The 54039-nt window shown below is 70.0% G+C and carries 66 protein-coding genes (2 of these 66 only partly in view); 11 read left to right on the top strand and 55 right to left on the bottom strand.

Annotation, left to right across the window (positions count from 1 at the left end):
• Both ACIBNA_RS00620 and ACIBNA_RS00615 read right to left on the bottom strand, forming a co-directional pair.
• Window positions 1–1047: the 5' portion of an endo-1,4-beta-xylanase gene (locus tag ACIBNA_RS00620; protein WP_399163101.1), read on the bottom strand. 306 nt of this gene lie to the left of the window's left edge; the window shows 1047 of its 1353 coding nt (coding positions 1–1047); the start codon lies at window positions 1045–1047; its stop codon lies beyond the left edge, outside the window.
• A gap of 91 nt (window positions 1048–1138) precedes the next feature.
• Entirely contained in the window at window positions 1139–2203 is a 1065-nt protein-coding gene (locus ACIBNA_RS00615) for a LacI family DNA-binding transcriptional regulator (RefSeq protein WP_399163100.1), read from the bottom strand.
• A 163-nt stretch (window positions 2204–2366) separates the two neighbouring features.
• On the opposite strand from ACIBNA_RS00615, the gene ACIBNA_RS00610 reads away from it, so the two are divergent.
• On the top strand, window positions 2367–4679 hold the full coding sequence (locus ACIBNA_RS00610) for a glycoside hydrolase family 3 N-terminal domain-containing protein (protein WP_399163099.1): 2313 nt from the start codon (window positions 2367–2369) through the stop codon (window positions 4677–4679).
• Between the two features lie 31 nt (window positions 4680–4710).
• Window positions 4711–5241, top strand: a complete 531-nt coding sequence (locus ACIBNA_RS00605) for a hypothetical protein (protein ID WP_399163098.1) — start codon at window positions 4711–4713, stop codon at window positions 5239–5241.
• Here ACIBNA_RS00605 and ACIBNA_RS00600 read toward each other — a convergent pair.
• From ACIBNA_RS00600 to tsaB, 4 genes are read right to left on the bottom strand one after another with little or no spacing between them, the layout of a single operon-like run.
• Window positions 5192–5449, bottom strand: a complete 258-nt coding sequence (locus ACIBNA_RS00600) for a hypothetical protein (protein WP_399163097.1) — start codon at window positions 5447–5449, stop codon at window positions 5192–5194. The two genes, ACIBNA_RS00605 and ACIBNA_RS00600, sit on opposite strands and share 50 nt — an antisense overlap.
• Window positions 5446–6552, bottom strand: coding sequence for a tRNA (adenosine(37)-N6)-threonylcarbamoyltransferase complex transferase subunit TsaD (gene tsaD, locus ACIBNA_RS00595; RefSeq protein WP_399163096.1), 1107 nt, complete (start codon window positions 6550–6552; stop codon window positions 5446–5448). Before tsaD ends, ACIBNA_RS00600 begins: the two co-directional genes overlap by 4 nt.
• Window positions 6545–7042 (bottom strand): ribosomal protein S18-alanine N-acetyltransferase, encoded by a 498-nt coding sequence (gene rimI / locus ACIBNA_RS00590; protein ID WP_399163477.1) that lies wholly within the window; start codon window positions 7040–7042, stop codon window positions 6545–6547. Before rimI ends, tsaD begins: the two co-directional genes overlap by 8 nt.
• 29 nt (window positions 7043–7071) lie before the next feature.
• Window positions 7072–7725 (bottom strand): tRNA (adenosine(37)-N6)-threonylcarbamoyltransferase complex dimerization subunit type 1 TsaB, encoded by a 654-nt coding sequence (tsaB, locus tag ACIBNA_RS00585; RefSeq protein ID WP_399163095.1) that lies wholly within the window; start codon window positions 7723–7725, stop codon window positions 7072–7074.
• A gap of 303 nt (window positions 7726–8028) precedes the next feature.
• On the opposite strand from tsaB, the gene ACIBNA_RS00580 reads away from it, so the two are divergent.
• The gene (locus ACIBNA_RS00580) at window positions 8029–8586 is read left to right on the top strand and encodes a hypothetical protein (protein WP_399163094.1); all 558 of its coding nucleotides are present in this window, start codon (window positions 8029–8031) and stop codon (window positions 8584–8586) included.
• Between the two features lie 245 nt (window positions 8587–8831).
• Here the strand turns inward: ACIBNA_RS00580 and ACIBNA_RS00575 are convergent, their stop codons facing one another.
• The 6 genes from ACIBNA_RS00575 to ACIBNA_RS00550 all read right to left on the bottom strand — a co-directional run bounded on the left by ACIBNA_RS00575 (window position 8832) and on the right by ACIBNA_RS00550 (window position 14876).
• On the bottom strand, window positions 8832–9002 hold the full coding sequence (locus tag ACIBNA_RS00575; RefSeq protein WP_399163093.1) for a hypothetical protein: 171 nt from the start codon (window positions 9000–9002) through the stop codon (window positions 8832–8834).
• Between the two features lie 142 nt (window positions 9003–9144).
• A complete protein-coding gene (gene tsaE, locus ACIBNA_RS00570) occupies window positions 9145–9666 on the bottom strand; it encodes a tRNA (adenosine(37)-N6)-threonylcarbamoyltransferase complex ATPase subunit type 1 TsaE (protein WP_274818536.1) in 522 nt (173 codons plus the stop codon).
• On the bottom strand, window positions 9632–10891 hold the full coding sequence (locus ACIBNA_RS00565; protein WP_399163092.1) for an alpha/beta fold hydrolase: 1260 nt from the start codon (window positions 10889–10891) through the stop codon (window positions 9632–9634). The genes tsaE and ACIBNA_RS00565 overlap by 35 nt, the downstream gene beginning before the upstream one ends.
• Window positions 10892–11009: 118 nt before the next feature.
• The gene (gene alr / locus ACIBNA_RS00560) at window positions 11010–12182 is read right to left on the bottom strand and encodes an alanine racemase (RefSeq protein ID WP_399163091.1); all 1173 of its coding nucleotides are present in this window, start codon (window positions 12180–12182) and stop codon (window positions 11010–11012) included.
• An 86-nt stretch (window positions 12183–12268) separates the two neighbouring features.
• Window positions 12269–13156 (bottom strand): L,D-transpeptidase family protein, encoded by an 888-nt coding sequence (locus ACIBNA_RS00555; RefSeq protein ID WP_399163090.1) that lies wholly within the window; start codon window positions 13154–13156, stop codon window positions 12269–12271.
• A gap of 250 nt (window positions 13157–13406) precedes the next feature.
• Window positions 13407–14876 carry an NAD(P)H-hydrate dehydratase gene (locus ACIBNA_RS00550; protein ID WP_399163089.1) on the bottom strand — a complete coding sequence of 490 codons (1470 nt, stop codon included), beginning with the start codon at window positions 14874–14876 and terminating at the stop codon, window positions 13407–13409.
• A gap of 160 nt (window positions 14877–15036) precedes the next feature.
• Here ACIBNA_RS00550 and ACIBNA_RS00545 point away from each other — a divergent pair, with 160 nt between their 5' ends.
• A complete protein-coding gene (locus ACIBNA_RS00545; protein ID WP_399163088.1) occupies window positions 15037–16191 on the top strand; it encodes a hypothetical protein in 1155 nt (384 codons plus the stop codon).
• Window positions 16192–16215: 24 nt separating this feature from the next.
• Here ACIBNA_RS00545 and ACIBNA_RS00540 read toward each other — a convergent pair whose 3' ends face one another.
• Window positions 16216–17220 carry a BtrH N-terminal domain-containing protein gene (locus ACIBNA_RS00540; RefSeq protein WP_399163087.1) on the bottom strand — a complete coding sequence of 335 codons (1005 nt, stop codon included), beginning with the start codon at window positions 17218–17220 and terminating at the stop codon, window positions 16216–16218.
• 68 nt (window positions 17221–17288) lie between these two features.
• Here ACIBNA_RS00540 and ACIBNA_RS00535 point away from each other — a divergent pair, with 68 nt between their 5' ends.
• Window positions 17289–17561, top strand: coding sequence for a hypothetical protein (locus ACIBNA_RS00535; protein WP_399163086.1), 273 nt, complete (start codon window positions 17289–17291; stop codon window positions 17559–17561).
• 588 nt (window positions 17562–18149) lie between these two features.
• Here the strand turns inward: ACIBNA_RS00535 and ACIBNA_RS00530 are convergent.
• Window positions 18150–18521, bottom strand: coding sequence for a holo-ACP synthase (locus ACIBNA_RS00530; protein ID WP_086601633.1), 372 nt, complete (start codon window positions 18519–18521; stop codon window positions 18150–18152).
• Window positions 18522–18609: 88 nt separating this feature from the next.
• Between ACIBNA_RS00530 and ACIBNA_RS00525 the strand changes: the two genes are divergently transcribed.
• A complete protein-coding gene (locus ACIBNA_RS00525; RefSeq protein ID WP_399163085.1) occupies window positions 18610–19284 on the top strand; it encodes an ankyrin repeat domain-containing protein in 675 nt (224 codons plus the stop codon).
• A 144-nt stretch (window positions 19285–19428) separates the two neighbouring features.
• Entirely contained in the window at window positions 19429–19776 is a 348-nt protein-coding gene (locus ACIBNA_RS00520; protein WP_399163084.1) for a hypothetical protein, read from the top strand.
• Between the two features lie 83 nt (window positions 19777–19859).
• Here the strand turns inward: ACIBNA_RS00520 and glmS are convergent, their stop codons facing one another.
• From glmS to ACIBNA_RS00505, 3 genes are all read right to left on the bottom strand, one after another.
• Window positions 19860–21707: a glutamine--fructose-6-phosphate transaminase (isomerizing) gene (glmS, locus tag ACIBNA_RS00515; RefSeq protein ID WP_399163083.1), complete on the bottom strand. Its 1848-nt coding sequence runs from the start codon at window positions 21705–21707 to the stop codon at window positions 19860–19862.
• A gap of 120 nt (window positions 21708–21827) precedes the next feature.
• Window positions 21828–22637 carry an ABC transporter permease gene (locus tag ACIBNA_RS00510; RefSeq protein WP_399163082.1) on the bottom strand — a complete coding sequence of 270 codons (810 nt, stop codon included), beginning with the start codon at window positions 22635–22637 and terminating at the stop codon, window positions 21828–21830.
• Window positions 22634–23653 (bottom strand): ATP-binding cassette domain-containing protein, encoded by a 1020-nt coding sequence (locus ACIBNA_RS00505; protein ID WP_399163081.1) that lies wholly within the window; start codon window positions 23651–23653, stop codon window positions 22634–22636. The genes ACIBNA_RS00510 and ACIBNA_RS00505 overlap by 4 nt, the downstream gene beginning before the upstream one ends.
• A gap of 194 nt (window positions 23654–23847) precedes the next feature.
• Here ACIBNA_RS00505 and coaA point away from each other — a divergent pair, with 194 nt between their 5' ends.
• Both coaA and ACIBNA_RS00495 read left to right on the top strand, forming a co-directional pair.
• On the top strand, window positions 23848–24816 hold the full coding sequence (gene coaA, locus ACIBNA_RS00500; RefSeq protein WP_399163080.1) for a type I pantothenate kinase: 969 nt from the start codon (window positions 23848–23850) through the stop codon (window positions 24814–24816).
• A gap of 31 nt (window positions 24817–24847) precedes the next feature.
• Window positions 24848–25777, top strand: a complete 930-nt coding sequence (locus tag ACIBNA_RS00495) for a DUF389 domain-containing protein (RefSeq protein WP_399163079.1) — start codon at window positions 24848–24850, stop codon at window positions 25775–25777.
• A gap of 86 nt (window positions 25778–25863) precedes the next feature.
• On the opposite strand, the gene glmM is transcribed toward ACIBNA_RS00495, so the two are convergent.
• The 4 genes from glmM to ACIBNA_RS00475 form a co-directional block, all read right to left on the bottom strand.
• The gene (glmM, locus tag ACIBNA_RS00490) at window positions 25864–27222 is read right to left on the bottom strand and encodes a phosphoglucosamine mutase (RefSeq protein WP_399163078.1); all 1359 of its coding nucleotides are present in this window, start codon (window positions 27220–27222) and stop codon (window positions 25864–25866) included.
• A gap of 154 nt (window positions 27223–27376) precedes the next feature.
• The gene (gene rpsI, locus ACIBNA_RS00485) at window positions 27377–27889 is read right to left on the bottom strand and encodes a 30S ribosomal protein S9 (RefSeq protein WP_399163077.1); all 513 of its coding nucleotides are present in this window, start codon (window positions 27887–27889) and stop codon (window positions 27377–27379) included.
• Window positions 27890–27931: 42 nt separating this feature from the next.
• Window positions 27932–28375, bottom strand: coding sequence for a 50S ribosomal protein L13 (gene rplM, locus ACIBNA_RS00480; protein WP_010036634.1), 444 nt, complete (start codon window positions 28373–28375; stop codon window positions 27932–27934).
• Window positions 28376–28589: 214 nt separating this feature from the next.
• Complete coding sequence (locus ACIBNA_RS00475; RefSeq protein WP_399163076.1) at window positions 28590–28901, bottom strand: hypothetical protein; 312 nt, start codon at window positions 28899–28901, stop codon at window positions 28590–28592.
• A 74-nt stretch (window positions 28902–28975) separates the two neighbouring features.
• Between ACIBNA_RS00475 and ACIBNA_RS00470 the strand changes: the two genes are divergently transcribed.
• Window positions 28976–29848, top strand: coding sequence for a hypothetical protein (locus ACIBNA_RS00470; protein WP_399163075.1), 873 nt, complete (start codon window positions 28976–28978; stop codon window positions 29846–29848).
• 19 nt (window positions 29849–29867) lie between these two features.
• Here ACIBNA_RS00470 and ACIBNA_RS00465 read toward each other — a convergent pair whose 3' ends face one another.
• The 5 genes from ACIBNA_RS00465 to ACIBNA_RS00445 all read right to left on the bottom strand — a co-directional run bounded on the left by ACIBNA_RS00465 (window position 29868) and on the right by ACIBNA_RS00445 (window position 36645).
• On the bottom strand, window positions 29868–30953 hold the full coding sequence (locus ACIBNA_RS00465) for an NlpC/P60 family protein (RefSeq protein ID WP_399163074.1): 1086 nt from the start codon (window positions 30951–30953) through the stop codon (window positions 29868–29870).
• A gap of 40 nt (window positions 30954–30993) precedes the next feature.
• Entirely contained in the window at window positions 30994–31476 is a 483-nt protein-coding gene (locus ACIBNA_RS00460) for a poly-gamma-glutamate biosynthesis protein PgsC/CapC (RefSeq protein ID WP_150482528.1), read from the bottom strand.
• Window positions 31477–31547: 71 nt separating this feature from the next.
• Window positions 31548–33044 carry a poly-gamma-glutamate synthase PgsB gene (pgsB, locus tag ACIBNA_RS00455; RefSeq protein WP_399163073.1) on the bottom strand — a complete coding sequence of 499 codons (1497 nt, stop codon included), beginning with the start codon at window positions 33042–33044 and terminating at the stop codon, window positions 31548–31550.
• A gap of 7 nt (window positions 33045–33051) precedes the next feature.
• Window positions 33052–35292, bottom strand: a complete 2241-nt coding sequence (locus tag ACIBNA_RS00450; RefSeq protein WP_399163476.1) for a HAMP domain-containing protein — start codon at window positions 35290–35292, stop codon at window positions 33052–33054.
• A 204-nt stretch (window positions 35293–35496) separates the two neighbouring features.
• Window positions 35497–36645, bottom strand: coding sequence for a CapA family protein (locus tag ACIBNA_RS00445; protein WP_399163475.1), 1149 nt, complete (start codon window positions 36643–36645; stop codon window positions 35497–35499).
• Window positions 36646–36869: 224 nt separating this feature from the next.
• On the opposite strand from ACIBNA_RS00445, the gene ACIBNA_RS00440 reads away from it, so the two are divergent.
• Entirely contained in the window at window positions 36870–37685 is an 816-nt protein-coding gene (locus ACIBNA_RS00440) for a hypothetical protein (protein WP_399163072.1), read from the top strand.
• 18 nt (window positions 37686–37703) lie between these two features.
• Here the strand turns inward: ACIBNA_RS00440 and truA are convergent, their stop codons facing one another.
• The 29 genes from truA to rplD all read right to left on the bottom strand — a co-directional run.
• Window positions 37704–38558, bottom strand: a complete 855-nt coding sequence (truA, locus tag ACIBNA_RS00435) for a tRNA pseudouridine(38-40) synthase TruA (protein WP_399163071.1) — start codon at window positions 38556–38558, stop codon at window positions 37704–37706.
• A gap of 141 nt (window positions 38559–38699) precedes the next feature.
• On the bottom strand, window positions 38700–39185 hold the full coding sequence (gene rplQ, locus ACIBNA_RS00430) for a 50S ribosomal protein L17 (RefSeq protein WP_274818495.1): 486 nt from the start codon (window positions 39183–39185) through the stop codon (window positions 38700–38702).
• 115 nt (window positions 39186–39300) lie between these two features.
• On the bottom strand, window positions 39301–40323 hold the full coding sequence (locus ACIBNA_RS00425; protein WP_003966937.1) for a DNA-directed RNA polymerase subunit alpha: 1023 nt from the start codon (window positions 40321–40323) through the stop codon (window positions 39301–39303).
• Between the two features lie 152 nt (window positions 40324–40475).
• A complete protein-coding gene (gene rpsK / locus ACIBNA_RS00420) occupies window positions 40476–40880 on the bottom strand; it encodes a 30S ribosomal protein S11 (RefSeq protein WP_003956432.1) in 405 nt (134 codons plus the stop codon).
• A gap of 66 nt (window positions 40881–40946) precedes the next feature.
• Window positions 40947–41327, bottom strand: a complete 381-nt coding sequence (gene rpsM / locus ACIBNA_RS00415; protein WP_004984507.1) for a 30S ribosomal protein S13 — start codon at window positions 41325–41327, stop codon at window positions 40947–40949.
• Window positions 41328–41510: 183 nt separating this feature from the next.
• On the bottom strand, window positions 41511–41624 hold the full coding sequence (gene rpmJ / locus ACIBNA_RS00410) for a 50S ribosomal protein L36 (protein WP_003974245.1): 114 nt from the start codon (window positions 41622–41624) through the stop codon (window positions 41511–41513).
• 56 nt (window positions 41625–41680) lie between these two features.
• On the bottom strand, window positions 41681–41902 hold the full coding sequence (infA, locus tag ACIBNA_RS00405) for a translation initiation factor IF-1 (RefSeq protein ID WP_003948620.1): 222 nt from the start codon (window positions 41900–41902) through the stop codon (window positions 41681–41683).
• A gap of 234 nt (window positions 41903–42136) precedes the next feature.
• A complete protein-coding gene (gene map / locus ACIBNA_RS00400; RefSeq protein WP_399163070.1) occupies window positions 42137–42973 on the bottom strand; it encodes a type I methionyl aminopeptidase in 837 nt (278 codons plus the stop codon).
• 132 nt (window positions 42974–43105) lie between these two features.
• Window positions 43106–43768, bottom strand: coding sequence for an adenylate kinase (locus ACIBNA_RS00395; RefSeq protein ID WP_399163069.1), 663 nt, complete (start codon window positions 43766–43768; stop codon window positions 43106–43108).
• The gene (gene secY / locus ACIBNA_RS00390; RefSeq protein ID WP_399163068.1) at window positions 43768–45081 is read right to left on the bottom strand and encodes a preprotein translocase subunit SecY; all 1314 of its coding nucleotides are present in this window, start codon (window positions 45079–45081) and stop codon (window positions 43768–43770) included. The genes ACIBNA_RS00395 and secY overlap by 1 nt, the downstream gene beginning before the upstream one ends.
• Window positions 45082–45316: 235 nt before the next feature.
• Window positions 45317–45772, bottom strand: coding sequence for a 50S ribosomal protein L15 (gene rplO / locus ACIBNA_RS00385; RefSeq protein WP_399163067.1), 456 nt, complete (start codon window positions 45770–45772; stop codon window positions 45317–45319).
• 2 nt (window positions 45773–45774) lie between these two features.
• The gene (gene rpmD, locus ACIBNA_RS00380; protein WP_003974250.1) at window positions 45775–45957 is read right to left on the bottom strand and encodes a 50S ribosomal protein L30; all 183 of its coding nucleotides are present in this window, start codon (window positions 45955–45957) and stop codon (window positions 45775–45777) included.
• 2 nt (window positions 45958–45959) lie between these two features.
• On the bottom strand, window positions 45960–46565 hold the full coding sequence (gene rpsE, locus ACIBNA_RS00375; RefSeq protein ID WP_009190144.1) for a 30S ribosomal protein S5: 606 nt from the start codon (window positions 46563–46565) through the stop codon (window positions 45960–45962).
• Window positions 46566–46608: 43 nt separating this feature from the next.
• Window positions 46609–46992 (bottom strand): 50S ribosomal protein L18, encoded by a 384-nt coding sequence (rplR, locus tag ACIBNA_RS00370; protein WP_399163066.1) that lies wholly within the window; start codon window positions 46990–46992, stop codon window positions 46609–46611.
• Window positions 46993–46995: 3 nt separating this feature from the next.
• Entirely contained in the window at window positions 46996–47535 is a 540-nt protein-coding gene (gene rplF, locus ACIBNA_RS00365; protein ID WP_059424839.1) for a 50S ribosomal protein L6, read from the bottom strand.
• 23 nt (window positions 47536–47558) lie between these two features.
• Window positions 47559–47957, bottom strand: coding sequence for a 30S ribosomal protein S8 (gene rpsH / locus ACIBNA_RS00360; protein ID WP_030839654.1), 399 nt, complete (start codon window positions 47955–47957; stop codon window positions 47559–47561).
• 213 nt (window positions 47958–48170) lie between these two features.
• Window positions 48171–48356: a type Z 30S ribosomal protein S14 gene (locus ACIBNA_RS00355; RefSeq protein WP_003948630.1), complete on the bottom strand. Its 186-nt coding sequence runs from the start codon at window positions 48354–48356 to the stop codon at window positions 48171–48173.
• A 5-nt stretch (window positions 48357–48361) separates the two neighbouring features.
• The gene (gene rplE, locus ACIBNA_RS00350) at window positions 48362–48919 is read right to left on the bottom strand and encodes a 50S ribosomal protein L5 (protein ID WP_399163065.1); all 558 of its coding nucleotides are present in this window, start codon (window positions 48917–48919) and stop codon (window positions 48362–48364) included.
• A complete protein-coding gene (rplX, locus tag ACIBNA_RS00345; protein ID WP_003992365.1) occupies window positions 48919–49242 on the bottom strand; it encodes a 50S ribosomal protein L24 in 324 nt (107 codons plus the stop codon). The genes rplE and rplX overlap by 1 nt, the downstream gene beginning before the upstream one ends.
• 2 nt (window positions 49243–49244) lie before the next feature.
• The gene (rplN, locus tag ACIBNA_RS00340) at window positions 49245–49613 is read right to left on the bottom strand and encodes a 50S ribosomal protein L14 (protein ID WP_003998823.1); all 369 of its coding nucleotides are present in this window, start codon (window positions 49611–49613) and stop codon (window positions 49245–49247) included.
• Window positions 49614–49839: 226 nt separating this feature from the next.
• On the bottom strand, window positions 49840–50127 hold the full coding sequence (gene rpsQ / locus ACIBNA_RS00335; protein WP_010036717.1) for a 30S ribosomal protein S17: 288 nt from the start codon (window positions 50125–50127) through the stop codon (window positions 49840–49842).
• Complete coding sequence (gene rpmC, locus ACIBNA_RS00330) at window positions 50127–50351, bottom strand: 50S ribosomal protein L29 (protein WP_010036720.1); 225 nt, start codon at window positions 50349–50351, stop codon at window positions 50127–50129. The genes rpsQ and rpmC overlap by 1 nt, the downstream gene beginning before the upstream one ends.
• Entirely contained in the window at window positions 50351–50770 is a 420-nt protein-coding gene (gene rplP / locus ACIBNA_RS00325) for a 50S ribosomal protein L16 (protein WP_086601013.1), read from the bottom strand. Before rplP ends, rpmC begins: the two co-directional genes overlap by 1 nt.
• Window positions 50771–50775: 5 nt before the next feature.
• On the bottom strand, window positions 50776–51600 hold the full coding sequence (gene rpsC, locus ACIBNA_RS00320) for a 30S ribosomal protein S3 (protein ID WP_086560684.1): 825 nt from the start codon (window positions 51598–51600) through the stop codon (window positions 50776–50778).
• Window positions 51600–51947 carry a 50S ribosomal protein L22 gene (rplV, locus tag ACIBNA_RS00315; RefSeq protein WP_010036727.1) on the bottom strand — a complete coding sequence of 116 codons (348 nt, stop codon included), beginning with the start codon at window positions 51945–51947 and terminating at the stop codon, window positions 51600–51602. The genes rpsC and rplV overlap by 1 nt, the downstream gene beginning before the upstream one ends.
• A 42-nt stretch (window positions 51948–51989) precedes the next feature.
• Window positions 51990–52271, bottom strand: coding sequence for a 30S ribosomal protein S19 (rpsS, locus tag ACIBNA_RS00310; protein WP_003992359.1), 282 nt, complete (start codon window positions 52269–52271; stop codon window positions 51990–51992).
• 12 nt (window positions 52272–52283) lie between these two features.
• A complete protein-coding gene (gene rplB, locus ACIBNA_RS00305; protein WP_399163064.1) occupies window positions 52284–53120 on the bottom strand; it encodes a 50S ribosomal protein L2 in 837 nt (278 codons plus the stop codon).
• Between the two features lie 38 nt (window positions 53121–53158).
• Window positions 53159–53578, bottom strand: coding sequence for a 50S ribosomal protein L23 (gene rplW / locus ACIBNA_RS00300; protein ID WP_020272643.1), 420 nt, complete (start codon window positions 53576–53578; stop codon window positions 53159–53161).
• Window positions 53578–54039: the 3' portion of a 50S ribosomal protein L4 gene (rplD, locus tag ACIBNA_RS00295; RefSeq protein WP_059424831.1), read on the bottom strand. It continues 195 nt past the right edge of the window; only the last 462 of its 657 coding nucleotides appear in the window; its start codon lies off the right edge, out of view; the stop codon is at window positions 53578–53580. The genes rplW and rplD overlap by 1 nt, the downstream gene beginning before the upstream one ends.

Below are 54039 nucleotides of genomic sequence, written 5' to 3'. Positions count from 1 at the left end.
GGTCGTCGTCCCGCCGAGGGCCTCCGCGATGGCGCGGTACGCCGGTTTCGGCTGGTAGTTCTCGTCGTACGGCGTCGCCGCGCCCTGGCCGGGGAAGGTGTCCGGGATCCAGGAGTCGGAGTCGGTGAAACCCCAGACGGTGACGCCGGTACAGCGCGCGACCGCCACGCAGGCGTTCATGACCGCCTTGTAGTCGGCGGCCTGCTGGGTCAGTTTCGCCTGCGTCGTCGGCAGCTCCATCCGGATGTCCAGCTCGGTGATCGCCACGTCGACGCCCAGGTCGGCGAAGCGCTGGATGTTCTGCCGCATCGTCGAGGGCACCTGGCCGACGATGAGATGGGCCTGGAGCCCGACCCCGTCGATCGGGACTCCGCGCTCCTTCAGCGACTTGACCAGGTTGTAGAGAGCCGTGCTCTTGGCGTTGACGCCCTCGACGTTGTAGTCGTTGATGTACAGCTTGGCGCTCGGGTCGGCGGCCCGGGCCCAGGTGAGGGCCTGTGCGATGTAGTCCTGGCCGAGGGTGTCGTGGAAGAGGGTCCGGCGGTAGGTGCCGTCCTCGTTGAAGGGTTCGTTCACCACGTCCCAGGCGGCCAGCCGGCCCTTGTAGCGGCCGACCTCGGTGGCGATGTGGTCCTGGACGACGGCGCTGAGCTGGGCCCGGGTCCAGCTGCCGTTCGTCAGCCAGCCCGGGTTCTGCTGGTGCCAGAGCAGGGTGTGGCCGCGCACCTGCTGGTCGTGGGCCTCGGCGAAGTTCACGATCCGGTCGGCCTCGGCCCAGTCGTAGCTGCCCCGGCTCGGCTCGACGGAGCCCCACTTCATGGCGTTGCCGGGGGTGAGCCAGTTGAACTCGCGCCCGGCGATCTCGCCGTAGGTGCCGGTGAGTTTCGAGCCGGTGACCGCCGTGCCCATGACCTTGCCCTTGGCCTCGGCCAGGTCGCGCAGGGGGGCGTCGGCGGCGTGTGACGCGGGGGCCGCGAGCAGCAGCGAGCCGGCCGTGACGACGCCGGCCAGCAGGGATGCGAGTAAGCCCGATCTCAGCGATCTCATTGCGGGTGCCTCCGAAAGTTTCGGTGGTGCAACCGATTGGCTTCGGTGAGTGTGGAGGCGTCCGGAACACCCGTCAATACAGCAACAGCGGTCAGCCGTCCGCAGGCGCCGCCGTACTGCTGCGCACCACAAGGCTCGTCGCCAGTTCCACTCGCGTTGCCGCCGGGGTGCCCGCCTCGCGGCCGAGGTCGAGGACCAGCTTGGCCGCCGCCTCGGCCATCTCCGTCAGCGGCTGCCGTACGGTCGTCAGCGGCGGCCCGACCAGGGGCGCCACCGGCAGATCGTCGAACCCGACCACGCTCAGGTCCTCGGGGATGCGCAGCCCCAGCTCGCGCGCGGCCTCGTACAGCCCGAGCGCCTGGAGGTCGTTCCCCGCGAAGACGGCGGTCGGCCGGTCCGGGCGGCGCAGCAGTTCCAGGCCCAGCCGGTAGCCGGCCTCGTGGTGGAAGTCGCCGCCTGCGATCAGCCCGGGGTCGACCGGCAGTCCGGCCGTCTCCAGCGCGGCCCGGTAACCGTCGACCCGGGCGCGGCTGCACATCATCTGCGTCGGCCCGCTGATCGCGCCGATCCTGCGGTGCCCCAGCTCGACCAGGTGCCGGGTGGCCGCGAGACCGCCCTGCCAGTTGGTCGCGCCGATCGACGGCACGTCGGCCCCCGGGTCGCCGGCCGGGTCTATCACCACGAACGGGATGGCACGGCTGGTCAGCAGCGCCCGCTGCGACTCGTCGAGCCCGGACAGGACCAGGATCACGCCGTGCGGGCGGCGCGCGGCGACCTGGTCGGCCCAGGTCCGCCCGGGGGTGAGCCGCCCCGCGCTCTCGGACAGCACCACGCTGAGCCCCGCGTCCCGGGCCACGTTCTCCACGCCCCGGATGACCTCCAGCGCCCAGGCGCTCTCCAGCTCGTGGAAGACCAGGTCGATCAGGGGTGAGCGGGTCGCCTCCGCGCGGCGGCGCCGGTAGCCGTGGGCCCGCAGCAGGTCCTCGACGCGGGCCCGGGTGCCGGGGGCGACGTCGGCCCGGCCGTTGAGGACCTTCGAAACAGTCGGCGCCGACACACCGGCCTCACGGGCGATCTCGGCGAGCGTCGCGGTCTGCGCGCTGCGCCCCTGCGTCCGGGTTTGCGTCCGGCTTTCAACCGGCTCCGGGGATGTCATGGCGGCGATCGTATCCCTGCGGGCCCCCTTGACGAAGCCCCCGTCGCGCCATAGGTTCCCGGAACATTCGACATACTTATCGAAACATTCGTTGAAGCGGGCGTGAAAGACGCTCGTGAGCACCGTTCGTGAGAGGGCCGTCCGTCCACCCGACAGGAGCTTCATGACCACCGCGCCCTGGCGTGACCCCGCCCTGCCCGCCACCGCCCGCGTCGACGACCTGCTCTCCCGGATGACCCTGGAGGAGAAGACCGCCCAGCTGTACGGCGTGTGGGTGGGCGCCGCGACGGACGGCGACGGAGTCGCTCCGCACCAGCACGACATGACCGTGGACTACGAGTGGGACGAGCTGATCACCCGCGGCCTGGGCCAGCTCACGCGCTCCTTCGGCACCGCCCCCGTGGACCCGGCGCTCGGCGCGCAGGCACTGGCCCGCGCCCAGCGCCGTATCACCGAGGCCGGCCGCTTCGGCATCCCGGCGATCGCGCACGAGGAGTGCCTGGCCGGCTTCACCGCCTGGCAGGCCACGGCCTACCCGGTCCCGCTGGCCTGGGGAGCGACCTGGGACCCCCCGCTGGTCGAGGAGATGGCCCGCCGCATCGGCGACGACCTGCGCTCGGCCGGCGTCCACCAGGGCCTCGCGCCCGTCCTGGACGTCGTACGCGATCCGCGCTGGGGCCGCGTGGAGGAGACGATCGGCGAGGACCCGTACCTGGTCGGCACCCTCGGCACGGCCTATGTGCGGGGCCTGGAGTCGGCCGGGGTCGTCGCCACGCTGAAGCACTTCGCCGGGTACGCCTCCTCGGCCGGCGCCCGCAACCTGGCCCCCGTACGGGCCGGCGTCCGCGAGTTCGCGGACGTCACGCTCCCGCCCTTCGAGATGGCGCTGCGCGAGGGCGGGGCCCGTTCGGTGATGGCCGCGTACACGGAGCGGGACGGCGTCCCGGCCTCGGCGGACCCCGAGCTGCTGACCGGACTCCTGCGCGAGGAGTGGGGCTTCACCGGCACGGTCGTCGCGGACTACTTCGGCATCGGCTTCCTCCAGACCCTCCACCGGATCGCCGGCACCCCGGCCGAGGCGGCCCACGCGGCCCTGGTGGCCGGCATCGACGTCGAACTGCCGAGCCTGAAGTGCTACGGCGATCCGCTGGTGGACGCGGTCCGCTCGGGCGAGATCCCCGAGGAGCTCGTGGACCGCGCGGCCCGCCGCGTCCTGCTCCAGAAGTGCGAACTGGGCCTGCTGGACGAGGACTGGACCCCCGAGCCGACCGCCCCGGTCGACCTCGACTCGACGAGCAACCGGATCCTGGCCCGCCGCCTGGCCGAGGAGTCCGTCGTCCTGCTCGACAACCCCGACGGCCTGCTCCCGCTGGCCCCCGACACCCGGATCGCGGTGATCGGCCCCCGGGCGGCCGACGCCCTGGCCATGCTGGGCTGCTACTCCTTCCCCTCCCACGTCCTCACCCACCACCCCGGTGTCCCGACCGGCATCGACATCCCGACGGTCCTCGACGCCCTGCGCACCGAACTCCCCGACGCCAAGGTGACGTTCGCGCAGGGCTGCGACGTGACGGACCCGGACACCTCCGGCTTCGAGGAGGCCGTCGCCCGCGCCGCCGAGGCGGACGTCTGCGTGGCCGTCCTCGGCGACCGGGCCGGCCTGTTCGGCCGCGGCACCTCGGGCGAGGGCTGCGACGCGAGCGACCTCGCCCTGCCGGGCGCCCAGGGCGAGCTGCTGGACGCGCTGGTCGCCACGGGCGTCCCCGTGGTGCTGGTGCTGCTGACCGGCCGTCCCTACGCTCTCGGCCGCTGGCACGGCCGCCTGGGCGCGGTCGTCCAGGCGTTCTTCCCGGGGGAGGAGGGCGGCCCGGCGGTGGCGGGAGTGCTGTCGGGCCGCGTGAACCCCTCGGGCCGCCTGCCCGTGAGCGTCCCGCAGGCCCCCGGCGGCCAGCCCTGGACGTACCTCCAGCCGCCCCTCGGCCTCGCGGGCGAGGTCAGCAACCTCGACCCGACCCCGCTGTACGCCTTCGGGCACGGCCGCTCGTACACGACGTTCGCGTGGGAGGACGGCACGGGCGGCGAGGAGCCGGCGCAGATCGGCACGGACGGGACGTACGACGTCTCGGTGACCGTCCGCAACACGGGCGACCGCGAGGGCGCGGAGGTCGTGCAGCTGTATCTGCACGACCCGGTGGCGTCGGTGACCCGGCCCGACGTGCGGCTGATCGGCTACCAGCGCGTGGAACTGGCGCCGGGCGAGGCGAGCCGGGTGACGTTCCGGTTCCACACGGACCTCTCGGCGTTCACCGACCGTTCAGGACGCAGGGTGGTCGAACCGGGCGTCCTGGAACTACGTTTGGCGGCGTCCAGCGCAGACGTACGCCACACGACACACCTCACCCTCACGGGCCCGGTACGGGTCCCCGACGCCGATCGGATGCTGCGGTGTGGGACGGAGGTGTCGGAGGTGGGGTGACCTCCGCGCGGGGAGTGATCGGGGGAACGCGTTGGACAGGTTGCTTCACCACGAGTTGCGGGCCGTCTTCTCGGTGCTCGCCGTCGTCGCCGTGTCCGTGACGGGGGCGGGCCTCGCCCACGGTTTCGCCCCGCAGGAGCCCGGCAAAGTGGCCCTGTACCTCGCCGGTTTGCTGGCCTTCGCCGCGGTGTGGACCTTCCTGAAGGGGACCAGGCTCAGAGGGTTCAGCTGGGTACGGGACTACGACAGGGCCGTCCCCGTCGAGGACACCGGCACGGTCGTGCCCGCCGACTCCTCCCTGCGCGACGGCTGGTTCAACTGGCCCGTCCTCGTCCTGTTTCTCCTGTTCGTCCTGCCCATCTCCGTGTTCTGGGAGCCATGGGTGATCGGGATCGCCCTGTGGTCGGCCCTGGACTGGCTGGGCCAGGCCGCGCTGGTCGCCCACTGGGAGCGCCGCAACGGCCTGCTGCTGTGGCGGGGTCACGTCGGCAGCAGGCCCTGGGAGCTCTCGGTCAGCCGGCGCCCACCGACTCGAACCGCCACCGGTGAACGGCCCGCGTGACCAACTCCCCGTCCGGCTCGGGAAGTTCCGGCAGCTCGGCGTCGTACGGGGCGTCCCACCAGGTGATGACCAGGACCCGGTCCTGGGGAGCGCGCAGAGTCTCCCGGCGCAGGGGTGCACGGGGCAGCTCCTGCGCCCGGGCCCAGGCCAGCAGGTCCTCGCCCCGGCCGGGCACCGCCCGCGCCTCCCACATCAGGGCGACCGTCACGAGTAGAGGTTCTCCTTGCTGATCTCGTGCACATGGTCGTGGCCGTGCCGGTGACCCGGCACGTGCGGCTCCGTCACCGGCAGCGAGGAGTCCGCCGGCAGGTCCCAGCTCGACGCGGACCGGTTCCGGGCCACCATCTCGGCGCCGAGCGCGGCGACCATCGCCCCGTTGTCCGTGCACAGCTTGGGCCGCGGCACCCGCAGCCGGATCCCGGCCGCCTCGCAGCGCTCCTGGGCCAGGGCGCGCAGCCGGGAGTTGGCGGCCACACCGCCGCCGATCATCAGGTGGTCGACGCCCTCGTCCTTGCAGGCCCGGACGGCCTTGCGGGTCAGCACGTCCACGACCGCCTCCTGGAAGGAGGCCGCCACGTCCCGCACCGGGACCTCCTCCCCCGCCGCCCGCTTGGCCTCGATCCAGCGCGCCACGGCCGTCTTCAGCCCGGAGAAGGAGAAGTCGTAGGCCGGATCGCGCGGACCGGTCAGGCCGCGCGGGAAGGCGATCGCGTCCGGGTCGCCCTCGCGTGCGTAGCGGTCGATGACCGGGCCGCCCGGGAAACCCAGGTTCAGCACGCGGGCGATCTTGTCGAAGGCCTCGCCGGCCGCGTCGTCGATGGTCGCGCCCATCGGGCGGACGTCGGAGGTGATGTCCGAGGACAGCAGCAGCGAGGAGTGGCCGCCGGACACCAGCAGCGCCATGGTCGGCTCGGGCAGCGCGCCGTGCTCCAGCTGGTCGACGCAGATGTGCGAGGCGAGGTGGTTGACGCCGTACAGGGGCTTGCCGAGCGCGTACGCGTACGCCTTCGCCGCCGAGACGCCGACCAGCAGGGCACCGGCGAGGCCGGGACCGGCGGTGACGGCGATGCCGTCGAGGTCGCGGGCACTGACTCCCGCCTCCTTCAGCGCGCGGTCGATGGTGGGGACCATCGCCTCCAGATGCGCCCGGGAGGCGACCTCGGGCACGACACCGCCGAACCGGGCGTGCTCGTCGACGCTGGAGGCGATGGCGTCGGCGAGCAGGGTCGTGCCGCGGACGATGCCGACGCCGGTCTCGTCACAGGAGGTCTCGATGCCGAGAACGAGAGGCTCGTCGCGTGAGTCAGTCATTGATCTGGGTTCCTTGTACGGAAGTCGAACCCGCGGCGGAGCCGCTGTCGGGTTTCGTGGTCAGTCGCATCACCAGGGCGTCGACGTTCCCCGGCTGGTAGTAGCCGCGCCTGAAGCCGATGGCCTCGAAGCCGAAGCGCTCGTACAGCTTCTGCGCGCGGACGTTGTCCACCCGGCACTCCAGCATCACCTCGGCGCACTCGAAGGCGGTCGCGGCCCGCAGCAGTTCGGTGAGGAGACGGCCGCCCAGCCCCGTGCCCCAGTACTCGCGGGTGACGGCGATGGTCTGGATGTCGGCCTGCTCGCCGGAGGAGGCGACACCGGCGTACCCGACGATCCGCTCCCCCGCCTCGGCCACGAGGTACTTCCGGCTCGCCTCCGGACCGCGCGCATGGGCCAGCTCGGACCAGAACATGCCCCGCGACCAGGCGTCGTCGGGGAACAGGTCCCGCTCAAGCTCCAGCACGCGGTCGATGTCCCACCAGCGCATCTCGCGCAGCACACACGTCTCGGCCTTGGTCACTTGGGGGTGACCACCTTGTAGTTCTTGGGGACCTGGGCGTCGGGGCGACGCAGATACAGGGGCCGGGGCGCGGGGAGTTCCTCGCCCGCCGCCAGCTTCTCAGCGGCCAGCCGGGCGATCGCCGCGGCCGACACGTGCTCGGGCTCGTGCGCCCGGGGGAAGGTGTCCGGGTACAGCAGCGCGCCCGCGCCGACCGCGGGCAGCCCCTCGACCCGCTCGGCGATGTCGGCGGGCCGGTCGACGGCCGGGTCCGTGACGCGGGTGCGGGAGTCGGCGTAGCGCGCCCAGTACACCTCCTTGCGGCGGGCGTCGGTCGCCACGACGAACGGGCCCTGAAGGTCGGCGGCGTAGGCGAGGCCGTCCAGCGTGCACACGCCGTGCACGGGGACGCCGAGCACGAGCCCGAAGGTCTCGGCGGTCATCAGACCGACGCGCAGCCCGGTGTACGGGCCCGGCCCGATGCCGGCGACGACCTCGGTGACGGCGTCGAGCTTCAGACCGGCCTCGGCGAGCACCCGGTCGATCGCGGGCAGCAACAGTTCCCCGTGCCGGCGCGCGTCCACCTGACTCGACGAGGCGATGACGTCCCGGCCGTCGTGCAGCGCGACGGTGACGGCGGGTGTGGCGGTATCCAGAGCGAGCAAGAGCACGCAAACAGCCTACGGCTCCCCGGGGCCCGGCACGGCCGCGCCGTCGTCCGCAGGACGGGCCCCGCGGCGTCATGGGGTGCCCCGGCTCGGGCGAAGCCGAGAGCTTGGGGGCGTGCGATCGCAGCCGGGAACCCGGGGGACGCGTGCCGGGCGTCGCGGGGCGGGCGGGAGGTCCGACACGGGACCCGGGGCCCGGCACGGCCGCACCTGTCGGGCCGTCACCTGCTGCTACCGTCACCTACCGTCACGGCGCGGTATGCGCACCGTGCACGACAGGGACGTACGACGCGGAGGTGGGCGCCGGTGGCAGTCAGCAGCTCGGGGATCGTGGCCGGGCTCACCGCCGCGGCCCTCGCGACGGTCGGCTACCTCGCCCACCAGGCGTCACAGGCCCTTCCGCCCGGCCTCGGCCGGACGCAGACGGGCGTCGCGCCGGTGGTCGGCGTCTCCAAGGCGCCGCCCCGGGCCAGGAAGGAGCCCGCCGCGCTGCCCGGCGGGTCCGGCAAGGGCGCGCGGGTCGTGTACTCCCTGCGCGGCGACCGGGTGTGGCTGGTCGGCGAGGACGAGACGGTCACCCGCACATTCGAGGTTCACCCGAGCACGGTGGACCCCGCCCCGGGCAGCTACTCGGTCACGTCCCGCTCGAACGCCGTCACCGGCTCCGACGGCGTCCCCGTCGAGCACGTCGTGCGCTTCACCAGCGTGGACGACGTGGTGATCGGCTTCAGCGCGGCCGTGGACGACTCGACCGCCGCACCGGCCCCGAAGGTACGCACGGGCGGCATCCGCGAGTCACGCGAGGACGGCGAGGCGATGTGGACGTTCGCGACGATCGGCCGCAAGGTCGTGGTCGTCCGCTAGCGGGTGCCGTCCGGTTCAGGCCTAGGGTCTGTCGTTTGGATCAGGTCGCAGGGAATCGACGGCATCTCTTCAGCGCCGGTGAGCGGGGTCTGGTGCGTGCAGCTGCAAGGCGGAGGAGGGCGGCGATGCGATGGGGGCACCGCCCGCGCGAGCGAAGCCGAGCGTGGGGGAATCGGCAACCGACGACAACGCCGCAGATGCGCGTGCCAGACCCCGCGTCTGCGACCTGATCCAAACGACAGACCCTAGGCCGCTTCGCGGTGGTCCGCTGCCCGCTCGGTCGGCTCGGCGAGCTCCGGAGGGCGCGGTGGCGTGGAGATCAGCGCCGCCGCCTCGCCCGCCGCCAGCAGGTCACGCATGGACACCCCGGCGACCGCGAACGGCAGCGGCTGCCCCTTGCTCTCTGTAGCCGACATGGACGCCTCCCGAAGGCGGGGCGGACGTAGTTAGGCACACCTAACTACGGACTGGATACCATGTGACCACGCACAAGACACCGAACGCAACATCTTGCCGACGCCTTGTCGGAACGTTCATCAAAACACCACGCTGCGGGAGCTACGCCGCGAGCACGCTCAGGTCCGCCGACGCCCAGCGTTCCCCCAGACCGGTGATCGTCATCCGCCGGACCTCGTCGCTCGTGTCGCCCACCGCCCGGTGGATGACCACCTGGAGCCGCTCCTCGGTCAGCTCCTCGACCTTGCCCTCGCCCCACTCCACGACCACCACGGACTCGGGCAGCGAGACGTCGAGATCCAGGTCCTCCATCTCGTCCAGCCCGCCGGACAGCCGGTAGGCGTCGACATGGACCAGCGGCGGCCCGTCACCCAGCGACGGATGCACGCGGGCGATCACAAACGTCGGCGAGGTGACGGCCCCGCGTACGCCGAGCCCCTCGCCCAGCCCACGCGTCAGTGTCGTCTTGCCCGCCCCGAGCTCTCCGCTGAGCATCACCAGATCACCCGCGCGCAGCAGTTTCGCGAGCCGGCGGCCCAACTCCCGCATCTGCTCGGGGGACGTGACGACGATCTGGACCGATCCCGACTCAGCCGGGTTGTGCGGTGCTGCTGGTGCTTCCATAACCCTTCACGGTAGCTCCTGCGGGCACGGCACCCGTGCGGGTGAGCAGGTCGGCGAGGCGGTCGGTGACCACTTCCGGGTGTTCCAGCATCACCAGGTGCCCCGCGTCCGGCACCAGCACCAGCTCGGCGTCCGGCAGCAGATCGGCGATGGCCTCGCTGTGCTCACTGGGCGTGACCAGATCCTGCACCCCGGCCAGGACGAGCACCGGCACGTCCGCGAAGTGCACCAGCGCCTCTGTCTTGTCGTGGTCGTTGAACGCCGGGTAGTACTCGGCGACCACGTCGATGGGCGTGCCCTCGATCATCCGCTCGGCGAACCGGGCGACGGCCGGGTCGACGTCCCGGGACGCGAACGAGTACCGCTTGATGATCCCGGCGAACAGGTCCGCGGTGGCCCGGCGCCCCTTCTCCACCAGGTCGGCCCGCTGCCCCATCGCCTTCAGCACGCCGGGCAGCACCCGCCGCACCGCGTTGACGCCGGCCACCGGAAGCCCGTAGTTGACCTCGCCGAGCCGCCCCGACGACGTCCCCACGAAGGCCACCCCGACGACCCGCTCCCGGACCAGCTCGGGGTACTGGTCGGCCAGCGCCATCACCGTCATGCCGCCCATCGAGTGCCCGACCAGCACGATCGGCCCCTCGGGCGCGGCCGCGTCGATGACGGCCTTCAGGTCGCGGCCCAGCTGCTCGATGGTGACCGGCTCGTCCCGCCCCTGGGCCACGCCCCGCCCGGACCGGCCGTGGCTGCGCTGGTCCCAGTGGACGGTCCGTACGACGCCTCTGAGCGCCGCCCGCTGGAAGTGCCAGGAGTCCTGGTTGAGGCAGTAGCCGTGGCTGAAGACGACGGTGACGGGGGCGGGGGCCTTGCGGCCGAAGAGCCGCCGGCGGCGCGGGCCGAGGGCGGCCGGGGCGGCCTCCGGGTCGAGCTCGTCGACCTCGTAGTACAGCTCCGTACCGTCGTCGGAGAACGCCTTGCCCGGCATGCCGCGCAGCGAGCCGTAGGGTCCCGCGGAGTCGAGGGCGAGCCGGGCCTTCTGGCGCATGCCCCGGCCGACCGTCATCCGCTCCAGGGCGACACCGGCGGCCGCGCCCGCGGCCATCACGCCTATCGCGACACCGGCGATGCCGGTCGCCCGGCGCCAGCCCCCCGCCGCCCCCGCGGCGGAGGCCGCGACGGCCGCGGTGGCGGCGTTCGCGACGACCTCCGCACTGCTCTCGCTCACGTACTACTCCTCTTCGCCGGGGTGCTGTTGCCGATGCTGGTCTGGTGCTGGTGCTGGTGCTGGTGCTGGTGCTGCGAGGGTGCCCGTCGTTCTTCGCGTGACCGGTCCTCGGTGCGAGTTACCCGTCCTGTTCGTCATTCACATAGACGCGAGGAACGCGCGTTCCGATCCGGGTCACGATCTCGTAGGCGATGGTTCCGGCCGCCTGGGCCCAGTCCTCGGCGGTGGGCTCGCCGCGGTCCCCGGGCCCGAAGAGCACCGCCTCGGCGCCCGGCGCGGGCTCGTCGCCGCCCAGGTCGACCACGAACTGGTCCATGGCGACCCGCCCCGCGATCGTGCGCCACTTGCCCTCGACCAGGACCGGCCCGGCCGAGGAGGCGTGCCGCGGGATGCCGTCGGCGTAGCCCAGCGGGACGAGGCCGAGGGTGGTCTCGCCGGGCGTCACATACCGGTGTCCGTAGCTGACGCCGTGCCCGCCCTGCACGTGCTTGACCAGGGCGAGTGAGGCGGACAGCGTCATCACCGGGCGCAGCCCGAAGTCGGCCGGGGTGCCGAGCTCGGGGCTGGGCGAGATGCCGTACGTGGCGATGCCGGTCCGGACCAGGTCGAAATGGCTCTCGGGGAGCGTGAGCGTGGCCGGCGAGTTGGCGATGTGCCGCACCTCGGGGCGGGCGCCCTGCTCCTCGGCGTACGCGACCATCTCCCGGAAGCGGCCGAGCTGGGCGGCGATGGAGGGATGGCCGGGCTCGTCGGCACAGGCGAAGTGCGACCACAGTCCCGTGACCCGCACGAGCCCCTCGGCCTCGGCGCGCAGGGCCTCCCGGACCAGCTCGGCCCAGTCGTCCCCGGGCTGGCAGCCGCCCCGCCCGAGCCCGGTGTCGGCCTTGAGCTGCACCCGCGCGGGCCGCCCGGCGAGCCGGGCCGCCTCGGTGACCTCCGCCAGGGCCCACATCCCGCTGACGGACACGTCGAGGTCCGCCTCGATGGCCTCGCGCCAGGGTCCGCCGGGCGTCCACAGCCAGCACATGATGCGGCCCGGCAGCCCGGCGGCCCGCAGGGCGAGGGCCTCCTCGGGCGTCGCCGTGCCCAGCCAGTCCGCCCCCGCGGCGACGGCCGCGCGGGCACACGGCACAGCCCCGTGGCCGTACGCCTCGGACTTCACCACGGCCATCAGGGCCGCACCCGGCGCGTGGGCACGCAGCGCCCGCACATTGGCCCGCAGGGCGGCCAGGTCGATCTCCGCACGGGCGCGCAGCGGCGACGCGGTCCGCAGGGCTGTTCTCTCGCTCATCGCGCCCAGTGTCTCAGAGGGGCCCGACACGCCCGAGGCAGCGGCCCCCGCCGCCGGCTCGGCTGCGTCCCGCGCCGGCGGCCCGGCTAGGTCCCGGGCCGGCGCCCCCACACGAACACGCGGTCCCCCTTCTTCAGCACGCTCCACAGCCTCCGCGCGTCGGGGACGGACAGATTGACGCAGCCCATGGAGCCGACGGCGGTGTTGAGACTGCCGTAGACGCCGTGGAAGGCCTGCCCGCCGCTGAAGAACTGGGAGTACGGCATGGGCGTGTTGTACAGCGTCGACCAGTGGTTCTTGTGCCGCCAGTAGACCTTGTGCCACCCGGCCCGGGTCCGGTACCCGGCCCGCCCGCTGCGGATCGGCACCGCCCCGAACACCACCTTCCGCCCCTTCTGCACCCAGGTCAGCTGCCGGCTGAGATCCACACACGCCACGGGGTAGCTCCGCACCGGGCAGCGGCCGGCGGCATTGGGGTTCCGGCGCGCCGACAGATACCGCATCCGGCCCCACGTCACGGGCCCGGCGAACCCGATGGCCGGCTTGATCCCCTGCCTCACCTGGAACGCCCGGACGGCCCGGCAGTCCGCCGCCGACTGCTTCCCGTCCACCCTCAGCCCCAGCCACCGCTCGACCTGCCGCTGGTACGGCCCGGTCTTGCCGGTACAGCTCACCCGCGCGACCGCATCCCCCAACGGCACGTACTCGACGAGCGCGTACGTCCCCTCCACCGCCCTGCGCGGCTCGACGGCCTCCTCCTCGGCGGACGGCTTGTACACCACCGGCGGCAGCGCCTGGTCGGGCGTGTCGACGGACCAGGGCTGCGCGGGCCCCGGAGCGACCCCCGGCACCAGCTCGCCCAGGGGCCCCGGAGCGGGCGGTACGGGAGCGGCACCGGCGACACCGACGGGCAGGGCGGTGACAGCGGCGAGCAGGAGGGCGAGGGCGCGCCCGGCGATACGTCTGCTGGTCATGTGATCAGAGAAACGGGGGTGGTGGGGCGGCCCCGGGTTGCCGCGCGGCCGGATCCCCCGGACGGCCCGCACCTGACGGCGGCCTCAGCCACTGACAGCCCGTCCGGCGTTTGAGGGCGAGGCCGTCCAGGCCGAAGCGGGGGCCCGGGGACGGCAGCCCCAAGACTCGGGACGGGAAGGGGAGGAGGGGGCGACCCATCCCCACGGCACCCCCACCCTCTCCCTCACTCGGCCGAGAACATCCGCTCACTCAGCCCAGAACATTCCGCCAAGCCTCCGGAACGGCCTCTGCCACGTCATGCGCCCCCACCGGCGCCCCGTCCGCCGCCAGCCTCCCGGCCAGCCCGTGCACATACGCCCCCACACTCCCCGCGTCCACCGCCGAAAGCCCCGCCGCCAGCAACGACCCCGCCAGCCCCGACAGCACGTCCCCGCTCCCCGCCGTGGCCAGCCAGGACGTCCCCGTCGGATTCACCCGCAACACTCCGCCCCCCGAGTCGGCGACCAACGTCGTGGACCCCTTCAGCAGCACGGTCGCCCCGTACCGCCCGGCCAGCTCCCGCACCGCCGCCAGCCGCCCGCCTTCGACCTCCCCCCGGTCGACCCCGAGCAGCGCCGCCGCCTCCCCGGCATGCGGCGTCATCAGCGTCGGCGCCCGCCGCGCCCGTACGACCCCGGCCTCGGCCAGCCGCAACCCGTCCGCGTCGACCAGCACCGGGACATCCGCCGCCAGCACCTCCCCCACCGTCGCCGCGTCGTCCCCGGCCCCCGGCCCGACGACCCACGCCTGCACACGCCCGGCATGCTTCGGCCCCTGGTCCGACACGAGCGTCTCGGGGAACCGCGCGATCACGGCGTCCCCGGCCGGCCCGACGTACCGCACGGCCCCGGCCCCGCCCCGCAGCGCCCCGGCGACGGCGAGCACGGCGGCCCCGGGGTAGCGCGCGGACCCGGCGGCGATGCCGACGACACCCCGCCGGTACTTGTCGCTCTCGGCCCGCGGCACCGGCAGCAACCGCGCCACGTCCGCGTGCTGCAACGCCTCCAGCTCCGGCTCGACCGGCAGCTCAAGACCGATGTCGACCAGCCGCACCGACCCCGCGTACTCCCGCGCGGGATCGATCAGCAGCCCCGGCTTGTGCGTCCCGAACGTCACCGTCAGATCGGCCCGGACCGCGGCGCCGCGCACCTCCCCGGTGTCGGCGTCGACCCCGCTCGGCAGATCGACGGCGACCACGGCGCCCCGCGACCGCTCGGCGGCGGCGGCCAGCGGCACCGCGTCCGGCCGCAGCCCGCCCTTCCCGCCGATCCCGACGATGCCGTCGACGACGAGATCCGCCCGCTCGACCAACTCCTCGACGCCCGGCGCACCCGCGATCCCACTGCCACCTTCGGCTCCACCACCGGCGCTCACGACCCGCCCCCCGGCCCGCCGCAGCGCCGCGAGCCCCCCGACGTGAGCCCGCTCCGGCGCGAGCAGCACCGCCGTGACACCGGCCCCCCGCCGGGCCAGCCGGGCCCCGGCGTACAACGCGTCACCCCCGTTGTCCCCGCTCCCGACCAGCAGTACGACCCTGCTCCCGTACACCCGCCCCAGCAGGTCGGCGCAGGCCGCGGCGAGTCCGGCGGCGGCCCGTTGCATCAGCGCCCCCTCCGGCAGCCGCGCCATCAGCTCCCGTTCGGCGGTCCTGACCGTCTCCACGCTGTACGCACTACGCATGCGGTCGAGTTTCCCGTACGACCGCCCGACCACTCCCCCGTATCTGGCGCAACTCCGAACCGTGTCGCATCCATTGACGCTTTGCCTGCCCTTTGCCAGACTCACCGGCCGCGCAGAAAGCGCTTGCACACCCCCCACGTTCGACGAAACCGAGGCCCCCATGGGACGCAGAGCCGCATTACTCGCCGCCGCCGGTGCCACCGCCGTCCTCACCGCCGCCGGCACCCTGACCGCCCCCGCCACCGCCGCCCCCACGCGAGCGACGGCCTGCGGCGACGGCTCCTACCGGGCCGAGGCCGTGCAGAGCGGCAGCAACTGGACCGCCCGGCGCGGCGGCAGCACCGTCTACACCGGCACCGACATGCGTGCCGCCGTCCAGGCGGCCGTCAACAGCCTCACGTCCGGCCGTACGTCGAAGGAACGGGTCGTGGTCCGCGGCTCGGGCTCCATCTCGGCGGGCTCACGCATCTCGCTCCCGAGCTACACCGTCCTCGACGTCTGCGGCACCATCAACGTCACCGGCAGCGGCTCCGGAGACCAGGCGCCGGTCTACTCCCGCGGCACCCGCGACGTGGAGGTCCGGAACCTCAAGCTCACCGGCACCCCGCTCTACGGCATCTTCATGCGCAACGTCCAGAACGTCGTGCTCGGCCAGATAGACATGCGCCTCTCCCGCGGCCTGGGCGTCCGCATCGACAACCGCGGCGACACCAGCCAGTGGACGCGCAACGTCCGCATCGACAACGTCTACGTCTCCGGCGCGTCCAGCCACGCGGTCGAGACCTACGGCGTCGACGGCATCACCATCGGCACGGTCACCGCCCGCAACGTGGGCGAGTCCGGCCTGCTGCTCAACCAGACCATCAACGCCAACGTCACCAAGGTGGACGCGGAGAACGCGGGCACGGGCACCGGCTACGCGGCCTTCCGCATGGCCAACCGCAACGGCCGGGTCGGCAGCGGCTACCCGACCAACATCCGGGTCGGCGAGGTCATCGCACGCGGCGGCGGACGCGGGGTGTTCTGCGTCTCGGAGAGCGGCGGGGCCGTCATCAACAAGGTGACGCTCTCCAACACCGGCAACAACTCGGTCCTGATCGAGAACTGCTACAACGTCAACCTCGCGGCCCAGAGCGGCACGATCACGGGCGGCGGCGAACTGCGCCTGGCCGCCCGCTCGAACTTCCCGAACAACAAGGACATCACCATCCAGAACCTGACGGTCACCAACTCGGCCATCAGGGAGAGCCCCTGCGGCGAGAACACGACGTTCCGCAACATCACGCGGGTGAACAGCAGCCAGTCGATCTGCTGACGCCCGCCCGCGAAGCCCTCGCCCTCACCCGGCGGGGGCTTCACCGCGCAGGCGGCTCAGCGCCTCCATGGCATCGCGTTCGATGCGCGCGATGTCGCAGAGGACGGTGCCTGCCCGCCTGAGGTACTGCTCGTCGCCCGACTCACCGGCGTTCGCGATGAGCCCCGCGACATCCGTCCACAAGCCGGCCGCTTCGGCGTACAGCCTGTGCCCGGTACGCAAGTGACTGCTGTCGAGCCACTCGGCGCACTCGGCGAGGAAGTCGCGGTACAGGTTGCGGAACAGGGCGCCGCCGGTGCCGGCCTGCTCCATCAGCCGCGCGGCCTGCGGCAGATCCCGCTGCGGGTCGTCGGTGCGCCGGAGCCACGTGCGGACCAGCTTGCCGGCCTTCTCGATGCCCCGGTGGCCGAGGTTGGCGATCGGCGGGTCGAGGAAGGCGTCGGCGCAGGCGGTGATGGCGGGAACGATCCGGCTCCGCGGGTCGGGCACCTGCCCCGCGGCGGTGAGCGTGAACGACCGGTGCCTGGCGGTCATCGGTCCGCGCGCGGCCCTGGCCCGGGCGAGGCTGCCCAGGCTGGTGGACACCGCTCCGCCCTGCTGGTCGGTGTCCACCAGGTAGGCGTCGTTTTCGTCGTAGCCGTACAGGGCGACGACATGACCGCCGAAGTGCACCTTCGAGGTGAAGTAGTCCAGGTGGTAGCTGTCGAGCTGCAGCCCGACGGGACGGCCGGCGTCGATGGCGGTCGCCACGTCCTCCCAGGCCTTACGGGCGGAGCCGGTCTCCTGAACCGCGAGCTCCAGCCCCAGCCCGGCGGCCAGGCTCCTGGTGAGCTCGAAGGGCTTGACCCGCCCGCCGAGGAAGGGAAAGTCCATGTTCTTGCTGTCCCAGTAGATGAAGGACAGGCCGGACCCGAGGCCGAAGAGCATGGGCTCGGACAGATCGAGTCCTTGGTGCCGCAGCAACACTCCCAGAGCCGACGTCTCGCAGTGCCGCGTACCGCGAGGATCGACGCCCTTCACCGTGATCATGCCAAACCCTCTCCGACGCGGTACTATCGAGGAACATTTTGAACTCGTTCAAAAAGGGGGACCACCACATGACCGGATCACCCACACCCATGGAAACCGACACACCCGCCACCGCCCTCGGCCCCACGGCACTCGTCCTCGGCCTCTTCTCCGCCGTGGGTACCTGGGCGTTCCTGATCCCCTGGACGGTGATAGCCGGCGCGCTGGCCATCACGTTCGGCGTGATGGGCATCCACTACGCCCGCCGGGGCACGGGCCGCATGTGGACCGCGACGGCGGGCACCATTCTCGGCGCCGCGGGCTTCTTCGGCACGGTCACGCTCCTGTGGTCCATGTCTTGACGTGCTCCTTGGCCCAGAGCCCAGGGAGTCCGGCCTGGGTCGTCCGCCCCTTCCGAGGGCTTCCTGCTTCACCGCGCTGTGCGGGCACGTGTGCCCGTATTACCGGAACTCCACAGGCGTTTGGTGTCTCCGCCCGTCCGACGGCGACGATACGGCGTCCTTCGAACACACGCGCGTGCCGGCGTGCGACCTTGATGCGGGCCTTGGCCCGGTTCTTCGAACCCTTGGCCTTGCGGGACAGCTCCCGCCCGAGGCGTCTGAGTTTGTAGCGGGACGACCGCTGACACGTCGGTGAGCCAGGCGCGTTCCTCAGTGCGCTTGGCGTGGGTGATGCGAACCCGGGACGGCTCGGCCGACTTCACATACGGCAGCCCGGCCGCGTGCGCTTCCTCGCGGTCGCGCAGGCAGTCGTTCCACACCACACGAGCTCGTGGCCGCTCGCGGCAAAAGATCACATCCACGAGCAGCAAAAACGTCCGCTCCAGCCCGCGGGGCAGAGCAGTCCTGAGTTGCGTTGCATCCCCGGCGTGAACGCCGGGCTTTCACGCAAGGTCACGGGTGAATCCCAGACCCCGCGGGCCCCCGGGGTCATCCCTCCGCGATCACAACGGCCGAGGCGACACCCGCGTCATGGCTGAGGGACACATGCCAGGACCGCACCCCCAGCTCGGCGGCCCGCGCCGCCACGGTCCCGGTCACCCGCAGCCAGGGCTGCCCACTGTCCTCGACACACACCTCGGCATCGGTCCAGAGCAGCCCGGCCGGAGCCCCGAGCGCCTTGGCCAGGGCCTCCTTGGCGGCGAACCGGGCGGCCAGCGAGGCGACACCCCGGCGCTCCCCACTGGGCAGCAACAACTCCCGCTCCACGAACAGCCGTCCGGCCAACGCGGGCGTACGTTCCAGCGACGCCGCGAACCGATCGATCTCGGCGACGTCGATCCCGACCCCGATGATGCTCATGCGCAGCACCCTACGGCGAGGCCTCGGTGTTTTCCGGAAGGGTCGAGGCCACCCGCTGCCGTCCATGGCCTCGCCGGTGATGACTAGCATGATCAGCATGGAATGGGACGGCCTCACCGACCGCGAGCGCTACGGGGACTGGTACCTGAAGGAGCGGGACCGGTTCTCGGACCTGGCCCGGGACGCGGACTGGGACGGCGTGTCCGGGGAGCTCGGGAAGAATCCCGGGTGGGTCAATCTCCCCCGGCCCGGGAGCCGCAGCGGATTCGCCCCGCTGCACCAGGCCGCCTGGCACGGAGCCGACATCGCCGTCGTCTCCCGGCTGATCGCGCACGGTGCCTGGCGCACGCAGCGCACCCGGGACGGACGGCGCCCCGTGGACATCGCGCGGGAGCGGGGTCACACGCATCTGCTGGAGCTCTTGGAGCCGGTCGCGGTGCGGCAGCTCCCCTCCCCCGCCGATGTGCTGGAGCGCCACTTCCACGCGATGCTGCGGGAGCGGACCGGCAGCTGTTTCGACGAGACCGAGCATCTGCTGCCACCACTGTCCCCCCTGACGGAGGGTCTGGATGTGCGGATCTTCTTCCGGGTGGTCGGCATGATGGGCGGATTCCACTACCGCCTCCACGCGGACATCGTGCATGTGCACGGCAGCTCGCGGATGGACGGCGACAACGGGGACTTCTACCAGGTGACCCCCAACGGCTGGACCAAGCTCCCGTACAGCCCCAGGCCGCCGGCACCCTGGACCTTCCCTTACTGACGTCCCTCACGCAGCGACCACTTCGCACCACACGTACGAACCTCCAGCGGACACCCCCCGCCCTTGAACTCCCCCTGCCGCTTGTACAGTTCGCGATGATCGCGATGTGCAAACGGCATCGCGCCAAACGGGAGGACACAGACCATGAGGTTCAAGTCGCTGGGAACGGCGGCCACTGCCGCGGCCCTCTTCGCCACGGCCCTCACCGGCACCGTCGCCGCCGCCGGCACTGCCGCCGCGGCCCCGCCGAAGGACTGCAGCAAGGCGATCGTCAACGTCAAGGCCAAGGAGACCGTCAAGGTCCGGACCTCGCCGAAGACGAGCGCCACCGCCCTCGGCATCTGGGGCAAGGGCAAGCGGGGCGGGATCTGCAACGACGGCAAGGCCTACAAGGGCGGGTCCTACAACGCCTGCGGCAAGAAGAGCAACATGTGGTACTACGGCGGCGACAAGGTGAACGGCTGGGTCCCGAAGACCTGCATCAACTGGTAGTCGCCCGACCGGTCGGCTGACCGGCTGATCGGCTGTGCAAGGGGCGAACGGCGACCGGCCGTTCGCCCCTTTTCCTCACTTCCTCATTCCACCGTCACCGACTTCGCCAGGTTCCGAGGCTGATCCACCTCGTTCCCGCGAGCCGTCGCCAGCTCACACGCGAACACCTGCAGCGGCACCGTGGCCACGAGCGGCTGGAGCAGGGTCGGCGTGGCCGGCACCCGGATCAAGTGGTCGGCGTACGGCACCACCGCCTCGTCACCCTCCTCCGCGATGACGATCGTGCGCGCACCCCGCGCCCGGATCTCCTGGATGTTGGACACGATCTTGTCGTACAGCACGGACCGCCCGCGCGGCGACGGCACCACGACGACCACCGGCAGATCCTCCTCGATCAGGGCGATCGGCCCGTGCTTCAACTCCCCCGCCGCGAACCCCTCGGCGTGCATGTAGGCCAGCTCCTTGAGCTTCAGCGCGCCCTCCAGCGCCACCGGATACCCCACATGGCGGCCGAGGAACAGCACCGTGTTCTTCGAGGCGAGCGTGCGCGCCAGCTCCCGCACCGGCTCCATCGTGCCGAGGACCTGCTCCACCGCACCGGCGATCGAGGACAGGTCGCGGATCACCGCCCGGATCTCGTCACCCCACTTGGTGCCCCGCACCTGGCCCAGATACAGGGCGACCAGGTAACACGCGACGAGCTGCGTCAGGAACGCCTTGGTGGAGGCGACGGCCACCTCGGGACCGGCGTGCGTGTACAGCACCGCGTCCGACTCGCGCGGGATCGTCGAGCCGTTGGTGTTGCAGATCGCCAGCACCCTGGAGCCCTGCTCGCGGGCGTGCCGCAGCGCCATGAGCGTGTCCATGGTCTCGCCGGACTGGGAGATGGCGATGACGAGGGTCTGCGCGTCGAGGATCGGGTCCCGGTACCGGAACTCACTGGCCAGTTCCACCTCGCACGGCAGGCGCGTCCAGTGCTCGATGGCGTACTTGGCGATCATCCCGGCGTGGAAGGCCGTACCGCACGCGACGATGACGACCTTGTCGATCTCCCGCAGCACGCCCGCGGGGATCCGCACCTCGTCCAGGGTCAGCGAACCGGAGCCGTCGATACGGCCCAGCAGCGTATCGGCGACCGCCTTGGGCTGTTCGGCGATCTCCTTGAGCATGAAGTAGTCGTAGCCCCCCTTCTCCGCGGCCGACGCGTCCCAGTCGACGTGGTACGAGCGGACGTCGGCCGGGCGGCCGTCGAAGCCGGTCACCGTCACGCCGTCCCGGCGCAGCTCCACCACCTGGTCCTGTCCCAGCTCGATCGCCGACCGCGTGTGCGCGATGAACGCGGCGACGTCCGAGGCGAGAAAGGCCTCGCCCTCTGAGACGCCCACCACCAGCGGCGAGTTCCGCCGCGCGCCCACCACCACGTCCGGCTCGTCGGCGTGCACGGCGACCAGCGTGAACGCACCCTCCAGCCGCCGGCACACCAGCCGCATCGCCTCGGCGAGGTCCGCGCACGACGAGAACTCCTCGGCGAGCAGATGCGCGACGACCTCGGTGTCGGTCTCGGAGACCAGCTCGTGCCCCCGCTCCTCCAACTCGGCCCGCAGCAGGGCGAAGTTCTCGATGATGCCGTTGTGCACGACCGCGACCCGACCGGCGTTGTCGATGTGCGGGTGGGCGTTGGCATCCGTCGGCCCGCCGTGCGTGGCCCACCGGGTGTGTCCGATGCCCGTCGTGCCGGCCGGCAGGGGCCGGCCGTCCAGTTCCTTCTCCAGGTTCAGGAGTTTCCCGGCCTTCTTCCCCGTCGCCAGCCCGCCGTCGGCCAGCACGGCGACGCCCGCCGAGTCGTACCCCCGGTACTCCAGCCGCTTCAGCCCGGCCATCACGACATCGAGCGCCGACTGCGGCCCCACGTATCCCACGATTCCACACATGGGCGGCAGCTTAGGGTCGATTTCCGCGCCGAACCGGCCGCAGCGTGCCCGAAATCGGAAATTCCCACCGGGGTACGAAGACCAAGGACCTCACCTCCGGAGTACGAAGCCCCCTGGCTCTCAGACCTTCGCGCGATACGCCCTCATGGCCAGCGGATAGAACACGAGCGCGATCCCCGCCGCCCACACCAGCGACCACAGCACCGGCTCCGCCACCGCCCCGCCGAGCAGCAGCCCGCGGAAGGCGTCGGACAGATGCGTGACCGGGTTGACGTCGCTCCACGCCTGGAGCCAGCCCGGCATGGTGTCGACGACGACGAAGGCGCTGCTGGTGAAGGTGATCGGGAAGATGAGGGTGAAGGCGAACGCCTGCACCTTCTCCGCGTCACCGGCCAGCATCCCGATCAGTACCGCGCTCCAGGACACGGCCGCGGCGAACACCACCAGCAGCAGCGCGCCGAGCAGGAACCCGCCGAACCCGCCGGTGATGCGGAAGCCGAGGGCCAGTCCGAGGCCGATCATCAGCAGCATCGCCCACACATGCTTGGCGAGGTCGGCGGTGATCCGTCCGATCGGCGGGGCGGAGCGCGCGATGGGCAGGCTGCGCAGCCGGTCGAAGACCCCCTTGGTGAGGTCGGTGTTGAGCGCCATCGCCGTGTACATCGTCATGAACAGGGTGTTCTGCACGATGATCCCGGGCAGCGCGTACTTCAGGTACGCGTCGGGCGATCCGGCCATCTGCCCGCCCAGCACATAGGTGAACAGGAACACGAACATGATCGGCGTGATGCTGTAGTCGACCAGTTCGAGCGGGTTGTGCTTGACGGCGACCAGGCTCCGCCAGGCCATCGTGAAGGTCTGCCGCAGCCCGGCCAGCGGCGGCACGCGGCCCGACCCGGTGACCGGCGCGGTGATGGTGGTGGCGGTCATGACCGGCTCACCGCCTTCTCCCTCTCGTCCTCGTCCTCGCCCTCGTCCCGGACGGACGCGCCGCCGTCCTGCTCGGGCTCGCCCGGTTCGGCGCGGTGGCCGGTCAGGGCGAGGAAGACCTCGTCGAGCGAGGAGCGGCGCAGGGCCAGCTCGCCCACCGCGATCCCCTCCCGGTCCAGGGCGCGCACGACGGCCGGCATCAGCTCGGGGTCCTTCACCGGCGCGGTGATCATCTCGCCCTCGATCCGGGCCTGAGGGCCGGCGGCCCCGGCCACCAGGGCGTGTGCCCGCGTGAGGTCCTGTCCGAGGATCGGCCGGAGCTCCAGCACCTGGCCGCCGACCTGGGCCTTCAGCCGGTCCGGCGTGCCCTCGGCGATCACCCGGCCCTTGTCGATCACCACGATCTCGTCGGCGAGCACATCGGCCTCGTTCAGATACTGCGTGGTCAGCAGGGCCGTCGCACCGTCCGCGACCAGGCCGCGCAGCATGTCCCACAGCTCACCACGGCTGTGCGGGTCGAGGCCCGTGGTGGGCTCGTCGAGGAAGAGGATGCGCGGCCTCCCCACCAGGCTGGCCGCCAGGTCCAGGCGCCGGCGCATGCCTCCCGAGAACGTCTTCACGGCCCGGCCGGCCGCGTGCGTCAGCTGAAAGCGCTCCAGCAGTTCCCCCGCCCGCGCCTTCGCCTCCCGCCTCGGTAGGCCCAGCAGCCGGCCGATGAGCAGCAGATTCTCCGTGCCGGTCAGGTTCTCGTCGACCGCCGCGTACTGCCCGGTCAGCCCGACCAAGGCCCGCACGACCCCGGCCTCCCGGACCACGTCGTGGCCGGCCACCCGGGCCCTGCCCCCGTCCGGGCGCAGCAGCGTCGCGAAGATCCGCACCGCGGTCGTCTTGCCCGCACCGTTGGGGCCCAGCAGCCCGAGCACCGTGCCCTTGCGGGCCGCCAGGTCGACACCGGCCAGCGCCTCGGTCTCCTTGAACCGTTTGACCAGGCCTTCCGCCTCTATCGCATGCGTCATGGGTCACCCCTCGGCGTTCCTGGACCCCGACCTGGGCCCATTTCTCCCACAACTGTGACGCACGCCACTGACATTCCTCCCCTTGGCCGGTTTTCTCCTGAATGGGAGAATCCAAGGACCTAGGGTGACGGATCCCACCTCACGGTCCGTTCGTACGCCCGTAACAATGGACTGTGATCTCTCCGGTCTCCTCGATGCCCCGGAGCGCCCACCGGCAGCGGCCGGAGGCGACTCCCTACGTCGACCTCACCCGAGCCGAGTGGAGCGCGTTGCGTGACAAGACGCCGCTGCCGCTGACTGCCGAGGAGGTCGAGAAGCTGCGCGGTCTCGGCGACGTCATCGACCTCGACGAGGTGCGGGACATCTACCTCCCGCTGTCCAGACTTCTCAACCTCTACGTCGGTGCCACGGACGGCCTCAGAGGCGCGCTCAACACCTTCCTGGGCGAGCAGGGCTCCCAGTCCGGCACCCCGTTCGTGATAGGAGTCGCCGGCTCGGTCGCCGTGGGCAAGTCGACGGTCGCCCGGCTCCTGCAGGCCCTGCTCTCGCGCTGGCCGGAACACCCGCGCGTCGAGCTGGTCACCACCGACGGCTTCCTGCTGCCCACCAAGGAACTCCAGGCCCGCGGCCTGATGTCGCGGAAGGGATTCCCCGAGTCCTTCGACCGCCGCGCGCTGACCCGCTTCGTAGCCGACATCAAGGCGGGCAAGGACGAGGTCACGGCCCCCGTCTACTCCCATCTGATCTACGACATCGTCCCCGACAAGAAGCTCACGGTCCGCCGCCCCGACATCCTCATCGTCGAGGGCCTGAACGTCCTCCAGCCCGCCCTCCCCGGCAAGGACGGCCGCACCCGGGTCGGCCTCGCCGACTACTTCGACTTCAGCGTGTACGTCGACGCCCGCGTCGAGGACATCGAGCACTGGTACCTCAACCGCTTCCGCAAGCTGCGCGCGACCGCCTTCCAGAACCCGTCCTCGTACTTCCGCAAGTACACCCAGGTCTCGGAGGAGGAGGCCCTCGACTACGCCCGGACGATGTGGCGCACGATCAACCAGCCCAACCTGGTCGAGAACATCGCCCCCACCCGCGGCCGCGCCACCCTCGTCCTGCGCAAGGGGCCGGACCACAAGGTGCAGCGCCTGAGCCTGCGCAAGCTGTGACGCCCGGGGAAAGACCGGTTGGATAGCCGTCATGCTTCACTTGCGCCTGATCACGCCGTCCGGGAAGACCGACGACGTGGTGCGACTGATCGACAAGACGGTCGGCACCACCCATCTCGTCGTGCTGCCGGACACCGCCCGCAATCCCGCAGGGGACGTCGTGATGTGCGACGTGGCGCGCGAGGCGGGCGACGAACTGCTCACCGGCCTGCGGGAGCTGGGCATCGACACGAGCGGCTCCATCGCGGTCGAGAGCATCGACCTGTCGCTGTCCGAGCGGGCCGACCAGGCCGCGGCCGACGCACCCGGCGAGGGCGCGGACGCGGTCCTGTGGGAGCAGCTGACCGAAGCGACGCACGAGGAGTCGACCCTCTCCGCCACGTACCTCGCGTTCATCACCCTGGCCACGATGATCGCGGCCTGCGGCGTGGTCCTGGACAACGCGATCCTGATCGTGGGCGCCATGGCGGTGGGCCCGGAGTTCGGCCCCCTCACCGGCATCTGCACCGCGGTCGTCCGGCGCAGAGCTCGCCTGGCCCTGCGCTCGCTGATCGCCCTGCTGGTGGGCTTCGCGGTGGCGATGGCGGTGACGGTCGGCTTCAGCCTCTTCATGGACTCGGTCGACCTGTTCAGCGAGCGGCAACTCATGGCGGACCGCCCCAACACGGGCTTCATCTACGCCCCCGACTGGTTCTCCTTCGTCGTGGCGGTCCTGGCCGGCATCGCCGGCACGCTCTCGCTGACCTCGGCCAAGTCGGGCGCCCTGGTGGGCGTGGCCATCTCGGTGACCACGGTCCCGGCCGCGGCGAACGCGGCAGTGGCCCTGAGCTACGGCGACACGACCCAGACCAAGGGCTCCACCGAACAACTCCTGCTGAACCTGCTGGGCATCATCGTCGCCGGCACGCTGACCCTGCTGGCCCAGAAGTGGCTCTGGTCGAAACAACGCCGAGGTGTGTAAGGGGCGCGGGGAACTGCGCAACAAGCCACGACGAAACGGTCAGCCCGCGACGAACCGCAGCCCCACCCCGAACCCGGAACAGCCGACTACCCCAACGCAGACTTCACGACATCAGCCAACCGCCCCGCCACAGACCGAGCCTGCTCGATATCCGCTGCCTCCACCATCACCCGCACCAACGGCTCGGTCCCCGAGGACCGCAGCAGCACCCGCCCGGTGGCTCCCAGCTCCCGCTCCGCATCGGCGACGGCCGCCGCGAGCTCCGAGGACGTCGTCACCCGGGACTTGTCCACGTCCGGCACATTGATCAGCACCTGCGGCAGCCGCTCCATCACGGACGCCAGCTCCCGCAGCGGACGCCCGCTCTGCGCGACCCGCGCCGCCAGCAGCAACCCGGTCAGCGTGCCGTCGCCGGTCGTCGCATGGTCGAGAATGATCACGTGCCCGGACTGCTCGCCCCCGAGAGCGAACCCGTGCTCCTTCATCTCCTCCAGCACGTACCGGTCGCCCACGGCGGTCTGCACGAGCCGGATGCCCTCGCGCTCCATGGCGAGCTTGAAGCCCAGGTTGGACATCACCGTCGCCACGACCGTCTCGGCCCGCAGCGTGGAGGCCTCCCGCATGGCCAGGGCGAGGACGGCCAGGATCTGGTCACCGTCCACCTCCTCGCCGGTGTGGTCCACGGCGAGGCACCGGTCGGCGTCGCCGTCGTGCGCGATGCCCAGGTCGGCCCCGTGCTCGACGACGGCGGCCTTGATCTTGTCCAGGTGCGTGGATCCGCACCCGTCGTTGATGTTGAGCCCGTCCGGCTCGGCCCCGATCGTGACGACCTCGGCACCGGCCCGCTGGAACACCTCGGGCGAGACCCGGGAGGCGGCGCCGTGCGCCTCGTCGAGGACGACCTTCAGCCCGTCGAGCCGGTTCGGCAGGACACGCAGCAGATGCTCGACGTACCGGTCGGCGCCCTCCTCGGAGTCGCGCACACGGCCCACTCCGGCCCCGGTCGGCCGGTCCCACGGGGCGCCGGTGCGGTGCTCCTCGTAGACGGACTCGATCCGGTCCTCCAGCTCGTCGGCAAGCTTGTGCCCGCCACGGGCGAAGAACTTGATGCCGTTGTCGGGCATGGCGTTGTGGCTCGCGGAGAGCATCACACCGAGGTCGGCGCCGAGCTCTCCGGTCAGGTACGCCACCGCCGGCGTCGGCAGCACGCCGACCCGCAGGACGTCCACGCCGGCGCTGGCGAGGCCCGCGACCACGGCGGCCTCCAGGAACTCCCCGGACGCGCGCGGGTCACGCCCGACCACCGCGGTCGGCCGGTGCCCCTCGAACGTGCCCGCCTCGGCCAGTACGTGCGCCGCGGCTACGGAGAGGCCGAGGGCCATCTCCGCCGTCAGGTCCGCGTTGGCGACACCGCGCACGCCGTCCGTGCCGAAGAGTCGTCCCACTGTGGTGTCCTCCGAATTGCGAGAGAGTGCGGCTCCAGTACATCCCCCGGGACCGTCCGGCATCCGCAGGGGTTGTGTACGTGAACGCCCCGGCGGCACGGAAGGTGCCGCCGGGGCGATCGTTGCGAAGACAGTCGCAAGGACAGCTACGCGATTAGCGCTTGCTGTACTGCGGGGCCTTGCGGGCCTTCTTCAGACCGGCCTTCTTGCGCTCGACCGCACGGTCGTCGCGGCGGAGGAAGCCGGCCTTCTTGAGGGCGCCACGGTTGTTGTCGGCGTCGGCCTCGTTCAGCGCGCGGGCGACACCGAGACGGAGCGCACCGGCCTGACCGGAGACACCGCCACCGGCGATGCGGGCGATGACGTCGTAACGGCCCTCGAGCTCGAGCACCTTGAAGGGCTCGTTGACTTCCTGCTGGTGCACCTTGTTCGGGAAGTAGTCCTCGAGGGTGCGCCCGTTGATCTTCCACTTGCCGGTGCCCGGGACGATCCGGACGCGGGCGATGGCGTTCTTGCGACGGCCCAGGCCGGCGGCCGGCTGGGGCTCGCCGAAGCGGGAGGCCATGGACTCCGAGGTGTACTCACCCTCGACGGGGACCTCGGACTCGGTGGTGTAGCTGTCGATGTCAAGCTCTTCGAGCGGCTGCTCGGCAGTGGTCTCGGCCACGATTCTCCTCAGATTCTCTTCAGTCTTAGGGGGTGGCCGGACTTACTGCGCGACCTGGGTGATCTCGTACGGCTGCGGCTGCTGCGCGCCGTGCGGGTGCTGGTCACCCTTGTAGACCTTCAGCTTCGAGAGCATCTGACGGCCCAGAGTGTTCTTGGGGAGCATGCCCTTGACGGCCTTCTCGATGGCCTTCTCGGGGTTCTTGTCGAGCAGCTCGTCGTAACGGACGGAGCGCAGACCACCCGGGTAGCCGGAGTGGCGGTACGCCATCTTCTGGGTCCGCTTGTTGCCGGACAGGTGCACCTTGTCCGCGTTGATGATGATGACGAAGTCACCAGCGTCGACGTGGGGGGCGTAGATCGGCTTGTGCTTGCCCCGGAGGAGGGTCGCTGCGGTGGTGGCGAGACGACCCAGGACAACGTCCTGGGCGTCGATGACGTGCCACTGGCGCGTCACATCGCCGGGCTTGGGGCTGTACGTACGCACGGTTCGTAGCCTTCGCTTCGAGTGAATGGTCCTGAACAGGTCACCGAAACGATCACGACAGCCTTGACCGCACAGCGGTGACGCAAACCGCGTGCTGGTCGCTGGTCATCGGCCCGGTGGACCGGTGTAAGGGCCCGTCCCGTGAGAATGAGCAAGCCAATACACAACGAAAGAGCAGAATACCGGGGCTCACCACAAGGGTCAAAACGCGGGATCATCGACGACGGCCGGTCACGGAGACGCACAGGCCGGCACACAGAGTCACGGCCCTCCTCAGCGTCCGGCGCCGCACCGGCCGCACGTACGGGAACACCGACGACAACAGCACATCGACGACCACGGCGACGCCCCACCGCGGCAGGCAGCCGCCCCCGCGCGGACGGCGAAGCGCCCGCAGCACCCCGACCGCGACCGTCGGCCAGACCCCGACCGCGGTCGCCGGCCAGGACCACAGGCACACCAGCAGCACCACGGCCGGCAGCACTCGCCCCAACCACCCGCAGATGTCGCCTTTGCCCGTCCGCATGGGAGGAACGCTAGGGGCTCCAGGGCCCATCCAGGCGGACCAGCACGCCACTTGTCCCGTCTAAGATGCGCCCCATGAGCTTTGGGCAGGGGGGACCCCAGTCCCAGTGGGATCCATGGAAACCGCAGTCGCAGCAGCCCTGGAGCGGCGAGGGCGGCCAGTCTCCGGACTGGGCCGCGCTCGCCGAGGCGTCCGAGGCCCGTAACAAACGACGCCGGCTGCTCCTGGTCGGCGGCGGCGCGCTCGCCACCGTCGCGATCGGCGCTGCCGTCGCCGTGGCCGTGGTCTCGGCGGGCGGCGACAACCAGGCGAACAGCCCGACCTCCCAGGTGCCCTCGGCCGACATCCCGAGCCAGTCCGCCTCGGCCCCGTCGTTCGCACCGACCAGCGCCCCGCCCCCGCTGGACCCGAAGGACTTCATCGCCAGCGCGAAGAAGGACACGGCTCCGCTCAGCCCGGACACCCTCTTCCCCGGCACCCAGCTGACCATGGGCGAGACGACGTACAAGAAGGGCCCCACGGCCGACACCGAGAACTGCGCCTCGGCGTCGGGCGGCACGCTCCCGAAGATCCTCACCGCGAACGACTGCACGCGCCTGATACGCGTCACCTACTCCAGGGACGGCATCGCGGTGACGGTCGGCGTGGCGGTCTTCGACACCGAGGCACAGGCCGCCAAGGCCAAGAGCCAGACCAACAAGAAGAGCTTCGTCAAGTCGCTCTCCGGCGGCGGCGTCAAGGCCTTCTGCGAAGCCGGGTTCTGCCGCACGACCAGCAACTCCTACGGCCGCTACGCCTACTTCACCAACGCCGGCTTCACCAGCGGCAAGGACGTGTCGACGAAGGACACCGAGGTGTTCGCCACCGGCGACAACCTCCAGCTGTTCACCTTCCGCCAGATCCACCGCCGCGGCCAGGCCCAGGCGTCGGCCGCGGCGAGCGAGTGACCGGCCGCCGCCCGCCCGGTCACAGCCTCTTCGCGCTGCGCAGCGTCTTGGCGTAGTAGCCGTTGCCGTCCAGCCGGGACACTCCGCCGACGTCGCCGATGGTCGGGCCGTTGACCTCCTCACGGCTGGAGATGAAGAGCAGGTGGCCCTCGGTGTCGTAGCCGAGCACCATGCCGACGTGGTCCAGGCGCTGCTTCGTCCGGGCGTCGAGCTTGAAGAAGACGAGGTCCCCGGGCTGGAGCTGGTCGATGCCGGTGGGCCGGTTCTCTGGCGACACACCGGTCAGCGGCAGGACGTCGGCCCCCTGGTCCGAGCGGGCCATGCCGTTGGCGGTGCGCGGCAGGCCGTCGCCCGAGTCGTCCGAGGACATCAGCGGGTAGCGGGCGCGGTAGCCGAACACCATCCGCATGTATCCCGAGCAGTCGATCGACTTGGCGCGCGCGGTCTCCGGCTGCCCGATCACGCCGTCCCGGAAGGGGTACTGGACGCCCAGGTAGTCGTAGAAGTCGGACTGCTCCAGGCGCAGGTCGCCGCCCTCGGCACCCGTCGCGTTGAGGGGGCCGAAGTTGGCGTCACCGGCGTAGCCGATGCCCTGCTCGTCCTTCTTCTCCTTGGCGCCCGCGACGTACTGGAAGGCGACGGCGATCAGGTCGTCCTCCTTGCTGCCCTGGAGTTCGGCGTACCAGTCCTTGAACCACTTCTGCTTCTCCGCGCCCTTCTTCCAGGGCTCGGGCATGAGGCGCACCCAGTCCGTCGTGGAGACCTTGGAGCTCGTCGACGAGGGCTCGGCGAAGGTGCGGGCCGGTCCGGTCAGGGTCGCGGTGCGCGCCCCGTCGGTGAACACCGCCTTGACCTGGCCGTCGGATCCGCGCAGCACCGAGCGGGCCGGGTTCTCCAGCCGGGACCAGCTCTCCCCGCCCTTGTCTCGGGTCTTCGTCGCGCCGTCGGCCCGGTCCGAGCCGTCCAGCACGCCGACGTTCGTGATCTCGGGGACGCCCTTGTCCTCCTGCTTGCGCAGCTCCACGGTGAGGTAGCCGGAGGTCGCGACGAGCGCCAGCACCACGAGGCCGGAGAGGACCGGCCGCGATTTCTTCTTTCCTGCCATGTGTTGTCTCCTGGTTATCGGCCGCCGGGGACGCCGGTTCTCAGACGGTGGGCATGATGCCGAGCAGCAGTCCGGCGGCGACGACGATGTAGGCCATGAGCGAGACGGTGCCGGTTGCCAGCAGGGTCGGACCCTTGGGCTGGCGGACCATCTGGTACGCGATGAGGCCGGGCACGATGAATCCGAGGGTCTGGTTGCCGTACAGCAGCGGGAACTCGATCGAGAGCACGATCATCACGGTGGCCTGGAGCAGCACGCCCAGCAGGACGACCGCGGCGAACAGCCGCTTGCCGTAGAGGATCACCAGCCGCTGCATGACCTTGGTGCCCGCATAGGTGAGGGCGGTGACGCCGACCACCATGGCGGCTCGCTGGAGGTCCTCGATGAGGGTCAGGGCGAGCCAGCCCGGCGTGATCATTCCACCGGGCGAGAGGTTGGTGGTCAGGTAGCACAACAACGAGAAGAACAGTCCGATGGCGATGCCGAGGGCGGCCATCTCGGGGGTCAGGGCGGCGGTGGTCAACGGGGTCTCCGGGCACGGGTGCGGGTGCGGGGCGAGCGGCGGGCGTGGGTCGTGGGTCCCGCCCGTGGACGTCAGGAACGGGGAGGCTGCCCCCCGCCGTCGGCCGTCGGGTACGGGGAGTGCCCGTAGGGGTCGTCGGCGTACTGCCATGGCTGTTCGGCCGGGTCGGCGTACGGCACCTGCTGGTACGGGGCCGGGGCGGGATACCCGGCGCCGGCGTACGGCCCCGACGGCTGGGCCGGGATGTGGACCACCGGGATCTCCTGGGTACGGGAGGCCTGGTAGCGCTCCTCGTAGGCCATGGGGTACGAGGCGTAGGGGTCCAGGCGCGCGGGCTGGGCCAGCGTCGGCGTGGCCGAGGGCCGCGCGGCGTCGGCGGTGGCGGACTCGTCCGCCGGGAGTTCGGCGAGGTACTCCAGCAGTTCCTCGCCCTGGCCGTGGATGTTGCCGATGGCGACCAGCGAGGAGTCGGCGGACAGGCGCTCCAGCAGGGCGGGCATGAACTCCTCGGCCGACCGCCGCTCGCCCCCGAGGTCGATCGCGCGGTCGCGCCACTCGGCGGGGATGGCGTCGATCGCGCTCTTGGCGGGGTGCCCGATGACGAAGACGTGATCCGGCTGCAGGTCGGGGATGATCTCGCCCATCTGGCCGTTGCGCTCCACGCGGTCGGGCCGGCAGTTGATCACGACGTTCAGCGGCCGGTGGATGGCTCCGAGGTCGAGGAGCTGGTTGATGTTCATCAGCGTCGACTCGGGGTCGTTGGCCGCGAAGACGTTGGCGAAGGCGAGCCGCTTGCCTTCGGGCGCCAGGTAGCGCTCGACGGACAGGACGCCCGGGTCCGGCGGGGCGTCGTACATGCCCTGCAGGGCGACCCGCCGTTCCACGCCGAGCAGTTCGGCCACCACGAGGGCGATCGCGACGTTCTCCTTGAAGGTGAACCAGCTGAAGCCGCGCAGTTCCTCGTCGGTGACGGTCTCCGGGTCGGCGTAGATCAACTGGCAGTTACGGGCGTCGGCCTCCTCCTGGAGGATGTGGAAGCGTTCCTTCTCCGCGGTGACGCAGATGCCGCCCTCCGGCATGGAGCGGCACAGCGACCGCGCCACGTCGTCGAGGGTGGGCCCCATCTCGGCGAGGTGGTCCTCGCGGACGTTGCACAGCACGCCGATCGTGGAGCGGATCAGCTTGCTCTGGTTCACCTCCTGCAGGGCCGGCATGACGGCCATGCACTCGATGACGAGGGCGTCGGGCCGGTAGGTGGCGGCCCGGCGCACGATGCCGATCTGCTCCACCACGTTGGCGATGCCGAACTTGCGGTAGACCGGCTCCTCGGTGGCGTCCGGGTGGATGAACCGGGCCGCCGTACCCGTGGTCTTCGCCACGGTGACCAGGTCGCCGCCGCGCAGCGCCCCGGCGCACAGCCGGGTGATGGAGGACTTGCCGCGGATGCCGTTCACGAGCACGCGCGAGGGGATGCTGTGCAGGCTGGCGTAATGCCGGCGCTGTTCCACGATGCCCGCCACGAGCAGCAGCACGCTGCCGGTGAGCAGGACGAAGTACAGATAGAGCACGGCTGGGTCACCTTCCCCGAACGCCGGCTTCCGGCTCCGCGAGCCGGCGCGCCTGGGTCTGCTTACGGGCCTGGAGTTGCTGGCGCAGCAGTTCGAGGCTGCGCACGACGGCGCCGACCTCGTCCTGGTAGCGGGGGTACAGCACGGACTTGAGGTCGCCGTCGGCCAGCTTCTCCGCGCCGGCCGCCAGGGCCCGCATCGGCCGGGCCACGACCAGGTGGACCCAGCCGAGGCAGACGACGATCAGGGCCAGACCGAGCAGTCCGGCCAGGACGCTGCGGTCCTCGCGCTGGTACGGGGTGATCTGGAAGTCCTTGGCGTTCTGCCAGCTGACCACGGTCCAGCCGATGTCGGCCGCCACACCACCGCCGGAGAAGGGGGCGGCCGCGGCGACGGTGACCCCGCGGCCCTCGCGGATCAGCAGACCGTTCTCGACGGGACCGGCGCCGACGTGGACGCTGCCGGCCCGGACGAGGTCGGTGAGCGCGTCGCGCGGCAGTTTCTCGAAGGCCAGGAAGCCGTCGCCGGCGGCGATGGTCCGCGCCTTGGAGTCCACCACGCGGACCTCGCCGAGCCCGGGCCGCTTCAGCAGCGAGTTGAGGAACTCGATCCGGATCTCGCCGACCAGGGTCATGCCCTTGCGGCCCGGCACCGGCGCCCCGGCCTGGACGACAGGCTTCTTCCCGCCCTCGCCGGCCACCCGCACCAGCTCGTCCGCGTCGGCGAAACCGGCGCGCGGCTCCTTGCCCGCGCGGGCGACGACCTCGCCGTCCTCGTCGAGGAGGTACAGCGCCTGGTAGCGGGTGTGCTCGCGCAGGGTTTCCTCGAGCAGAGCGCGGCCGGCGCCGGCGTCGTCCGGGTCGATCAGCCGGGACGTGGAGACCAGGTCCGCCTGCGCCTCGTTGAGCGCCCGGCGCACCCGGTCGGCGACCAGGTCGGTGCGGTCACGCTGGTCCGCGACCATGCTGGCCGGAATACTGACGGAGCCGTCGGTGCGGTTCAGCAGGAGGCCGACGGGCACACACCACAGCAGCAGCAGGACGGCGGTCAGCGCGAGCGGCCCGCGCACCCCGAACCGCCCCTTGACGCGCTGGCGCCCGCCGGGATCATCGGCCGGCCCGCCCAGCTGCGCGCGCAGCCTCTCCAGTGCGGAGCCGATGCGCGCGGCCTCGCCCCAGCGGGGCACGTCCACCGGGCGGGTCAGGTCGCCGCGGGCCAGTCGGCGGGACTCCAGGAACAGCCGCAGCAACGGCCGCTGCACGGTCGCCCACAGCACGGCCGCGGCGAGCAGTCCGAGCACCACCAGGGCTCCGGCCGCCAGCAGCCCGTACAGCTCCCGGTCCGGAACGGCGGCCTGCTGCTGAACCACGGGCAGCAGGGCGACGACGGTGAGCCCGAGGCCCGCGCCGACGCTCTTCTTCTCCTCCGGGTCGGCGGAGGAGAGGGAGGCGTAACCGGCCGTGGCGACACGGCCGTTGTAGCTCCCGCCGACCAGGGTCCCGCTGACCCCGGGGTAGCCGCGCGAGCCCGGCTCCCTGGCGCTGACCGGGTCCTGCTCGGTCTCCCGGGCCGCCTGTGCGGACAGCCCGCTCATCTGCTTCTGGAGGAAGCCCAGCTCCTTGCGCTCCTGGTCGGTGTTGAGCGCCTCGGACTGTTCGAAGCCTGCCGTGGCGAGGATCTCCCCGCCGGTGGCGACGACCGCCATGGAGCGGAACTGGCCCAGGTTGATGGCGGGCACCGAAAGGCTGTTGGAGGCGAGCAGCAGCTGCTGCGGCCGGTCCTCGAAGTCCAGGACCGCCATGGTCATCAGGCGTACGTCGCCGGTCTCCAGCCGCACCATGCGGGGCTTGAGGGCCGTGTCCCCGGTGAGGACGTCCTTGTCCAGCCATCCGAGGGGAATTGTTTCACCCCTGGCCGCCAGCACCTTGCCGCTCTCCAGGTCCAGGATCGTGGTGCCCGTCCACTTCTGGTAGGTCTTCCCCAGGTCGGACAGGACGCGCTCGGGCTTCACCGGCGACCCCGCGTTCAGCGCGGCGGCGGTGCGGTTCAGGTCGGTGACCCGCTCGTCGATGGAGGCGCGCAGGGCGATGGCGCCGTCCTCCGCGAAGTGCCGCTGGGAGGAGAGCACCGCCTGCGGTACGGCCTGCTCGCCGGCGGGGCCGAGCACCTGGGCGGTGAGGCCGGCGAGGGCCAGCACCAGCACGCACAGCAGCGCGATCGGGGGACGGACGCCGCCCAGCAGCGGCATGTCCGCGCGTCTCCGGCTGCGCCGCCGTCCTCCCTTCACGGGGCGCACGGCGCGGGTGGGTGTCACCGGTGGTCTCCTCCGGCCTCTCTGGGTGAAGGACGGCCGAGCAGAACCCCTCCCCCGCGGGAGAGGTAACGGACCGTCGCTTATAAGACTGTTGGGGAGGGGGGAGGTTGTCTCGCTCGCCCCCGATGCGCTGTGGCGCTAGTCACGCTCCAGCGCGAGCTCCTTCAGGCCGTCGCCGCCCGGTGCCCCGCGGTTGTACAGGAAGCCCCGCGTGCGGTCGGCCGCCAGCCGGTAACGGGCCAGCCGCTCCTCGGAGAGGTCGCCCGGCGCGTCGAGCGCCCGCCGCACGTCCACCACCCGGTGGTCCTCGACCGCGTCGGCGGGCGGCTTCTCACCGGCCTCCACCTCGGGCGGGATGTCCACCAGCGTCGTGGCGTAGCGGGCGGAGACGTCCCAGCCGTCGGTCGTCTCACGGAACTCGAACCAGCCGATCGCGCCCTCCTCGGTGACTCCGGTGGGCGAGGAGTGACGGGCGACCTGGTTGCCCAGGCTGTAGGCGACCCAGGTGCCGTTCACTTTCTGGATCGGCTGCACCGCATGGGAGTGGTGCCCGATCACCAGGTCGATCCCGGTCTCCGCGCTGAGCCGCTCCGCCAACCGCAGCTGGGCGATGCTCGGTTCGTTGTAGTGCTCGGCCCCCCAGTGGACCGAGAGGATGACCACCTCGGCGCCCTTCTCGCGGGCCCGGGCCTCGGCGTCCTTGATCGCGTCCGCGTCGAGCTGGTTGAACGCCCATTTCTCCTTCTCCGGCGTCGGGTGGCGGAACGACATCCAGGAGAACGAGAGGTGGGCGACCTTGACGCCCTTGACGTCACGAATGTTGATTCGTTCCGCTTCCTCGGGCGTGCGGGCGGAGCCGGTGTGCCCGAGGCCGGCCTTGTCCATGGCGTTCAAGGTGCGCCGTACAGCCCCCAGACCGTGGTCGTAGGTGTGATTGGAGGCCGTCGAGCAGGTGTCGTAGCCCGCGCCCTTGAGCGTCGTCAGGATCTGCGGCGGGACGAGGAACTCCGGGTATCCCTCGAAGGGGCCCCGCGGATTCCCGACGGGCGTCTCCATGTGACAGATGGCCAGATCGGCCTTGCTGATGACCGGCTTGATCCCGGCGAGCAGCGGCCCGAAGTCCAGCCCGGCCTCTCCCCCACCGGTCTTCTTGGCATCCTTGGCGGCCTGGTCGACCAGCTCGGGGTGGATCAGCACGTCACCGGCGGCGGCGACGGTGAACGAGCGGCCACCCGGCTTCACCTGCGGCGCGGAAGCCGCGGAGGTGCACGCGGTCGTCACGGCGATGATGGCTGCGAAAGCGCTTGCCGCCCGGACGAACCGGAGAGGTTTACGAAGTGTCACCGCATCATATTCACATGAAGCACACAACCGCCACCGAAGTTACCGTCACAAGACAGTCACACTTGACTCGGATTATGGTCCAAATCGGACTTGTCCTCGCCTTGTTCGGCTGTCAATCGGCACCAGACCGGTCAACGGACGACTCCACTCCGGGCGCCCGGGAGCTGGTGGACCTCCGCAGCAGGATCCTCACGTACACGGCGGACCTGGAGCCCGACGCCGAGTACTCCCCACCGGACGACGCCCAGCGCGAGCGCGTCGCCGAGAGCGTCGGCCACCTCCTGGACGGCGACGCCACCAAGGCCGAACGGCAGCTCGCCCCCCTCGGCCTCAAGCTCACCCGCCTCACCGACACCGAGTCCGGCCGCAGGTACGACGAGATCGCCGCCGCCCGCCCCGGCCGGGCCGAACGCTGGGGGCGCCTCTACCTGACCGCCGACTCCGACGTCCGCTGGAACGCCCAGGTACCGCACCCGGTCTCCGACCGGGACACCGAACGCCTCGGCGTGCGGCTCCTGGAGGACAACCCCGGCGGCTCGCTGGTCATCGCCGGCGCGCACCGCGAGGCGGGCCGGGGCGACGCCGCCGACGTCGCCCACCGGGAGGACAGCGTCTTCCACGCCATCGTCGTGGAGCTCCAGAAACGCGACGTCCCGGGCGTGCAACTGCACGGTTTCGCCAAGGACTCGGACCGCCCCTACGAGGCCGTCCTCTCCACCGGAGCCGCGCGGAGCACCCTCACCGAAGCCGCCGCGCTGGCCGACGCCATGCAGGCCGACGGGCTGCGGGTCTGCCGGAGCTGGTCGGCCCGCTGCCCCCTGGAAGGCACCACGAACGTCCAGGGCAAGGCCGCGGAGCGCCACCACGCCAAGTTCCTCCACGTGGAGCTCTCCCCCAAGGCACGCGGCGACGGCGACGACGCCGATGCCGCCACCGCGGCCCTCTCGGGCCTGGTCACCACCTGGAACTCCGCCCACCGGTGAGGGGCCCCTGGAAGCCGGTCAGCAGCACCCCGCCGACGGCAGCGACCGCTTGTTCCGCGCCTCCTTGCTGCGCGCGGCGAGCAGTTCGTCGGCCGGGTAGCCGACCTCCTCCAGCGTCAGCCCGTGCGGCCGTACGACGTGCACGGCCGAGTCCCGTACGCCGGCCGCCAGCACCTTCGCGGGCCAGTCCGGCGGCCGGTGCCCGTCGCCCACGAACAGCAGCGCCCCGATCAGCGAACGCACCATGTTGTGGCAGAAGGCGTCGGCGCGCACGGTCGCGGTGATGATCCCGTCGTCGCCCTTCACGAGACTCAGCTCCTGGAGCGTACGGATCGTCGTCGCGCCCTCCCGCTTCTTGCAGTAGGCGGCGAAGTCGTGCTCCCCGAGCAGCCGCCGCGCGGCCTCGTTCATGGCCTCGACGTCCAGGGGCCAGTCGTGCCACAGCACATGGTTGCGCAGCAGCGGATCGACGCCCCCGGGATTGTCGGTGACCCGGTACGCGTACCGCCGCCAGATCGCCGAGAACCGCGCGTTGAAGCCACTGGGCGCCTCCCTGAGGGCCCAGACCCGCACGTCCCTGGGCAGCCGCCCGGCGAGCCGCTTCAGCAGCTTCTGGTTGTGCTCGGCCCACACCTCACGCGGCAGATCGACATGCGCCACCTGCCCCCGGGCGTGCACCCCGGCGTCGGTACGCCCCGCCACGGTCAGCTCGTACGTCTGCCCCGACCGCGTCACGGTCCGCAGAGCATCCTCGATCTCCCCCTGCACGGTCCGCCGCCCCCCGGCCTGCTTGGCCCACCCGGAGAACTCGCTCCCGTCGTACGACAGGTCGAGACGAACACGCACGTAGCCGGCTGCTGCTTCATCACTCACGTACAGATCCTCTCAGCAACACAAAAGCGGGCCCGCTCCCGAAAAGGAACGGACCCGCCAACGCCCCCGAAGGGGCGCGGGGAACTGCGCGACAAGCCACAACGAATCCGCAGCCGCCAGCGCACAACCCCCGGCAGACGCTTAGGCGTCCTTGGACTCCTCGGCGTCATCAGCCTTGGTCACATCGACCTGGGCCTCAGCAGCCTCGGCGTCCTTGGCGGCACGCTTGGTCGCGGCCTCGGCCTCACCCGTCGCCTCCTGAGCCACCGTCAGCGCCTCGACCAGCTCGATGACAGCCATGGGCGCGTTGTCGCCACGGCGGTTACCGATCTTGGTGATGCGGGTGTAGCCACCCGGACGGTTCTCGTAGCGCGGGCCGATCTCGGTGAAGAGCGTGTGGACGACGCTCTTGTCCGTGATGACCTGGAGCACCTGACGGCGGTTGTGAAGGTCGCCCTTCTTCGCCTTGGTGACCAGACGCTCGGCGTACGGACGCAGCTTGCGCGCCTTCGCCTCGGTGGTGGTGATACGACCGTGCTCGAACAGCGACTTCGCGAGGTTCGCGAGGAGCAGCTTCTCGTGCGCGGCGCTGCCGCCCATACGGGCACCCTTGGTGGGCTTCGGCATGGTGTTTCTCCTAGGTGTCTGCCCCGGCCGTATCAGGTACCGGAGTCAGTATCCGAGCGAGCGGTTGCCCGTCGGAGATCCGGGGTCCGCTGACGCGAACCCCGGAAGCAGAGACTCAGTACTGCTCGGTCTCCACGAAGCCCGCGTCCGCGTCGTCGTCCGCACCAAAGGCGTCGGCGGCCGCGGTCGGGTCGAATCCGGGCGGGCTGTCCTTCAGGGCGAGACCCATCCCGGCCAGCTTCGCCTTGACCTCGTCGATGGACTTCGCACCGAAGTTGCGAATGTCGAGGAGGTCGGCCTCGGAACGAGCGACGAGCTCACCCACGCTGTGGATGCCCTCGCGCTTGAGGCAGTTGTACGACCGAACGGTGAGCTCCAGCTCCTCGATCGGCAGAGCCAGGTCCGCGGCGAGCGCGGCGTCCGTCGGGGACGGACCCATGTCGATGCCCTCGGCGTCGATGTTGAGCTCGCGGGCCAGACCGAACAGCTCGACCAGGGTCTTGCCGGCCGACGCCATGGCGTCACGCGGACGCATGGCCTGCTTGGTCTCGACGTCGACGATCAGCTTGTCGAAGTCGGTCCGCTGCTCGACACGCGTGGCCTCGACCTTGTACGTGACCTTGAGCACCGGCGAGTAGATCGAGTCGACCGGGATCCGGCCGATCTCCTGGCCGACCTGCTTGTTCTGCACGGCGGAGACATAGCCACGGCCGCGCTCGACCGTGAGCTCCATCTCCAGCTTGCCCTTGCCGTTGAGCGTGGCGAGGACGAGGTCGGGGTTGTGGACCTCGACGCCGGCCGGGGGCGCGATGTCGGCGGCGGTGACCAGACCCGGGCCCTGCTTGCGCAGGTACATCACGACGGGCTCGTCGTGCTCCGAGGAGACGACCAGCTGCTTGATGTTGAGGATCAGGTCGGTGACGTCCTCCTTGACGCCCGGCACGGTGGTGAACTCGTGCAGGACACCGTCGATGCGGATGGACGTGACCGCCGCACCCGGGATCGAGGAGAGCAGGGTCCGGCGCAGGGAGTTGCCGAGGGTGTAGCCGAAGCCCGGCTCCAGCGGCTCGATCACGAACCGGGAGCGGAACTCGTCGACGACCTCTTCGGTCAACGAGGGACGCTGAGCGATCAGCATGTGTGGATCAGATCCTTCAGTCGGGGGCGCCCGCTATATGACGCCCGACTTGAACCGTCCCCGACGGAAAGGGACGGGTACTGCAAGGGTACGGGCGATACGGCCCTTACAGAGCCGTACCGCCCGAAAACCGCTGCCTTTGGACCGAAACGTCAGACGCGACGGCGCTTCGGCGGACGGCAACCGTTGTGCGGGGTCGGGGTGACGTCCTGGATGGAGCCGACCTCGAGGCCCGTGGCCTGCAGGGAGCGGATCGCGGTCTCACGACCGGAACCCGGGCCCTTCACGAACACGTCGACCTTGCGCATGCCGTGCTCCTGGGCGCGGCGGGCAGCCGACTCGGCGGCCATCTGCGCGGCGAACGGCGTGGACTTCCGGGAACCCTTGAAGCCGACGTGGCCGGCGGAGGCCCAGGAGATCACGTTGCCGGACGGGTCCGTGATCGAGACGATCGTGTTGTTGAACGTGCTCTTGATGTGCGCGTGGCCGTGAGCGACGTTCTTCTTTTCCTTGCGGCGCACCTTCTTGGCAGCGCCCTGACGACCCTTGGGGGGCATCTATAACTCCTACGGGAGGTGGTCGGTCCTACAGCGAAGACCGCTGGACGGCGAGTCCGCTGCGGACTACTTCTTGCCCGGCTTCTTCTTGCCGGCGATGGCGCGACGCGGGCCCTTGCGGGTACGAGCGTTCGTGCTGGTGCGCTGACCGCGGACGGGCAGACCGCGGCGGTGACGCAGACCCTGGTAGGTACCGATCTCGACCTTGCGGCGGATGTCGGCCTGGATCTCGCGACGGAGGTCACCCTCGGTCTTGATGTTGTTGTCGACGTACTCGCGGATCGCGACGAGCTGCTCCTCGGAGAGGTCGCGAACGCGGGTGTTCGGGTCGACGCCGGTGGCGGCCAGCGTCTGCTGCGAGAGGGTCCGGCCGATGCCGAACACATAGGTGAGGGCGATCTCCACGCGCTTTTCGCGCGGGATGTCAACACCGGAAACGCGTGCCATTCAATGGCTCCAGTTACTTGACGGAGGTCTTCCACAGAACCGACTCCCAGCCGCCGTACGAGGTACGAACTGGGTCCCCGGCCTCCGACCGGGGGTGTCAGACCCGGAGGTCTGGGTCCTGCGTATGAACATATTCAGCTTGCGTCGCGCGAAGTTCTGCGTATGCAGAGGTGCGGTCGTGCGTCAGCCCTGGCGCTGCTTGTGGCGCGGGTTGTCGCAGATGACCATGACCCGGCCGTGACGGCGGATCACCCTGCACTTGTCGCAGATCTTCTTGACGCTCGGCTTGACCTTCATGGGTGAGGTTCTCCGGGTCAGTGCCACCACCCCGGAAGCCGGGGCGCGGGCAAGATCTACTTGTAGCGGTAGACGATCCGGCCACGCGTCAGGTCGTACGGAGACAGCTCCACCACGACCCGGTCGTCAGGGAGGATGCGGATGTAGTGCATGCGCATCTTGCCGCTGATGTGTGCCAGGACCTGGTGGCCGTTCTGGAGCTCGACCTTGAACATGGCGTTCGGAAGAGACTCGACGACAGTGCCCTCGATCTCGATGGCACCTTGCTTCTTGGCCACGCTTCGCCCTTCGAATCGACTACCTTGATCGACTCAGTGCTAGCGCATGCAGACATGCGGATGCACAAGAGCCGACGAGTCAGTCTACGTCAGGGCCCTCGGAAACACGAATCGAGGAAGTCTGCCCCGGTCGACAGATCATTAAGCGCCCGGAAAGGGGCGCGGGGACTGCGCCACCGGCCCCGGCGCGCCCGCAGCCGCCGAAACGCCGGCACATCCCTCCCCGGAAGGCGCTCAGGCCAGCGGATCCGGCGCGGCGACGATCCCGAGCTCCGCCAGCTTCGCCTTGCCCCCGTCGGGAGCCGTGAGTACCAGCGGCCCCTCCTCCATCAGCGCCACCGAGTGCTCCCAGTGGGAGGACCACGTACCGTCCGTGGTGACGACCGTCCAGTCGTCCTGGAGTACCTCGGTCTTCGGGGTGCCGAGGGACACCATGGGCTCGATCGCGAGGCAGAAGCCCGGCACCAGCTTCGGGCCCTTGCCGCGCCGGCGGTCGACGTAGTTCAGCAGGTGCGGGTCCATGTGCATCTCGGTGCCGATGCCGTGGCCGCCGTAGTCCTCGATGATCCCGTAGCGGCCGCCGCCGGGCTTGGGCTGGCGGCGGATGTACGTCTCGATCGCCCGGGAGACGTCGACCAGCCGGTTGCCCTGCTTCATGGCCGCGATGCCGGCCCACATCGACTCCTCGGTCACCCGGGAGAGCTCGACCAGCTCCGGAGCGTGACCGGAGCCCACGAAGGCCGTGTACGCGGCGTCGCCGTGCCAGCCGTCGATGATCGCGCCGCAGTCGATGGAGATCACGTCCCCGTCCTTGAGGACGACGTCGTCGGAGGGGATGCCGTGCACGACGACCTCGTTCACGGACGTGCAGATCGTCGCCGGGAAGCCGCCGTACCCGAGGAAGTTCGGCTTGGCGTTGTGCTCGGCGAGCACCTTACGGGCGACCTGGTCCAGATCCTTCGTCGTGGCCCCCGGCACGGCGGCTTCGCGGGTCGCCGCGTGGATGGCGGCGACGACCAGCCCCGCCTCACGCATCTTGGCGATCTGCTCGGGGGTCTTGATCTGCACCATGGGGGCTACGGCCTTTCTGGACCTTCGGGAGACATGAACGCCTTCAACGATACGGGGCCTCGCGAGGACCCCGCCCACACAGCAGCCGCGGCTCCCTCAGGGGGAACCGCGGCCGTGGCTGCGCATGAACGACTACTTGTCGTCCTCGTCACGCTTGAGCGCCTCCATGGCGCGCGTCGTGACGTCCTCCACCTTGCCGAGCGCCGAGATCGTGACCACCAGGCCCTGCGCCTTGTAGTAGTCGATGATCGGCTCGGTCTGCGTGTGGTAGACCTCCAGCCGCTTGCGGACGGTCTCCTCGGAGTCGTCGTCCCGCTGGTACAGCTCGCCGCCGCAGACGTCGCAGACGCCCTCCTTGGCCGGCGGCTTGTACGTCACGTGGAAGACGTGCGCCGACTCGTTGCGGCAGACGCGACGGCCGGCGATCCGCTTGACCACCTCGTCCTCGGGGACCTCCAGGTCCAGCACCGCGTCGAGCTGCATGCTCTCGGTCTCGAGCAGCTCGTCGAGCGCCTCGGCCTGGGAGACGTTGCGGGGGAAGCCGTCCAGCAGGAAGCCGTTCTCGGCGTCCGGCTGCTCCATGCGGTCCTTGGCCATCGCGATGGTGACCTCGTCGGGCACGAGATTGCCCGCGTCCATGTAGGACTTCGCCAGTTTGCCGAGTTCCGTCTGCTGGCTGATGTTGGCCCGGAACAGGTCGCCCGTGGAGATGTGCGGGATCGACAGGTTCTTGGCCAGGAACGCGGCCTGCGTTCCCTTACCGGCACCCGGCGGCCCGACGAGGACGATACGCATCAGCGGAGGAACCCTTCGTAATTGCGCTGCTGGAGCTGGCTCTCGATCTGCTTCACCGTCTCGAGACCGACACCCACGATGATCAGGATGCTGGTGCCGCCGAACGGGAAGTTCTGGTTTGCCCCAAAACCAACCAACGCCATCGTCGGTACGAGAGCGATCAGACCCAGGTACAGCGAACCCGGCCAGGTGATCCGGTTGAGTACGTAGCTCAGGTACTCAGCGGTCGGTCGGCCAGCCCGGATGCCCGGGATGAAGCCACCATACTTCTTCATGTTGTCGGCGACTTCCTCGGGGTTGAAGGAGATCGCGACGTAGAAGAATGCGAAGAAAACGATCAGCAGGAAGTACGAAATGATGTAATACGGGTGGTCGCCCCTGACAAAGTGTTGCTCGATCCAGGTTTTCCAGCCCGAGGTGCCTCCGGCGAACTGGGCGATCAGCGCCGGAATGTAGAGCAGCGACGAGGCGAAGATGACGGGAATCACACCCGCCTGGTTCACCTTCAACGGGATGTACGTGGACGTACCACCGTAGGAGCGGCGGCCGATCATGCGCTTGGCGTACTGAACCGGAATGCGGCGCTGGGCCTGCTCGACGAAGACGACCAGGCCGACCATGACGAGGCCGACCGCGATGACGGTGCCGAACTCGATCCAGCCGTCGGCCAGGGAGCCCTGCTCCTTGATGGCCCACAGGGCGGACGGGAAGGTGGCGGCGATCGAGATGAACATCAGGATCGACATGCCGTTGCCGATGCCGCGGTCGGTGATGAGCTCGCCGAGCCACATCACGAACGCCGTACCGGCGGTCATGGTGATGACCATGGTGATGGTGACGAAGATCGACTGGTCCGGGACGATCTGGCTGGCCACCGGGCAGCCCTGGAACAGAGCGCCGCTGCGGGCGGTGGCGACGAGGCCGGTGCCCTGAAGGATGGCGAGGGCCACCGTCAGGTAACGGGTGTACTGCGTGATCTTCGCCGTACCGGCCTGGCCCTCCTTCTTCAGGGCTTCCAGGCGCGGGATCACCACGGTCAGCAGCTGCAGAATGATGCTCGCCGTGATGTACGGCATGATGCCCAGCGCGAAGATCGTAATCTGCAGCAGCGCGCCGCCACTGAACATGTTGACCAGGCCGAACAGGCCCTGGTTGGCCTGGGCGGCGTCGATACAGGTCTGGACGTTCCGGTAGTCGACGCCTGGGATCGGGACGTGCGTACCGACCCGGTAGACCACGATGATGCCGAGCGTGAAGAGCAGCTTCTTGCGCAGGTCGGGCGTCTTGAACGCCCGGGCGAACGCGGTGAGCACGGTGCCTCCTGCGACCCCCGCGCAACTGCGTCAAGGGTGACGGTCTTGAGGTTCGACGAATAGGTAACGGTCAACTGCCGCTCAGAGTGCCCGAAGTGAAGCACCCTGTGAAAAGAGGGCAGTGCAGGCCACCTTACCGGCGGGACTGCCGCCCTAGGAACGACCAACCGGGGATACCCCATTTGTGGGGTATCCCCGGTCGGGATCGCTCAGGTCATCGAGACGCCTGTGGAGTTCAGACGAGCTCGGTGACGGTACCGCCGGCGGCGGTGATCTTCTCCTTGGCGGAGCCGGAGACGGCGTCGACCGTCACCTGCAGCGCCACGGAGATCTCGCCCTGGCCGAGGACCTTGACGAGGCTGTTCTTGCGAACAGCGCCCTTGGCCACCAGCGACTCGACGGTGACCTCGCCACCCTCGGGGTAGAGGGAGGCCAGCTTGTCGAGGTTCACGACCTGGTACTCGGTCTTGAACGGGTTCTTGAAGCCCTTCAGCTTCGGGAGACGCATGTGGAGCGGCGTCTGGCCACCCTCGAAGTTCTCCGGAACCTGGTAGCGGGCCTTCGTGCCCTTGGTACCACGACCGGCCGTCTTACCCTTCGACGCCTCACCACGACCGACACGGGTCTTGGCGGTCTTGGCGCCCGGGGCGGGACGGAGGTTGTGGATCTTGAGCGGGTTCTGCTCCGCCATGATCAGTCGACCTCCTCGACCGTCACGAGGTGGCGGACGGTGTGCACCATGCCGCGGAACTCGGGGCGGTCCTCCTTGACGACCTGCGTGTTGATGCCCTTGAGACCAAGGGAGCGCAGGGTGTCACGGTGGTTCTGCTTGCTGCCGATGTAGGACTTGACCTGCGTGATCTTGAGCTGCGCCATGATTACGCACCCGCCCCGGCACGCGCACGCAGAAGAGCCGCGGGAGCGACGTCCTCGAGGGGCAGACCACGGCGGGCCGCGATCTCCTCGGGACGCTGCAGGCCCTTCAGGGCCTCCACGGTGGCGTGCACGATGTTGATCGCGTTGTCGGAGCCGAGCGACTTCGACAGCACGTCGTGGATACCGGCGCACTCGAGCACGGCACGCACCGGACCACCGGCGATAACACCGGTACCGGGCGACGCGGGCTTGAGCAGGACGACGCCGGCAGCCTTCTCACCCTGGATGGGGTGCGGGATGGTGCCCTGGATCCGGGGGACCTTGAAGAAGTGCTTCTTGGCCTCCTCAACGCCCTTGGCGATGGCGGCCGGCACCTCCTTGGCCTTGCCGTATCCGACACCCACGGTGCCGTCACCGTCGCCCACCACGACCAGCGCGGTGAAGCTGAAGCGACGACCACCCTTCACAACCTTGGCGACGCGGTTGATCGCGACAACGCGCTCAACGTACGCGGTCTTCTCGGCGGCAGCTGCGCCGCCGTCACGGCCCTTCCGGTCCCGCCGCTCGCCGCCACCGGCACCGCCACCGCGGCGCTGGGGTCCAGCCATTGGAATTACCTCTCTCTGTCTCCGCTAGCTACGGAACCAGGACTCAGAACTTGAGTCCGGCCTCGCGGGCGGCGTCCGCCAGGGCGGCGATGCGCCCCGCGTACTGGTTACCACCACGGTCGAACACGACGGCCTCGACACCGGCGGCCTTGGCACGCTCGGCGACCAGGGCGCCGACCTGCTTGGCCTGCGTGGACTTGTCGCCCTCGCCACCGCGGATCGAGCTGTCCAGGGTGGACGCCGATGCCAGGGTGTGGCCCTTCAGGTCGTCGATCACCTGCGCCACGATGTGGCGGTTGGAGCGGGTCACGACCAGACGGGGACGCTCCGCCGTACCGTTGATCCGCTTGCGGATCCGGGTGTGACGGCGCTTGATCGCGGCGCGCTTGTAGGCGTCGCCCTTCAGGATCTTCTGCCCGTATGCCATGGCTTACTTACCCGCCTTTCCGACCTTGCGGCGGATGACTTCGCCCTCGTACTTGACGCCCTTGGCCTTGTACGGGTCGGGCCTGCGCAGCTTGCGGATGTTGGCCGCAACCTCGCCGACCTTCTGCTTGTCGATGCCCTCGACCGAGAAACGGGTCGGGGACTCCACCTTGAAGGTGATGCCCTCGGGGGCCTCGACCAGGATCGGGTGGCTGTAGCCCAGGGAGAACTCCAGGTTGGAGCCCTTGGCCTGGACGCGGTAACCAACACCGCTGATTTCGAGCTTCTTGACGTATCCCTGGGTCACACCGGTGATCATGTTCGCCACCAGCGTGCGGGACAGGCCGTGCAGGGCCTTGCTCTGCCGCTCGTCGTTGGGCCGGAGCACCTGAAGGGTGCCGTCCTCGGCCTTGGCGATGTCGATCGGCGCGATGACGGTGTGGGTCAGTTCGCCCTTGGGGCCCTTGACCGCGACCGTACGGCCGTCGATGGTGACGTCCACGCCGGCGGGAACCGGGATGGGGAGCTTGCCGATACGCGACATTGTGTCTCTCCTCCGTTCCCGAACTACCAGACGTAGGCGAGGACTTCCCCACCCACGCCCTTCTTCTGCGCCTGCTTGTCGGTCAGGAGACCGTGGGACGTGGAGATGATGGCCACGCCCAGGCCGCCCAGCACCTTCGGCAGGTTGGTGGACTTCGCGTACACCCGGAGACCGGGCTTGGAGATCCGCTTGATGCCCGCGATGGAGCGCTCACGGTTGGGGCCGAACTTCAGCTCCAGGACGAGGTTCTTGCCGACCTCGGCGTCCTCGACCTTCCAGCCCGTGATGAAGCCCTCCTGCTGGAGGATCTCCGCGATGTGCGACTTGATCTTCGATGCCGGCATCGTCACGGAGTCGTGGTATGCCGAGTTCGCGTTCCGCAGACGCGTAAGCATGTCTGCGATCGGATCAGTCATGGTCATGAATTGGCCTTCGGCCTCTCTCGCCGGGGTTTCCTGGTGCGCCATCCCTCTCCCCGATCCGAGACGGGACGGGTGCGGCGCGGTGGACCTACGGCGTAGTAAGTCGTAAGGGCGGCGGCAGACGCCCAACCCCACAAGCCTAAGGCATGCGAGCTGGACGTCCTGCCGCCCCAGATGCTTACCGAGAGCCCTGCTAATCCCTGATTGGGGGGATTACCAGGAGCTCTTGGTCACGCCCGGCAGCTCGCCACGGTGAGCCATCTCACGAAGGCACACGCGGCACAGGCCGAACTTGCGGTACACGGAGTGCGGGCGGCCGCAGCGCTGGCAGCGGGTGTAGCCACGCACACCGAACTTGGGCTTACGAGCAGCCTTGGCAATCAGAGCCTTCTTCGCCATCTCGCTCACGCCTCCTTGAAGGGGAAGCCGAGGTGACGAAGGAGCGCGCGGCCCTCAGCGTCGTTGGTCGCCGTGGTGACCACGGTGATGTCCATACCCCGGACGCGGTCGATCTTGTCCTGGTCGATCTCGTGGAACATGACCTGCTCCGTGAGACCGAAGGTGTAGTTGCCACGGCCGTCGAACTGCTTGGGGGACAGGCCGCGGAAGTCGCGGATGCGCGGCAGCGCGAGCGACAGGGTGCGGTCCAGGAACTCCCACATGCGGTCGCCACGGAGCGTGACGTGGGCACCGATCGGCTGACCCTCACGCAGCTTGAACTGCGCGATGGACTTGCGGGCCTTGGTGACGGCCGGCTTCTGACCGGTGATCGTGGTGAGGTCCTTGATGGCGCCCTCGATCAGCTTGGAGTCGCGGGCGGCGTCGCCCACACCCATGTTGACCACGATCTTCACGAGACCGGGGATCTGCATGACGTTCTCGTACTTGAACTCGTCACGCAGCTTGCCCGTGATCTCCTCACGGTACTTCTGCTTCAGACGCGGGCTGGTGGTGGTCGTCATCAGATGTCCTCACCCGTCCGCTTGGCAACGCGGATCTTGTTGCCTTCGTCGTCGAAGCGGTAACCGACGCGGGTCACGACCTTGTTGCCGTCCTTCTCCACGACCAGCTGGACGTTGGAGACGTGGATCGGCGCCTCGGTGGTGACGATGCCGCCGGCCTGCGAACCGCGAGCCGTCGGACCGGCCTTGGTGTGCTTCTTGACCCGGTTGACACCCTCGACCAGGACACGGTCCTCGCGGGGGAAGGCCGCGATGACCTTGCCCTGCTTGCCCTTGTCCTTACCGGTGATGACCTGGACCAGGTCGCCCTTCTTGATCTTCATGCTCACAGCACCTCCGGCGCGAGGGAGATGATCTTCATGAACTTCTTCTCGCGCAGCTCACGGCCCACCGGGCCGAAGATACGGGTGCCACGAGGGTCGCCGTCGTTCTTCAGAATGACGGCGGCGTTCTCGTCGAAGCGGATGTACGAGCCGTCCGGACGGCGGCGCTCCTTGACGGTGCGAACGATGACCGCCTTGACGACGTCACCCTTCTTCACGTTGCCACCGGGGATCGCGTCCTTGACGGTGGCGACGATGACGTCACCGATACCCGCGTAGCGGCGACCGGAGCCGCCGAGCACACGGATGCAGAGGATCTCCTTCGCACCCGTGTTGTCGGCGACACGCAGTCGCGACTCCTGCTGGATCACGTCTATCTCCTGGTTGTCTGCCGGTTCCCTCCGGGGGTTGAGCCGGAGAGCCTGGCGGAACTGTCCTGCGGGGTAGCCCCCGAAGGAATTACTTAAGCCTCTGCAGGCGACAACCTCCGCCGGGGGCCGCACGGCCGCCGCGGCCGAGGCCGACGGCGAGCCGTCGGCCCGGGAGCCGGGGGCGGAACCCCCGGCGGGGGTCAGCGGGAGCGGAGCCCCCGCTTGATTACTTCGCCTTCTCGAGGATCTCCACGACGCGCCAGCGCTTCGTCGCCGAGAGCGGGCGGGTCTCCATCAGGAGAACCCGGTCGCCCACGCCGGCGGCGTTCTGCTCGTCGTGCGCCTTGAGCTTGTTCGTACGGCGGATGACCTTGCCGTACAGCGCGTGCTTGACGCGGTCCTCGACGGCGACGACGACGGTCTTGTCCATCTTGTCGCTGACGACCAGACCCTCACGGGTCTTGCGGAAACCGCGGTCCGTCTTGGTCTCTTCAGTCACGTTGCTCTCGCTCATCAGGCGCTCTCCACCGTTTCGATGCCCAGCTCGCGCTCACGCATCAGGGTGTAGATCCGCGCGATGTCCTTGCGGACGGCCTTGAGCCGACCGTGGTTCTCGAGCTGGCCCGTCGCCGCCTGGAAGCGGAGGTTGAACAGCTCTTCCTTGGCCTCGCGGAGCTTGTTGAGGAGCTCCTCGTTGCCCAGCTCGCGCAGCTCGGACGCCTTGGTACCGGCCGACATCACGCTTCACCTGCCTCGCGCTTGACGATCTTGCACTTCATCGGCAGCTTGTGAGCCGCACGGGTCAGGGCCTCGCGCGCGATCTTCTCGTTGGGGTACGACAGCTCGAACATCACGCGTCCGGGCTTGACGTTGGCCACCCACCACTCCGGCGAGCCCTTACCGGAACCCATGCGGGTCTCGGCCGGCTTCTTGGTGAGGGGGCGGTCCGGGTAGATGTTGATCCAGACCTTGCCACCACGCTTGATGTGACGCGTCATGGCGATACGAGCGGCCTCGATCTGACGGTTCGTCACGTACGCCGGGGTCAGCGCCTGGATGCCGTACTCGCCGAACGCGACCTCAGTGCCACCCTTGGCCATACCACTGCGCTTGGGGTGGTGCTGCTTGCGGTGCTTGACCCTACGGGGGATCAGCATTTCGGTCAGGCCTCCGTTCCGGTGCTCTCAGCCGGAGCGGCGGACGCGGGAGCCTCGGCCTTGGGGGCCTCGGCGCCGGCAGCCTGCTGCGGCTTGCGACCGCGCCGCTCGCCACCGCGGCCACCACGGGCCGGGCGGTCTGCACCGCCGCGGGCCGGGCGGTTACCCGCACGGGCAGCGGCGTTCTCGGCGCGGACCTCGGCGATGTTCTTGACGTCGCCCTTGTAGATCCAGACCTTCACACCGATGCGGCCGAAGGTCGTCTTGGCCTCGAAGAAGCCGTAGTCCACGTTCGCGCGGAGCGTGTGCAGGGGCACACGGCCCTCGCGGTAGAACTCCGAGCGGGACATCTCGGCGCCACCGAGGCGGCCACCGCACTGGATCTTGATGCCCTTGGCGCCGGCCTTCATCGCCGACTGCATGCTCTTGCGCATGGCACGGCGGAAGGAGACGCGGGAGGACAGCTGCTCGGCGACGGCCTGGGCCACCAGCTGAGCGTCCGTCTCCGGGTTCTTGACCTCGAGGATGTTCAGCTGGACCTGCTTGCCGGTCAGCTTCTCCAGGTCACCGCGGATGCGGTCGGCCTCGGCGCCGCGGCGGCCGATGACGATGCCCGGACGCGCGGTGTGGATGTCCACACGCACACGGTCACGGGTGCGCTCGATCTCGACCTTGGAGATGCCGGCGCGCTCCATGCCGGACGTCATCATCCGACGGATGGCGACGTCTTCCTTGACGTAGTCCTTGTACAGCTTGTCGGCGTACCAACGCGACTTGAAGTCGGTCGTGACACCGAGCCGGAACCCGTGCGGGTTTACCTTCTGGCCCATTACCGGGTTCCTTCCTTGCTGCTGACGACCACGGTGATGTGGCTGGTCCGCTTGCGGATCCGGTAGGCACGGCCCTGGGCGCGCGGACGGAACCGCTTCAGGGTCGGGCCCTCGTCGACGTAGGCCTCGGAGATGTAGAGGCTGTCGACATCGGTGTGGTCGTAGTTGTGCGCGGCGTTGGCGATGGCGCTGTCCAGCACCTTGCCGACCGGCACGCTCGCGGCCTGCGGGGCGAAACGCAGGACCGCCTGAGCCTCCGTGGCGTTCAGGCCACGGATGAGGTCCACCACGCGGCGGGCCTTCATGGGCGTGACGCGGATGTACCGCGCCTGGGCCCTGGCTTCCATGGTTGTCCTTCCAGTGTCTGTCATGGTCATTCCACCCCGCGCTTAGCGGCGCTTCGACTTCCGGTCGTCCTTGACGTGACCCCGGAAGGTGCGCGTCGGCGAGAACTCGCCGAGCTTGTGGCCGACCATCGACTCGGTGACAAACACCGGAATGTGGGTCTTGCCGTTGTGCACCGCGAGCGTGTGGCCGAGCATGGCCGGCACGATCATGGAGCGACGGGACCAGGTCTTGATGACGTTCTTGGTGCCGGCTTCGTTCTGGGCGTCCACCTTCTTGATCAGGTGGTCGTCGACGAAGGGCCCCTTCTTGAGACTGCGCGGCATCTAAACCCGCTCCTAGCGCTTCTTGTTCGTCTTGCGGCGGCGGACGATGTACTTGTTCGACGCCTTCTTGGGCGAACGAGTACGGCCTTCCTTCTTGCCCCACGGGGACACCGGGTGGCGACCACCGGAGGTACGGCCCTCACCACCACCGTGCGGGTGGTCAACCGGGTTCATGACCACACCACGCACGGTCGGGCGGACGCCCAGCCAGCGCTTGCGGCCGGCCTTGCCCCAGTTGATGTTGCTCTGCTCGGCGTTGCCCACCTCGCCGACGGTGGCGCGGCAGCGCACGTCGACCAGGCGGATCTCACCGGACGGCATGCGCAGGTGGGCCATGGAGCCCTCCTTCGCGAGCAGCTGCACGGAGGCGCCGGCGGAGCGGGCGAACTTCGCACCGCCGCCCGGACGCAGCTCGATGGCGTGCAGCGTGGTACCGACCGGGATGTTGCGCAGGGCAAGGTTGTTGCCCGGCTTGATGTCGGCCCCGGGACCGTTCTCGACGCGGTCGCCCTGCGACAGGCCACGCGGGGCGAGGATGTAGCGCTTCTCGCCGTCCGCGTAGTGCAGCAGCGCGATGCGCGCGGTGCGGTTGGGGTCGTACTCGATGTGCGCGACCTTCGCCGACACGCCGTCCTTGTCGTGACGACGGAAGTCGATCACGCGGTAGGCGCGCTTGTGGCCACCACCCTGGTGGCGGACGGTCACACGACCGGAGTTGTTACGGCCACCCTTGCTGTGCAGGGGGCGGACCAACGACTTCTCCGGCGTGGACCGCGTGACCTCGACGAAGTCGGCGACGCTGGCACCACGACGGCCAGGAGTCGTCGGCTTGTACTTGCGGATACCCATTTCTCAGTCCTCGTCCGATTCCGGACGATCCTGACCGCTTACGCGGTCGGACCGCCGAAGATGTCGATACGGTCGCCCTCGGCGAGGGTCACGATCGCGCGCTTGGTGGACGCGCGCTGGCCGAAGCCCGTGCGGGTCCGCTTGCGCTTGCCCTGGCGGTTGATCGTGTTGACCCCGGTGACCTTGACCGAGAAGACCGCCTGAACGGCCTGCTTGATCTGGGTCTTGTTGGCGCTCGGGTCGACGATGAACGTGTACTTGCCCTCGTCGAGGAGCGCGTAGCTCTTCTCCGAGACGACCGGCTTGAGCAGCACGTCACGGGGGTCCGTGAAGGACTTGCTCAGCGGGGTCTCGACGGTGTTCTTGCCCTCGGTGGCGTGGCGACGCGCCTTCTTGACGCGAGCCTCCTTGGCCTTCTTCGCGGCCTTCGAGGCGATAGCGGGGTGACGGATGGCCATCAGACCTCGCTCCCTTCGGTGTCGTTGGCCTTCGGGCCGGCGACGAAGGACTCGAAAGCGGCCTTGGTGAAGACCACGTCGTCCGAGACGAGAACGTCGTACGTGTTCAGCTGGCCCGGCTCCAGGATGTGGACCTGGGGCAGGTTGCGGGCGGACAGCCACGCGGCCTCGTCGGAGCGGTCGACGACCAGGAGCAGGTTCTTGCGCTCGCTGATCTTGCCGAACAGGCTCTTGGCGGCCTTGGTGGAGGGGGTCTCGCCCTCGACCACGCCGGAGACGACGTGGATGCGGTTGTGACGGGCCCGGTCGGTGAGGGCGTGACGCAGCGCGGCAGCCTTCATCTTCTTGGGCGTCCGCTGCGAGTAGTCGCGCGGCACGGGACCGTGCACGACGCCACCACCGGCGAACTGCGGCGCGCGGGTCGAACCCTGACGGGCGCGACCGGTGCCCTTCTGGCGGTA

The sequence above is a fragment of the Streptomyces sp. NPDC050164 genome, from assembly GCF_044459945.1.
Taxonomy (GTDB): Bacteria; Actinomycetota; Actinomycetes; order Streptomycetales; family Streptomycetaceae; genus Streptomyces; species Streptomyces coeruleorubidus_A.
Note: the sequence above shows the minus strand (reverse complement) of the source record. Positions and strands in the feature narration are given on the sequence as shown.

Coding starts and splice junctions, on each gene's coding strand:
- ACIBNA_RS00425 (WP_003966937.1), bottom strand. CDS start 40,323: ATGCTGATCGCTCAGCGTCCCTCGTTGACCGAAGAGGTCGTCGACGAG.
- rplR (WP_399163066.1), bottom strand. CDS start 46,992: ATGGCATACGGGCAGAAGATCCTGAAGGGCGACGCCTACAAGCGCGCC.
- ACIBNA_RS00465 (WP_399163074.1), bottom strand. CDS start 30,953: ATGGCAGGAAAGAAGAAATCGCGGCCGGTCCTCTCCGGCCTCGTGGTG.
- ACIBNA_RS00610 (WP_399163099.1), top strand. CDS start 2,367: ATGACCACCGCGCCCTGGCGTGACCCCGCCCTGCCCGCCACCGCCCGC.
- ACIBNA_RS00470 (WP_399163075.1), top strand. CDS start 28,976: ATGAGCTTTGGGCAGGGGGGACCCCAGTCCCAGTGGGATCCATGGAAA.
- ACIBNA_RS00520 (WP_399163084.1), top strand. CDS start 19,429: ATGAGGTTCAAGTCGCTGGGAACGGCGGCCACTGCCGCGGCCCTCTTC.
- rplP (WP_086601013.1), bottom strand. CDS start 50,770: ATGCTGATCCCCCGTAGGGTCAAGCACCGCAAGCAGCACCACCCCAAG.
- ACIBNA_RS00550 (WP_399163089.1), bottom strand. CDS start 14,876: ATGCGTAGTGCGTACAGCGTGGAGACGGTCAGGACCGCCGAACGGGAG.
- rplQ (WP_274818495.1), bottom strand. CDS start 39,185: ATGCCGAAGCCCACCAAGGGTGCCCGTATGGGCGGCAGCGCCGCGCAC.
- rplO (WP_399163067.1), bottom strand. CDS start 45,772: ATGGCGGAGCAGAACCCGCTCAAGATCCACAACCTCCGTCCCGCCCCG.
- rpmC (WP_010036720.1), bottom strand. CDS start 50,351: ATGTCGGCCGGTACCAAGGCGTCCGAGCTGCGCGAGCTGGGCAACGAG.
- ACIBNA_RS00535 (WP_399163086.1), top strand. CDS start 17,289: ATGACCGGATCACCCACACCCATGGAAACCGACACACCCGCCACCGCC.
- ACIBNA_RS00540 (WP_399163087.1), bottom strand. CDS start 17,220: ATGATCACGGTGAAGGGCGTCGATCCTCGCGGTACGCGGCACTGCGAG.
- ACIBNA_RS00510 (WP_399163082.1), bottom strand. CDS start 22,637: ATGACCGCCACCACCATCACCGCGCCGGTCACCGGGTCGGGCCGCGTG.
- coaA (WP_399163080.1), top strand. CDS start 23,848: ATGCCCCGGAGCGCCCACCGGCAGCGGCCGGAGGCGACTCCCTACGTC.
- rplF (WP_059424839.1), bottom strand. CDS start 47,535: ATGTCGCGTATCGGCAAGCTCCCCATCCCGGTTCCCGCCGGCGTGGAC.
- rpsH (WP_030839654.1), bottom strand. CDS start 47,957: ATGACCATGACTGATCCGATCGCAGACATGCTTACGCGTCTGCGGAAC.
- ACIBNA_RS00525 (WP_399163085.1), top strand. CDS start 18,610: ATGATCAGCATGGAATGGGACGGCCTCACCGACCGCGAGCGCTACGGG.
- tsaE (WP_274818536.1), bottom strand. CDS start 9,666: ATGGAAGCACCAGCAGCACCGCACAACCCGGCTGAGTCGGGATCGGTC.
- alr (WP_399163091.1), bottom strand. CDS start 12,182: ATGAGCGAGAGAACAGCCCTGCGGACCGCGTCGCCGCTGCGCGCCCGT.
- glmS (WP_399163083.1), bottom strand. CDS start 21,707: ATGTGTGGAATCGTGGGATACGTGGGGCCGCAGTCGGCGCTCGATGTC.
- rpmJ (WP_003974245.1), bottom strand. CDS start 41,624: ATGAAGGTCAAGCCGAGCGTCAAGAAGATCTGCGACAAGTGCAGGGTG.
- rplE (WP_399163065.1), bottom strand. CDS start 48,919: ATGACGACCACCACCAGCCCGCGTCTGAAGCAGAAGTACCGTGAGGAG.
- ACIBNA_RS00505 (WP_399163081.1), bottom strand. CDS start 23,653: ATGACGCATGCGATAGAGGCGGAAGGCCTGGTCAAACGGTTCAAGGAG.
- ACIBNA_RS00495 (WP_399163079.1), top strand. CDS start 24,848: ATGCTTCACTTGCGCCTGATCACGCCGTCCGGGAAGACCGACGACGTG.
- rpmD (WP_003974250.1), bottom strand. CDS start 45,957: ATGGCGCAGCTCAAGATCACGCAGGTCAAGTCCTACATCGGCAGCAAG.
- rplX (WP_003992365.1), bottom strand. CDS start 49,242: ATGAAGATCAAGAAGGGCGACCTGGTCCAGGTCATCACCGGTAAGGAC.
- rimI (WP_399163477.1), bottom strand. CDS start 7,042: ATGCGCTGGTGGGACATCGACCGCGTGCTGGAGCTTGAGCGGGACCTG.
- rpsS (WP_003992359.1), bottom strand. CDS start 52,271: ATGCCGCGCAGTCTCAAGAAGGGGCCCTTCGTCGACGACCACCTGATC.
- ACIBNA_RS00545 (WP_399163088.1), top strand. CDS start 15,037: ATGGGACGCAGAGCCGCATTACTCGCCGCCGCCGGTGCCACCGCCGTC.
- ACIBNA_RS00355 (WP_003948630.1), bottom strand. CDS start 48,356: ATGGCGAAGAAGGCTCTGATTGCCAAGGCTGCTCGTAAGCCCAAGTTC.
- rpsE (WP_009190144.1), bottom strand. CDS start 46,565: ATGGCTGGACCCCAGCGCCGCGGTGGCGGTGCCGGTGGCGGCGAGCGG.
- ACIBNA_RS00450 (WP_399163476.1), bottom strand. CDS start 35,292: ATGCCGCTGCTGGGCGGCGTCCGTCCCCCGATCGCGCTGCTGTGCGTG.
- rpsC (WP_086560684.1), bottom strand. CDS start 51,600: ATGGGCCAGAAGGTAAACCCGCACGGGTTCCGGCTCGGTGTCACGACC.
- ACIBNA_RS00575 (WP_399163093.1), bottom strand. CDS start 9,002: ATGTCGGCTACAGAGAGCAAGGGGCAGCCGCTGCCGTTCGCGGTCGCC.
- map (WP_399163070.1), bottom strand. CDS start 42,973: ATGGTGCAGATCAAGACCCCCGAGCAGATCGCCAAGATGCGTGAGGCG.
- ACIBNA_RS00615 (WP_399163100.1), bottom strand. CDS start 2,203: ATGACATCCCCGGAGCCGGTTGAAAGCCGGACGCAAACCCGGACGCAG.
- ACIBNA_RS00555 (WP_399163090.1), bottom strand. CDS start 13,156: ATGACCAGCAGACGTATCGCCGGGCGCGCCCTCGCCCTCCTGCTCGCC.
- rpsM (WP_004984507.1), bottom strand. CDS start 41,327: ATGGCACGCGTTTCCGGTGTTGACATCCCGCGCGAAAAGCGCGTGGAG.
- ACIBNA_RS00530 (WP_086601633.1), bottom strand. CDS start 18,521: ATGAGCATCATCGGGGTCGGGATCGACGTCGCCGAGATCGATCGGTTC.
- rpsK (WP_003956432.1), bottom strand. CDS start 40,880: ATGCCCCCCAAGGGTCGTCAGGGCGCTGCCAAGAAGGTGCGCCGCAAG.
- rplW (WP_020272643.1), bottom strand. CDS start 53,578: ATGGCCATCCGTCACCCCGCTATCGCCTCGAAGGCCGCGAAGAAGGCC.
- rplV (WP_010036727.1), bottom strand. CDS start 51,947: ATGGAAGCCAGGGCCCAGGCGCGGTACATCCGCGTCACGCCCATGAAG.
- ACIBNA_RS00475 (WP_399163076.1), bottom strand. CDS start 28,901: ATGCGGACGGGCAAAGGCGACATCTGCGGGTGGTTGGGGCGAGTGCTG.
- ACIBNA_RS00395 (WP_399163069.1), bottom strand. CDS start 43,768: ATGCGTATCGTCCTCGTCGGGCCGCCGGGTGCCGGTAAGGGAACGCAG.
- rpsQ (WP_010036717.1), bottom strand. CDS start 50,127: ATGAGCGAGAGCAACGTGACTGAAGAGACCAAGACGGACCGCGGTTTC.
- tsaD (WP_399163096.1), bottom strand. CDS start 6,552: ATGACTGACTCACGCGACGAGCCTCTCGTTCTCGGCATCGAGACCTCC.
- rplB (WP_399163064.1), bottom strand. CDS start 53,120: ATGGGTATCCGCAAGTACAAGCCGACGACTCCTGGCCGTCGTGGTGCC.